The following is a 57671-nucleotide window of genomic DNA, read 5'->3' as shown; positions in this document are numbered from 1 at the left end:
TTAATATCGTTGGTAGTTAATAAAGAATTACTGGTATTGAATTGTTTTAAAATGCCTTTGTTTATGTCAAATAATATAATGCCATTGCGCTCAGTGCAAAGCCAACTTTGTTCGTTGTTTTTTTTAACGATTCGCCAAATGGTGTGGTTGGCTATATGGGGAAATGAGGTGTAGTTTCCATTGTCATCTCTAATATTTAGACCAAATCCTTGATGTCCAATCCATAGTTTATTGTCATTATTAAGCAGGCTAATAATTCTATCACTAGCTAAAGGCGAATTATTTGTTGTGAAGGTTTTATGTTCTTTTGTTTCAAAGTTAATGTAGGTCAGACCTTTACCAGAAGTGCCAATCCATATATTATCATCTTTATCAGTACTAATACTTCGTACAACATCGACATTTACCGTTTTAGGAACTTGATTATTGGTCAACACATTAAACTTTATAAGATGTGCGTCATAATAATTGGCTCCTGCTCCGTCGGTACCCAACCAAATGATATTAGTAACATCCTCATATAAACATAATATGTCATTATATTGAATGGCAAACGGGTTGTCCTTATTAGCCGTAAAATTTGTGAGATTGTTATTTTGTGTGTCTAATATGTATGCACCATTGCCATAAGTAGCAATCCATAATCTATTTTCTTTATCGATAAGGAGGTCTTCTATATTTAAGTCGTGCGGAAGTTTAGGGTGCTGATATTTTATAAATGAAGTTGATTTGTGGTCTTTATAATATAAACCTTGACCAAAAGTGCCTATCCATAGGTTTCCGTTTTTATCTGTTTCAAGTGTGCTGAAGTTAGCATTATTATGAGTATCTATAATGATTTCTTTATAGGAATTATTAGCCTTAAACTCATAGACCGAACCTGATGCGGCAACAATTAAAGCGTTATTAATTTCAGTAAAATCATAAATAGTTCTTTGCTTGTCTTTTTCATTTAGAATTTGAAGCGTGTCTTTGGTGATAGCATCAATTTTGAATAATCCTTCACCATAAGTGCCTACATAGGTGTTTAAATTCTTATCTTGAAATATGGAACTAATATTTTTTAAGGTTGTAATAGGTTTAAAGTCATCCTTTATTGAATTGTAAAGCTCTAATTTTCCAGAATTGGTAATAATCCACAACCGGTTTTGTTTATCATTATAAATCTTACCAAGTCTGCTAAACGTTGGTCTGGTGATATCTTCAAATTGTTTGTCGTAATGCTCAAAACTTCTACCGTTATATTTATTCAAACCATCTTGAGTAGCAAGCCATAAATAACCAATACTATCTTGAGCAATACTAATAACGCTATTTTGGGATAAACCGTCGTTTATGGAAAGAGAATTAAATGCAAATGGCTTTTGGTTTACCGATTCTTGTGCTTTTATAAAAAACTGAGAAGACATCGATAAACAAATAAAAAGTAAGTAGCTTAATATGTTGTAACGTGCTGAAGCCATAAACTAATTTATAGTTTCTTAAACTCTATTTAAAAGGGGAGATTTATTAAATGCTATTACTAAATATAGTAAAATTTGATGTTTTAACTCAGAAAATAGAGATATTTCATAAAAAAAACCCATCAATTATTTTGATGGGTTTTAACAATCTTGAATGACTTAGTCTTATTCTTTTATCACTCCTCTAGAAATTACAATTTTCTGAATCTCTGAAGTCCCTTCATAAATCTGGGTAATTTTTGCATCACGCATTAAACGTTCTACGTGGTATTCTTTCACAAAACCATTGCCACCATGGATCTGTACGGCTTCAACAGTATGTTCCATAGCCACTTTACTTGCATATAGTTTTGCCATGGCACTAGACATATCGTAATTATTATCTTGATCTTTGTCCCAAGCCGCTTTCATAACTAACATTCTAGCAGCTTCAATATCAGTATGCATATCAGCTAATTTGAAGGCAATCGCTTGATGATTACAAATCTCGGTACCAAATGCCTTTCGTTCTTTAGAATATTTTAATGACAGTTCATAAGCACCTGAGGCAATTCCTAGGGCTTGAGCAGCAATACCAATCCGTCCGCCAGAAAGTGTTTTCATGGCAAATCTAAACCCAAAGCCATCTTCACCAATTCTATTTGCTTTTGGCACTTTTACATCGTTAAATTGAAGCGTGTGCGTATCGCTTCCTCTAATGCCGAGTTTATCTTCTTTAGGTCCAATATCAAAACCTGGCATTCCTTTTTCGAGTATAAAGGCATTGATACCATGAGACCCTTTATGTTTATCGGTTTGGGCAATAACCAAATAAACTTCTGCACGTCCACCATTGGTAATCCAGTTTTTTGTACCATTCAAAATATAATGATCGCCTTTGTCAATGGCAGTCGTTCTTTGGGAAGTAGCATCGCTACCAGCTTCTGGCTCACTTAAACAAAAGGCACCAATACATTCACCTGTAGCTAGTTTGGTTAAATATTTTTCTTTTTGCTCGTCATTTCCATAAGCTTCAAGACCATAACAAACTAAGGAATTGTTTACAGACACCATGACAGAAGCAGAAGCATCAATTTTCGATAGCTCTTCCATAATTAACACATATGAAATAGCATCCATACCGCTTCCTCCATATTTTGGGTCTACCATGATACCCATAAATCCTAATTCGCCCATCTTGCGTACTAATTCATCAGGGAAAGTTTGTGAATTATCACGTTCTATAACACCTGGAAGTAATTCATTTTGTGCAAAATCTCGCGCGGCATCACGAATCATTAAATGTTCTTCTGTTAAACTAAAGTCCATATACTATAATATTGTTGATTTCTTAAAAATTTCATGCAAAGATAACTGTTTCTTGTGGTATTTTCAATAAGTAATATTATTTTTACTAATATGATAAAACCTGAATACAATATTCTTGCTTTAATGTCTGGCACATCGTTGGACGGCATAGATATCATTTACGTTAGTTTTTCTTATGACAGCCAATGGGAATTCAAAATTCATAAAGCTGAGACCGTAAAATATCCAAAGCAATGGCAATCGATTTTAAGTCAATTGGTAAAGATGCCAATGCATCAATTAAAACAAGTTGATTTGGAATATTCTGAATATTTGGCAACCGTAATTTTAGATTTTATAAATAAAAACACAATCAAAATAATTGATTTCATTGCTTCCCATGGTCACACAGCATTGCACCAACCAGAAAACGGTTTAACTTATCAAATCGGGAATCAACAAATTTTATCGGACAAATTAAAGCATAAAGTTATCTGTGATTTTAGAGTTCAAGATGTGAATTTTGGTGGGCAAGGAGCACCTTTGGTACCCATTGGTGACCGGTTATTATTTAGTAACTATGATTACTGTCTCAATCTTGGCGGCTTTGCTAATATTTCTTTCGAGTCGAACGATGAAAGAATCGCTTTCGATATTTGTCCGGTTAATATTGTCTTGAATCATTATGTGTCAAAAATAAACTTGGAATATGACAATAAAGGTCAGCTGGCTTCAACAGGAAAAGTAAATCACGACTTACTAGATCAACTTAACAAACTGCAATTTTATAAAGACCAACCCCCAAAATCTTTAGGATTGGAGTGGGTAGAACTGAATATATTCCCATTAATTGATTCCTATAAACTTCAAATTAAAGAGGTATTAAGAACGTATCTTGAACATATTGCTATTCAAATTTCAGAAATATTATCGCAAGAGAATTCAAAAGTTTTGGTCACAGGTGGTGGAGTTTTTAATGAGTTTTTAATGCAACGCATTCAACATTTTTCAAATTCTGAGGTAATTATTCCTGATAATGAAATCGTTGAATTTAAAGAAGCCTTAATTTTTGGACTTTTGGGAGTATTAAAAGCAAGAAATGAGATTAATTGTTTAAAGAGCGTAACAGGTGCAGAACGAAATCATTCTTCTGGAAAAATATTAATTCCGAAAATTAATTATTAATTCACTTTTTAGGCTTTAGAGTTTTTTATATTTGTTACGAGAATTTAAACCAACAAGAATTGATAAAAGATTTACTTCAGAAATACGAAAACAAATCTCCAGAAATCGTATTTCATTGGAACGACCCAGAAACTGATGCAGAGGGTTGGACAGTAATTAATTCATTACGAGGTGGAGCCGCAGGAGGTGGCACACGAATGCGCAAAGGGTTAGATCAAAATGAAGTTTTATCACTTGCCAAAACCATGGAAGTGAAATTTACAGTTTCTGGTCCAGCTATTGGTGGTGCAAAATCTGGAATCAACTTTGATCCGCAAGATTCTCGAAAAAAAGGCGTTTTAGAACGTTGGTATGCAGCAGTTTCTCCTTTGTTGAAAAGTTATTATGGAACAGGAGGTGACTTAAACGTTGATGAAATTCATGAGGTGATTCCAATCACAGAGGAAAGTGGTGTTTGGCATCCTCAAGAAGGTGTTTTCGAAGGCCATTTTAAACCTACTATAGCCGATAAAATCAATAGAATTGGTCAATTAAGACAGGGCGTTATTAAGGTCATTGAAAATCCAGACTATTCTCCAGATGTGAGTAGAAAATATACCGTTGCAGATATGATTACAGGATTTGGAGTCGCAACCGCAGCAAAACACTTTTACGATATTAATGGGAGTTCCGTAAAAGGAAAACGCGTAGTTGTTCAAGGTTTTGGAAATGTAGGTGCGGCAGCTGCTTTTTATTTTGCTCAAATGGGAGCTAATATTGTTGGTATTATTGATAAAGCTGGAGGGCTAATAAATAAGGATGGATTTTCTTTTGAAGAAATAACGGATTTATACCTTCATAAAAACGGAAATACTTTAGTGGCGAAAAATTTAATCCCGTTTGAAGACATCAATCAAAAAATATGGTCTTTACAAACCGAAGTATTTGCACCTTGCGCAGCATCACGATTGGTGACCCAGGATCAAATAGATAAAATGATATCCACAGGCTTGGAGGTAATTACCTGTGGTGCAAATGTTCCTTTTGCAGATAAGGAAATTTTCTTTGGTTCTATCATGGAGTATACAGACCAGAAAGTGAGCTTAATACCAGACTTTATTTCAAACTGTGGTATGGCAAGAGTTTTTGCATATTTTATGGAGCGTAAAGTATTGATGACGGACGAAGCTATATTTAAAGATACCTCCAAAGTTATCAGAAAAGCATTAAAAGAAGTACATAATAATAATCCAACAAAAATAGGCATTAGCGAAACCGCTTTTGAAATTGCCTTAAGACAACTAATTTAATTTACCATGGAAACAGTAATAATTCTTGTATTCGTTTTTGGCTATTTGGCTATAACTTTAGAGCATAATATTAAAATCGATAAACTAATTCCAGCATTGGTAATGATGGCCATAAGTTGGGCATTAATTTCATTAGGAATTGATGGTTTTACCCAATGGTTCGATTCTGGAAATCATAACCTGATGGAAAATTTTGGGCTGCTTGGGCATGAAGAAAAAATGCACCTTATGGAAGAAACCTTACTTCACCATTTGGGTAAAACAGCGGAAATTCTGGTATTCTTATTAGGTGCCATGACCATTGTGGAAATAATTGATTATTTTGATGGCTTTTCTACCATTAAAAACGCTGTAAATTTTAACAGTAGAAGGAAATTGCTATGGATGTTTGCAATTCTAGCATTTATTCTATCTGCAATTATAGATAACTTAACTGCAACCATTGTTTTAATCTCAATCCTTCAAAAAATAGTAAAAGAAAGAGATGTAAGAATCTGGTATGCAGGTTTAATTATTATTGCGGCGAACGCTGGTGGTGCTTGGTCTCCGATTGGTGATGTGACTACGACTATGTTATGGATTGGCGACAAAGTCTCCACGGGTAAATTATTTGTTTACTTATTTATTCCATCATTGTTATGTATGGTGGTGCCAACATTTATTGCTTCACTTTTAAAACCTTTTAAAGGAACTTTAGAATTGCAAGAATCCGACGGTAAACCCAAGAATAAATTTAGTTCTACTATGCTGTTTTTAGGACTTGGAGCTATTATTTTTGTTCCCATATTTAAAGTAATTACACATTTGCCTCCATATGTTGGGATGATGCTTTCGTTAGGCGTTGTGGCGATATTTGCCGAAATTTACAGTAATTCAAAATTTGCAATTTCAGAAGTCGTTTCAGAAGAGCACGCAGCTCATGCTAGCCATAGTCCTGTACACCATTCTTTATCTAAAATCGAATTGCCAAGTATCTTGTTTTTCTTGGGAATATTAATGGCTGTAGCTGCTTTGGAATCTTTAGGGATTTTATTCGGATTTGCAGGATCACTGCAAGAAACCATGCCAATGTTAGGGACAGAGTTTCATCATGAAGGTGTATCGGATTTAGTGGTATTATTACTAGGTGTTGGATCGGCTGTTATTGATAATGTACCTTTGGTCGCAGCAAGTTTGGGAATGTTCTCAGAACCTATGGATAATGAGCTTTGGCATTTCATTGCTTATTCCGCAGGAACAGGAGGAAGCATGTTAATCATTGGTTCTGCTGCAGGTGTTGTAGCTATGGGCATGGAAAAAATTGATTTCTTTTGGTACTTAAAGAAAATATCTTGGTTGGCATTAGTTGGTTTTTTAGCTGGTGCAGCTGCCTTTATGGTAACAAGATCCATTTTTTGAAATAGGAATTAAGTGTTCGATTAAAAGTGTTTTAATTTCTGAAACCTTAGTTAAGTATTTGGTTTTAAAAGTTTTTTAAAAATAAAAAAAGAAAAATTTTGAATTAAAACAAAGGTGCTTGTCACTTAGTTAGAATCAAGTCTTGGTTCTAATGTCTAACAGCGAAGCGGTCTTATGTCTTTTATCGGAGTAAAATAAATTGAAATAACATATATACTTAAGCCAAAAACTTAACGTTATAACAACAGCAACTTAAAAATTAAATATTTTAGTATGATAGCATTAAGTACTATTCAAGATGAAGTAGACGTTTTAACCGATGGGGAATCGGTTGAAAAAACCTTGTCTATAATTGAATTGATTACAAGTGGAGGAACGTCAGGAATTGTGATTATTCTCATTTTATTCCTACTCTTAATTTTAGCCATTTACATTTATTTTGAGCGTATTTTTGCCATAAAAGCGGCATCTAAGGTCGATTCAAATTTTATGAATCAAATAAAGGATCATGTGAGTAACGGTAAAATAGATTCGGCTCAAATGTTATGTGCTCAGCAAAACTCACCTGTGTCAAGATTAATTGCCAAAGGCATTACCAGAATAGGGAAACCGCTAGAAGATATCAATACAGCCATTGAAAATGCTGGTCGATTGGAAATTTATAATCTTGAAAAAAACGTTAGCGTTTTAGCGACCATTTCTGGAGTCGCACCAATGATCGGTTTCTTAGGAACTGTAGTTGGGATGATTATTTCTATTTTCGAATTGGCAAATGCAGGTGGAACGATTCAGATGGATGTGCTTGCAAGTGGATTATATACAGCCATGACTACAACTGTCGGTGGACTTATTGTTGGTATTATCGCTTATGTGGCTTATAACCATGTTGTCGGACGTACTAACAAAGTCGTTTACCAAATGGAAGCGAATTCCATTGAATTTTTAGATCACTTAAACGAACCAATCTAATTTTATGAATATTAGAGGACGAAATAAAGTAACACCAGAATTCAACTTCGCGTCAATGACGGATATTGTATTCTTGTTACTCATCTTTTTTATGATAGCGTCAACATTGGTAAGTACAAATGCTATTGATATTATATTGCCAAAAGCAAGTGGTAAGACCGAGAATAAAAAGTCAACAGCTGTAAGTATCAAAAAAGATTTGACCTATTATATCGATCAGAAACGAGTTGGTGAAAGTGTTTTAGAAACACAGTTATTATCTATATTATCGAATCAAGAATCGCCAACTATAGTATTACGAGCCGAAAAATCGGTACCTGTAGAAAATGTAGTGAAGGTCATGGATATTGCCAATCGAAATAAATTTAAAGTGATTTTGGCTGTTCAACCGAATTAAGCGGTATCATTTTTGAATAAGTACTATGACCTATCAGGTTTTTCAAACCTAGCAGGTCTAAATCAATAAAAATTAAAGTGAAATACTTAGAAACCAAACACGAACGTAACTCTGCAAGAATCACAGTACTTATTACTGTGATCCTGCTGTTATTGTTATTTGTAGTTGGTCCTAATTATATGGATCCACCTGAAGAATACGGTGTAGCCGTAAACTTTGGAACTACGGATTTTGGTAGTGGAAACAAACCCTTAAGTGAACCACGAAAAGCCGTTGAAGATAAAATTGTTGAAGAAAGTGCTGTCGAAGAAGTGCAACCAGAAGAGTCGCAAGTCACGCCAACAGAAGCTGCTACCAAAGCAGAAGAGGTAATGACACAAGATAATGCTGAAGACATCGCCATAAAAAAGCAAAAAGAAGCGGAGGCGAAAGCCAAAGCTGCAGAAGCCAAAGCCAAGGCCGAAGCTAAAGCTGCAGCAGAAAAAGTAGAGCGCGAAAAACGCGAAGCAGAAGAGAAGAAACGTCAAGAAGAAGCAGAGAAAAGGAAAAAACTGGACAATCTAATTGGAGGCGTTAAAAATGCCGAAGGCAATACAGATGGAGGCGAAGGACCAGATAGTCAAGGCGGCAATAAAGGCCAGTTAGATGGCGACCCCTATGCGCCAAGTTATTTTGGTGGTTCTGGACCGGGAAAAGGTGGTGTTGGCTATGGTTTAGGTGGTCGTGGTAAACCATCACGCCAAATATTTCAGCAGGATTGTAATGAATATGGTTTAGTTGTCGTTCAGATTAAAGTCAACCGACAAGGAAAAGTTATAAGTGCAGAACCTGGTATTAAAGGTACTACCAATAAACATCCATGTTTATTAGAACCAGCAAAAAAAATTGCCATGTCCCATAAATGGCCTTCAGATCCTGATGCACCAACAACCCAAGTTGGTTTTGTGAGTATTAATTTTGATGTAGGTCAATAACCCATGAATTATTTAGATACCGTTAATTGGATGTTTCAACAGCTTCCAATGTATCAGAATAAAGGCAACTCCGCTTTTAAAAAGGACTTAACCAATACCGTAAATTTAGCGAAACACCTCAATCATCCTGAAGGTAAATTCAAATCCATTCATGTTGCTGGCACCAATGGAAAAGGCTCTACAAGCCACATGTTGGCTTCTGTATTGCAAGAAGCAGGTTATAAAATTGGGCTATATACCTCACCACACTTAAAAGATTTCAGGGAACGCATTCGCATTAATGGAAACGTCATAACTAAGCAAGCTGTTATTGGTTTCATCAAACAAAATAAAACGTTTTTAGAAACCAATCAATTGTCGTTTTTTGAAATGACCGTTGGTATGGCATTCGATTATTTTGCAAAACAAAAGGTGGATGTTGCTGTGATTGAAGTCGGTTTGGGAGGACGATTGGATTCTACGAATATCATTACACCAGAGTTATCAATTATTACAAATATTGGTTTCGACCACGTTCAAATGTTAGGCGATACGCTTCAGAAGATTGCTGGAGAAAAAGCAGGAATCATTAAAAAGAATATTCCGGTTGTCATTGGGGAAACACAACCTGAAACTGAAAAGGTCTTTCGAAACAAAGCACAAGAAACACAATCTGATATTTATTTTGCAGATGAAATGATAAAGGACATATTGGAAAGTGACCTAAAAGGAGCTTATCAAATACATAATATTAAAACTGTTTTGCAATCCGTAAATATCTTAAGGACTAAAGGCTTTAAAATTTCAAATAAAGCCTTAAAAACTGGACTTTTAAATGTGGTGAAAAATACAGGTTTACAAGGACGATGGCAGATTCTGAGTAACGAACCTAAGATTATCTGCGATACAGCGCATAACAAGGAGGGCTTAAGTTATGTGTTGAATCAAATTAAAAATGAAACCTATAATCAGCTTCATATCGTTTTTGGAGTTGTAAATGATAAGGATTTAGGTTCAATAATTCCCATGCTTCCTAAAGAGGCTATTTATTATTTCTGTAAACCAAATGTACAACGTGGATTGGAGGCGGAAACATTAAGGCTTGCATTCGAAAATCATCAATTATCAGGAGCATCTTTCTATAGTGTTTCTGAAGCTTTATCCCAAGCAAAATCCAATGCAAAGCTTAACGATTTAATCTATGTTGGAGGCAGTACTTTTGTCGTGGCAGAAGTCATTTAATTAGCATATTTTCTGTAATAAGCTCTGTATAGATTGTCAAGGCTCAATTTGGTGAGTTCAATGTCATCAGTGGTTTCAATATTTTTCATTGGGATAGTGTTGTCATTTCTACTGGTGATAGTGTCAGTAGGCATTACGCTTATTTCAGAAATCGTTTCTCTACCAATTTTGCGCAGCCTATAAATATCTGAAATACGCGTATGTGCTCTAAATTGTGAAAATTTAGATGTTGTAAAACTATTGCCACTATAGAAAAGTATGGAATCTAATGGATTAAGCGATACAAAAATAGTTCTGTCTTTCGGAATATAAATAGATTCATCTTTGCCATTAATCAACTTAAATACAATCAGATCAGAACCTGTTTTGTTTTTAATTTTTACATCTAAACCTTTTGATATAATTGTATCGTTATTTAGTATGTTAAAGGTTTTAGGATATGGGTTAGAGAAAGGTATAATTTCTGCTTTGTCAGGTATAGAGGCAATTTCTTGGGTTCTATGGGTTATTCGTTTTAAGGAATAATAAAATCTGATGCGATTGTCATAGGTGGTTCTTGCTTTTTTTGTACTCGAGTTTTCTATTTGAGATAATTCGGATTCTTGATTTGAGTGCTGTATTTTATTAAAAGTTAATATAGATAGAATAACTGCAATAGTGGTAATTCCAAAAATAAGTATCAAACTACTGCTTTGAAATGAATGTTTGCCTGTGTCTATTTCTGTTTCCGAAGAATAATTGTACGCATATTCTTTTGCATTTTCAGCAGTATTGTCAATGAATAGTTTAGTAGCAACATCATCAATCTGGCTTTTTTGAAAAGCCACTTGAGCTTGAGAGACAAACCTAAATAATGGATCTTTAGAATTTATTTCAAATTGTTCAAATACTTCGGTAATGGTGTCGTAAAGCTTTATAAGTTCGCCTTTGAAGTAAGGTTCGTATAAATTAAGAATTTCATAAAAATGATAGCTTTTTATGTAATTAATGTTTCGTTCTGGATTTTCGATATGATTCTTGCCTAAATCGATTATGGCATAATTGACTTTATTCGTGAGTAAACTTTTAATATCCTTTTCACAGGCATAAGAAAATAAAGCAGATTGACCTAGAATATAAAATAGCAGCTTCAATTCATTTTTGTCAATTAAATGGTGAATTAGTTCAGGAAGTATATGTTTTATATAGGGTTCTATGAAAAGCTTAAAACCACTTAAATAGTTAATATGTTCAATAGACAGTTCAATTTTATATTTTTTTAATTGATGAAATTTCTTAAAAAACAAGTCCTTTAGCCAAGGATTTTCTTCTATTGTTATATGATATGATCGTGAAACGGCATCTTGCAAACCACTTAGTATTGTGGTTTTATTTTCTAAATCAAGTGCGTCTACTTCATGTATAATTTCTTTAAGTTTATATGGAGATAAATTTATAAGTTCTTCAATAGTTAGATTAAGGTTGTCTATATAGGAGTAATATTTCAATAGGATTCTGTTTGATACTAATATATCAAAATTGTAGAAATTTGATTGTAATATAATGCCTTTTGTAGTCTAATTTTTGAAACGATAAATTCATGAATAAAAATTTTATTTTTTTTGTAAAAAACCTTTTGAGATATTAAAAACTAGTCTATATTTGCAATCCAATTTAGAGGGCGCGTAGCTCAGTTGGATCAGAGCATCCCGATTTCATCGGGAGGGTCAGGTTTACCGAAACCTGTTTTATAAAAAAAATCGGGCGCATAGCTCAGTTGGTTCAGAGCACTTGGTTTACACCCAAGGGGTCGGGAGTTCGAATCTCTCTGCGCCCACAAAGGCTTCCTTCAAAAGGAAGCCTTTCATGTTTTGATATGAAATTTTACACATATATTTTATTTTCAGAGCAACTAAACAGATATTATGTTGGGTCAACCATTGAAGTAGATGGTAGATTGGAACGACATTTATCGAGTAAGAAGGGGTATACTGCCAAAGCCAAGGATTGGGAAATAAAATATTATGAGACTTACAATACTCGATCAGAAGCTGTAAAAAGTGAGTTGCAAATTAAAAAATGGAAAAGTCGTAATATGATTCAAAAGCTCATTAATGGTGTGCAATAAATCTAATTTGAAGACAATGTTAAAATAAAGGGTCATTAACTCAGTTGGTTCAGAGTGTTACCTTGACAGGGTAGAAGTCGCCAGTTCGAATCTGGCATGACCCACAACAAGAAAAAAATCTATGCATATGCGTAGATTTTTTTGTTTACAAAACACGCTATAAAAAAACTTGCGTTTAAGCCCTAATTAACAATACACTTAGATATGAGTCTCACTTTTACACTTTTACAGAATCTAAACGATTGGCTTTACAGTCTAATTTCTTAAAACCTTTTTTCAAAAAGGAAATGAGCAATAAAAAGTTTTAAAACAGCTAAGGTGTAATGGTTGATTATTTTAAATTGAAGTTCAGAAATAATTGAATTAAAAATTTAAAATTATGAAAATACAAGCCTATTTATCGTTTAGAGGAAACTGTCAAGAAGCATTAGATTATTATAGTGAATTGTTTGATGCTGAAATAATAAATCGACAAACCTATGAAGATAAAAAAATAGATGTTCCTTCCTCTTATAGAAATAAATTACAACATGCCGAACTGAAAGGAAAAAATATGCACTTTATGGCATATGATGTTTCGCCAGATACACCTCTCAATAACGGAAATCAAATCCATATGAGTATTGCCGTAACTGATAATACAGAAGGCAAAAATTTGTTCGAATCCTTATCAAAAGGAGGCCAAATACATCATAATTATAGAGAAAGAGAATGGGGTTATTTTGGGCGTTGTACAGATAAATACGGCATTGGATGGATGGTAAATTATAATCAATAAAGAATCCAACCTGATAATGAGCTATTAAAAATCCGTCTATTATATAATAAACGGATTTTTTATGTTTGATAACATATTTAAAACAATTTTATTGCTCTAAATAAAGTCTAAAATACGCTCCAAAGCCATGCCGCGCGAGCCTTTAATTAGAACCGTAGCATTATTAAGGTTAACCTCCTTTAAAATAGGTTTTAAATCCTCAAAACTAGAAAACTTATGAGTGGATTCTTTGCTGTTGGTTTTGTAAAAATTCTTTCCGATGATATAAATATGAGTTTCAAAATCACGTTGTATAACATCTACGATCTCCTGATGTTCTTTTTCAGCGTCGGCACCTAATTCAAACATGTCTCCAAGAAATAAATATTTGTTTTCAGCTTTTAATTGTTTAAGATTTTGGAGTGCTGCCAACATACTTGTTGGGTTGGCATTGTAAGCATCGAGAATAATCTTGGTACTGCCTTTTTCTATAATTTCAGACCGGTTATTAGCTGGTTGATAGCTTTCAATGGCTTTTTTTATATTTTGAGAAGTAACATCAAAATACGTTCCAATAGCCACTGCTACGGCAATATTTCCATAGTTGTAGTCACCGATAAGCTGACTTTCAATTTTAATACCATCATAAATTATGGTCACATACGGATTCGCACTATCAAATTTTACTACACAATCGTTGTCCAAATGCGTTCCAAATTTATTGACATTGGCGTAATCTCCAATTTGGATCATTTGCTTTTCGTCGTCAGTATTGATAAAAGCTGTTTTTTGATGTGCTTTTAAATAGTCATATAATTCCGATTTTCCTTTTACCACACCTTCAATACTTCCAAAACCTTCCAAATGCGCTTTTCCAAAATTGGTAATTAGACCGTAATCTGGTTGTGCAATACCACTTAAAAATTCAATTTCTTTCTGGTGGTTAGCACCCATTTCAACAATACCGAAGTCTAATTTTTCACTAAAGCTCAATAAGGTCAATGGCACACCTATATGATTATTTAAGTTGCCAACGGTAGATTTTACATTGTAAGTTGAAGCTAAAACCGTATTAATAAGTTCTTTTGTGGTCGTTTTTCCATTACTGCCTGTTAAAGAAATAATTGGGATGTTAATAGCATTTCTATGAAAAGTCGCCAGTTGTTGAAGTGTGGTCAATACATCATCAACTAAAATACAATTAGGGTTAATGGCAGCTTCTATAGCATCAATAACACAATATTTTGCTCCGCCATCAAAAGCTTTTTGTGCAAATTTATTACCATCAAAATTATCACCTTTAAGAGCAAAATACATGCAATCTTGTTGCAGTTTTCTTGTGTCTGTTGAAACTGCCGAACAAATTTTAAATTTTTGATATATATCCTCTATTTTCATAGGTTTAAAAATAAAAAAAGTCCTGATACATTTATCAGGACTTTTCTAAATATTATTTAACGATTATTAATTACGTCTTTTTCCTCCATTATTGGTCTTAGAGCCGACTCTAGATACTGCACATCTAAAACCGATATCATCAGTAGCCATATCTTGTGGGAAATAACGACGTTGAGCTGGATCAATCCAGTATGCTCTATCTCTCCAAGAACCACCTTTGTAAACTCTTACTTCGTCATTGATCAATGAGGTTCTGCTATTAGATTGGTCATATTCTCTAATTAATTCGCCTTCAGTAGAATCTACCTCAACAGTATGCTTAGGAGAATTGTACATTTTTCCTGTAGAACTTTTCTTTTCACCTTCGGTTTCTTCAAAGTTTTCTCTGTAGTAACGAGAAGAACGCTTATCTCCATCTCTAAAGTTTCTGTTGTCACTTTGGCTAAAGTTGGTTCTCAAGTAGGTTTCATCTTCGTCGATAGGTATTCTTGCAATTTCACCAGGTAAATCGCGAGCAATAATTTTACCATTGCTCAAAGTATCGTAAACAATTTCATCCGAGGTTACGATTTTTACCGTTCCATCTTCATTAATGGCATTTTTAGTATATACATTTCCTCTATAGTAGTTAAAGTCATTAAACTCGTCATCTACTATAGGTCTGTAAACATCAGCAACCCATTCAGAAACATTTCCGGCCATATCATACAAACCGTAATCATTAGGAGCATAAGTTTTAACCTCTGCTGTTATATCAGCGCCGTCGTCAGACCAACCAGCAATTCCACCGTAATCCCCTTTACCTTGCTTAAAGTTAGCCATTTGATCTCCGCGATTTACACGCTTTCCAGATCTTGTATATTGACCATCCCAAGGATATTTTTTACGCCCTCTATATACATTATACTGACGTAATTCACTCATTCCTAAAGCAGCATATTCCCATTCAGCTTCGGTTGGTAGTCTGTATTTTACAGGAATCAATCCAGTTTCTCTACTTGCATAAATGTTTATTGGATTACCTTCGGCATCTGTCTGTTGTCTACGTTTTCCGCCTTCTAATACTTCAGTGTTTCCACCATAAGTTTGCGAAGGTGCGTTAATATAGGTGTCAGTGCTAAACGTGCTTTCCGCACTTACATCTGTAAGATGTGAATCTCTTTTAATGTAACCCGCTTCTTGTAAAGCCATTTCAGCGACACGGTCAGTTCTCCAGTTAGCATATTCAACAGCTTGTATCCAACTCACACCTACCACAGGATAATTTGCATAACCTGGATGACGTAAATAGTTTTCCGTCATCATTTCATTGTATCCTAGGCGATTTCTCCATACCAAGGTATCTGGAAGTGCACCTTTATATATTAAGGCGAAATTAGGATCATCTGGTGGATATACATTTTTTAGATAATCTAAGTAAAATGTGTAGTTAATATTAGTCACCTCAGTTTCATCCATGTAAAATGACTGGATGTGTTGCTGGTTGGGCGTGTTATTCCAATCATGCATTGGATCATCACCTACTTTACCCATTGTAAAAGTTCCACCTTCTATGAAAGCGGTTCCAGGAGGTGTCTCCTGTTCTTTAAATTGAGTGTTGTACTGAAAACCACCATTTTTATCGTTGATTTTCCAGCCTGTGGCACTATCTACGTTGCCAGAATTAGAAGAACGATTGCAACTTACAATTGAAGCGCAAAGCGTTATTGCTATTAGAAATTTTAGGTTTGAGACATTTTTCATATCCATACGTTTAAGTAAGCTCGTTTAATTTTAGACCCGCAATATAACAATTAAAGGTAAACTGACAACTTTTTTTTGCGTCTAAATGCAAAAAAATGTGCATTTCATCCTTTTTTTTGAACATAACAACGGATATTTTTCAATTTGTCGGTGTATTTCGCTCTTTAATAACGAGGGTAGAAATGAATTATTGTTGTATTTTTGAAATAAAAATTGTGAGGTCATAATATCGTACTGTAATAGGCGTTATTCTACTGTAAAATTTAGTTTTTATAAAAATAAGGATAAGGTTCAGCTGTTATTTGAGACTAAAAAGGGAAAATCAATACATGAAAAATTACTATTTAATCACTCTTCTATTATTTACAATGCTTTGTTTTGGACAACAAAAACAATTTAGCATCAATTGGAGCGGAAGTAAGATTTTAGAAACAACGTATAGTAAAATTGAAGTGCCTGCTTTTGATGCTGATCATTTTAGTTATAATGATAGTAGTGGATTAACGTATTTTGCGCAATGGGAAAGCCAAGGGAGTTCAATAGATGAGAGTTCTGTCCAATTAATCAATGTTGCTTACCAAACTATGTCTAGTGCGGAATTAAAGGATTTAAATCCTGAATTGATCCCAAATTCTCCTAAGTATAAGTTAAAGAACACCAACGCCAGAGGTAAGCGAGCGACTTATTTTGAAATAAGTCCTATTATAAAAGATAAAGGCACCTATAAAAAAATAACGAATTTCATTTTAAAATATAGCTTCGTTTCTGGTAGATCTGCAAATAGTGCCAGAGGAGTGAACGAAATTACAAGTTCTGTTTTAAGTACAGGACAATGGTATCGTTTTTACATAGAAGAATCTGGTGTCTATCAGTTATCTAAAAGTTTTTTAGGCAGTTTGGGCATTAATACCAATGCGGTAGATCCAAGAACTATTAAAATTTATGGTAATGGTGGACGAATGTTACCATTAGAAAATTCAGCCAATTACCCTTTTGATGTGGTAGAAAATGCCGTAAAATTTGTTGGTGAAGAGGACGGAAGTTTTGACAATAACGATTATATTCTGTTCTATGGCGAAGGTCCTAAAACGTATAATGAGGAAAGCGAAACCAATATAAATTTATATACCGATAAAACATATTACTACGTCAATATAAGTTCGGGAATTGGAAAGCGTATTCAGCCGATGCCTACTATTAATGCAGCTGCGGATATTCAAATTAATACCTTTCAAGATTACCAGTTTTATGAAGTTGATGAATACAACCTCGCCAAATTAGGTCGTAAATGGTTTGGTGACGATTTTGATGTTGAAAACCAACGTACTTACGAATTTGATTTTCCAAACTTAGTAACTACGGTTCCTGTGGATTTTAAAATTGTGGTGGGTTCTATTTCGGAATCGCCTGGTTCTACCATGGGAATTACAATAAATGGTAATCAGGTTTCTACTTTGAATTTAGGCACAATTAATCCAGGTTCGGTTTTGGCCACTGAACGAACCTATCCAGGACAACAAAATATAACCTCAGATGAAATTACGGTAACCTTGGATTATAGCAATGGTGGAAATCCTTCGGCAAATGCGTTTTTGGATTATATCAATATTTATGCTACAAGAAACTTAATTTTCGATGGCGGTCAGTTGGTTTTCAAAAATACTGATGTAAATACAACGCCAGGTATTGCGGAATACAACATTGCAAATACCTCTTCGGTTTCTGAAATATGGGATATTACAGATCGCTTTAATATAAGGAGTACTATAAATACAGCTAATGCGAATACCATAGACTTTAAAGCGCAGTCAGGTGAGGAAAGAATCTATTTGGCATTTTCCAATTCCAGTTTTTTACAACCGATAAAAGATGCGCGATCTTCTGTTGCTAATCAAGATTTAAAGGGCACTATTTTCAACAATGCACAAGGACAATTTGAAGATATCGATTATATCATTTTGTCTCCTTCACAATTGTTGTCACAAGCCGAGAGGTTGGCTCAAGTAAATAGGGATCAATACAATTTGGTTGTAAAGGTTGTGGATCTGGAAAGCATTTATACCGAATTTAGTACGGGAAGTCAAGATATTGCTGCGCTTAGAAACTTTATTAAATATGTATATGACAATGCCAGTGTACCCAGCAAAAGGTTGAAATACCTTTGCTTGTTTGGTGATGGATCTTACGATTATAAGAATAGATTAAGAAACAATACCAATTTAGTGCCGTCATGGTACAGCAAATCAAGTTTTAGTCTTTCCAGTTCTTTTGTGTCCGATGATTTTTATGCCATGTTAGATGCTAATGAAGGTGGAATGACAAATGGTGATCGCATGGATGTTGCAGTCGGTAGAATTTTGGCGGAAGATGCACAGCGCGCCTCAGAAATGGTAGATAAAATAAAATCCTATTACCAACCTGAAGCTTATGGAAGCTGGAGAAACAATATTGTGCTTGTTTCTGATGACGTTGATGATGCCAATGAGTCTGCCTTACAGGAAACTACAGACAATTTAGGAACCACTTTAGATGTCGAAAAAACGTTCCTAAATGTTGCTAAAATTCATTCTGATGCTTATGAACAGGAATCCTCTGCAGCTGGTAATCGTTACCCTAAGGTTAATAAAGCGATCAAAGATGCTATTGAAGTTGGCGCACTGGTGGTTAATTATTTTGGTCATGGTGGTGAAGATGGGCTTGCACAAGAAAGAATTTTTGATAAGTTCGATTCTCAGGAAGTTAACAATATTTGCAAGTACAATTTGTTTGTTACGGTAACCTGTGAATACACCAAGTTCGATGATCCAAACAGGGATACGGCAGGTGAATTTACATTTTGGAATAAAAATGGTGGATCTATTGGTTTAATTACTACCACCAGACAAATACAACTTGGCGTTGGTAGAAATTTCAATAATGCGCTAGATGATTATTTATTTAATTTCGGTTCTAATGAGAATACAGCGATTTCTGAAGCGTTGCGACTGACAAAAGCGGACAATAGTGTTGCTGGTTCACTCCAAAAACGATTGGTCTTTTTTATTGGAGACCCTGCTATGAAATTAGCTTTTGCAAAACCAAATATTAGATTAACCAAGGTAAATGATGTACAAATTACACAGCCTATTGACACGCTCAAAGCTCTAAGTTACACGAAAATGGCGGGTGAAGTCGTCGATACTAACGGTAATCTGTTGTCTAATTATAATGGTACATTAACTGCGACGGTTTTTGATAAACGGATCGATAGGCAAACCTTAGGAAATGATGGTGCAACGAACACAAGTGGCGATGCGATAATAATGGATTTTACGACTCTAGGAGAAGTCATCTTCAAAGGACAGGCGAGTGTTGTTGATGGCTTGTTTGAATTCGATTTTGTGGTGCCAAGGGATATTGGCATTCCAATAGGTACAGGTAAGGTCAGCTTTTATGCCCAAACCGAAAATCCGCTTTCGGATCAGGCTGGAGCAAATTTTGATATCAAAGTAGGAGGCATCAACGAAGATGCACCTGCAGATAACACTGGGCCAATCATTAATTTGTTTATGAACGACGAAAACTTCGTTTCTGGCGGTATAACAAACGAATCACCAACCTTTCTGGCTAAACTTCAAGATGAGAATGGGATTAATACGGCTAGTGGAATTGGCCATGATATTACCGCAATTTTAGATGGTGACGAAACCAATCCAGTCGTGTTGAATAGTTATTACCAAGCCAATGTCGATGATTATACCAATGGCGTAGTCAGTTACCCGTTTAGAGACTTAGAACCAGGTTTGCATACACTGACCTTAAAAGCTTGGGATGTTTATAATAATTCTTCAACGGCAGAAATACAATTTATGGTCTTTGATGAAGATGAAGAATTGGTAATCAACAATGTTCTAAATTACCCAAACCCTTTTGTGAATTATACTGAGTTTTGGTTTAATCACAACAGTTCGGAGCCATTGGATATCTCAGTTCAAATATTTACAGTTTCAGGCAAGTTGGTTAGAACCATAAACGGACAAACAGGTGCAGATGAGTTATGTACTAACGGGTCCTCATCATTATCTAGAAGCATTATTTGGGACGGAAGAGACGATTTTGGTGATAAAATCGGAAAAGGAGTGTATGTCTATAAACTAAAAGTAAAATCTAACCGTTTAAATAAACAAGTTGAAAAGATTCAAAAATTGGTGATACTATAAAATGCTTTAAATATTTTTTTATTTTGAAAAATCAAGATGAAATAAAATTGAATTTGAAGCAAAAACAAAAAGTTTAAATAATAATTTATATTTGCAAACGTTTTAAACTACCCAATTGGTGTTAAAACCACAATAATTAAACATGAAAAAACACATCTTAGCCGTAATGGCTTTTGCTACAATTAGCTCATCATTTGCTCAAGAAAATACCATTCAAGAAATCCCAAGCACTTTTGATAGTCGAGTAATTACAACAGGTTTACCGTTTATGCTTATTTCACCAGATGCAAGATCTGCCTCCATGGGTGATATGGGAGTGGCAACTTCTGTTGATGGATTTTCGCAACAATATAATCCTGCAAAATATGCTTTTTCTGAGGCCAAGCAAGGTGTGGGGTTAAGTTATACCCCTTATTTAACGAGATTGGTAAATGATATCTCTTTGAGTTACCTTACTTATTTTAACCGATTGAATGAATTTAGTGCATTTTCTGCAAGTCTTAAGTATTTTTCTTTAGGGGAAATAGTGCTGACCCAAGATGCTAATGATCCTGGTGTAGCTGTAAAACCAAATGAGTTTGCTATTGACGCCGCCTATTCCTTGCGATTAAGTGATCAATTTGCTATGGCTGTAGCTTTACGTTACATGAGGTCGGCCTTAAGAATAGGGCAAGTAGATGCCAATGCACAACCAGGTAGTACATTTGGTGCAGACATCACTGGGTATTATCAAAGTGAAGAGGAAGCTTATAATGATTTTAATGGCCGTTGGAGATTGGGCTTTGCCATCCAGAATTTAGGACCAAGATTTAAGTACGACGATGGAGGCCAAGAAGTATTTCAGCCAACCAATCTTAGATTAGGTGCTGGATTTGATTTTATTTTCGATCAATACAGTAAATTGGGCGTGTCTGCCGAGGTCTCTAAATATTTAGTGCCTACACCTCCAATTATTGGAGATAGAATTGTTTTTACGGACGTTGGAGGACCAGACGGAACACCGGATGGCGTATTTAATCCAGATGATGGAGATTTTCAGGACGATGCTCAATTAGCGGCTTCTGAACAAGATGTTATACTTAGTGGTCAAGATCCAAACGTGAGTTTCTTAAGTGGCGTGTTCCAATCGTTTGGTGATGCACCAGGTGGTTTCAGTGAAGAATTAAGAGAGTTTACTTGGGCATTAGGAGCAGAATATACCTACCAAGACAACTTTGCATTTAGAGCAGGTTATTTCAACGAAGCAGATGATAAAGGTGCACGTAAGTTTTTTGCTTTAGGTGCAGGTTTTAAATACACTACAATTGGTCTTGATTTATCTTATTTATTTTCTGCTTCCAAAATTCAGAGTCCTTTAGAAAATACATTACGTTTTTCTCTGACATTTAATTTTGGTGATGGCGAATACGATGAGTATTAGAATTTATTACTAAATTTATATATTGAACTCGTTTAAACTTTTTCTATTAGCAAAAAAGTCTAAAAGAGTTCATCAAAACTATTGTTTCTTAAAGCAATAGTTTTTTTGTCTAAAGTAAAAACTAAGTATATGAAGGAAGTCAAAATAGAAACAACATTACAAGTCTATGACGATATTAATGAGCTTCCTAAAGCAATTCAAAACTTAATGCATACTGCAATTGAGGCAAGGGAAAATGCTTATGCACCATATTCAAAATTTAATGTTGGAGCAGCTGTTTTACTCGACAATAGTATAGAGGTTATTGGTAGCAATCAAGAAAATGCTTGTTTCCCTTCAGGTTTATGTGCAGAGCGAACAGCCATTTATTATGCAGGCGCCAAATATCCGAAAGCCAAAATTTTAAAAATGGCAATAACGGCTTCATCTCAAAACCAAGTTACCGATAAACCAATTCCTCCCTGTGGCGCTTGCCGACAGTCCATTGCAGAATATGAAATTAAACAGAGCCAACCCATAGAAATATATTTTATGGGAGCGAAAGGTAAAGTTGTTAAATCAAATTCATTGGCCAATTTATTACCACTTCTTTTCGAAAATTCAGTATTATAGCGTTTTCGTTGCATTAAATTCAGTAATCTCCATTTTTTTTACGACATACTGTTTCTTCATTATTTTCTAAAGTGTTATTTTTGTTATTCTATTTTTATTTAAAGAACTCATCAAAAAATGCAAAAAATAACCAAAGAAATTTACCTAAAGTGGTACGAGGACATGTTGTTCTGGCGAAAGTTTGAAGACAAACTTGCCGCAGTTTATATTCAACAAAAAGTTAGAGGATTCCTTCATTTATATAATGGACAAGAGGCTGTTTTAGCAGGTGCTTTGCATGCTATGGATTTAACTAAGGACAAAATGATTACGGCTTACCGAAATCACGTTCAGCCTATTGGTATGGGCGTAGATCCTAAACGTGTAATGGCAGAATTGTTTGGAAAAGCCACAGGAACGTCTCAAGGTCTTGGTGGATCCATGCATATTTTTTCTAAAGAACACCGTTTTTATGGTGGTCATGGAATTGTTGGTGGTCAGATTCCCTTAGGCGCTGGTATTGCTTTTGGTGATAAATATCACGATAAAGATGCTGTAACATTATGTTGCTTTGGTGATGGTGCTGCAAGACAAGGGTCGTTGCACGAAACTTTCAACCTAGCAATGTTGTGGAACTTGCCCGTAGTATTTGTTTGTGAAAACAATGGCTATGCGATGGGAACTTCAGTGGCACGTACCTCAAATCATACAGAGATTTGGAAATTAGGTTTGGGCTACGATATGCCTTCTGGACCAGTGGATGGCATGAATCCTATTAAGGTTGCAGAAGCGTTTGATGAAGCCATCCAACGTGCAAGAAAAGGTGGAGGGCCTTCATTTTTGGAAGTAAAAACGTATCGATATAGAGGTCACTCAATGTCTGATGCACAACATTATAGAACAAAGGATGAGGTTGCGGAATACAAAAAAATTGACCCGATTACACAAGTAAAAGATATTATTCTTGAGAAAAAATATGCATCGGAAGCAGATTTGAAAGCGATTGATAAGGATGTCAAAAAACGTGTTGCGGAATGCGAGAAATTTGCAGACGAATCGCCTTATCCTGAGAAAAATGTGATGTACGATGTTGTTTATGAGCAAGAAGATTACCCATTTATAGACCACAAAATTAAGTAAGCTATGGCAGAAGTAATAAATATGCCGCGTTTGAGCGACACCATGGAAGAGGGAACAGTTGCCTCTTGGTTAAAACAAGTTGGTGATAAAGTTGAAGAAGGCGATATTTTAGCAGAAATAGAAACGGATAAAGCAACGATGGAGTTTGAGTCCTTCAATGAAGGCACACTGCTTCATATTGGTATCCAAGAAGGTGAAACCGCAAAGGTGGATACACTTTTAGCTATTATTGGCGATGAAGGAGAGGATATTTCGAGTTATTTAAATGGCGCGTCAAAAGATGAGGCTGATGATAAAGATGACGCTGATGATAAAGATGAATCTGGAGATAAAGAATCCAAAGATTCTAAAAATGAAAAAGCAGAAGACACTTCAGAGAATTCAGGTTCAGATAATGATGAAGAATTGCCAGAAGGTGTTATAGTGGTTACCATGCCGCGTTTAAGTGATACTATGGAAGAAGGTACGGTTGCCACTTGGTTAAAGAAAGTAGGTGATGAGGTAGAGGAAGGCGATATTTTAGCCGAAATCGAAACGGACAAGGCGACTATGGAATTTGAGTCATTTCAATCTGGAAATTTATTGCATATAGGTTTAGAGGAGGGTGAAACGGCTAAGGTAGATTCATTATTAGCGATTATTGGCCCCAAAGGAACTGATGTTTCTGACGTTGCTAAAAACTTTAAAGCTGAAGGTGGTGAAACTAAGAAAGAAGCACCTAAAGCTGAAGCTAAAAAAGAAACTCCGAAGGAAGAACCTAAAAAAGAGGAACCGAATAAAGAAACTCCAAAAGTCTCAACTTCTAGTTCAAGTTCAGAGGGATCGCGAATATTTGCATCACCTTTAGCCAAGAAAATGGCTGAAGAAAAAGGAATTAATTTAGGTCAAGTTAAAGGCTCAGGAGAAAATGGTCGTATCGTAAAGAAAGATATTGAAAACTTTACACCATCATCGCAATCTGCTTCAGTGGGCAAATTTGTTCCAACAGGACAAGAAGATTTTGATGAAGTGCCTAATTCAAATATGCGTAAAGCTATTGCTAAAAACTTAGCGAAATCTAAATTTACGGCACCACATTATTATTTGAATGTGGAGTTTGATATGGATAATGCCATAGCATTTAGAGGACAGTATAATTCTATTCCAGATACAAAAATCTCTTATAATGATATCGTCGTGAAAGCTTGTGCATTAGCATTAAAACAACATCCACAGGTGAACTCTCAATGGTTTGATGATAGAATGCGATTGAACAACCATGTGCATATTGGTGTCGCAGTTGCAGTGCCAGATGGCTTATTAGTGCCAGTCGTTAAATTTGCCAATGAGCAGAGTTTAACTCAAATTGGAGCAGCCGTTAGGGAATTCGCTGGAAAAGCAAGAAATAAAAAGTTAGGACTGGACGAGATGGAAGGTAGTACTTTTACTATTTCTAACTTGGGAATGTTTGGCATTGATAGCTTTACATCAATTATCAATCAACCAAATTCGGCAATTCTATCCGTTGGAAACATTGTTGAAAAACCAGTAGTTAAAAATGGACAAATCGTAGTGGGTAACACCATGAAGCTATGTTTGGCTTGCGACCATAGAACGGTTGATGGTGCCACAGGAGCACAATTCCTTCAAACTTTAAAAGGATATATTGAAAATCCGGTGACTATGTTGGTATAAGAATTTGTCATTCTGAATCTCGAAATTTAATGAGATGAAGATCTATAATATTAAAATCCTGTATCATTAGTTTGATGCAGGATTTTTTTATCTTTAAACTCATATAAAAAAATGATTCCTGTTTTTAGGAGAATGTAATACGCGTTTCAATGAAAAATCTTCTACTTATTCTGACAATGACACTTGTTTTCTCGTGTTCATCCAGTAAAAAGACACCAAATAATATTAAACCTGAAATTACAGCAGTTGGTATAAAAGCAAGTATGGATTATTTGGCTTCAGATGTTTTGGAAGGTCGTGCTACAGGAAGTAAAGGTATTGAAGATGCGGCAATTTTTATTGAAAACTACTTAAAGTCTAATGACATTAAACCTTATTTTGAAACCTATCGCGATTCATTCAAAGTGAATGATTTGAATGGTTATAATATCGTTGGAGTGGTGGAAGGAAACGACCCTAAACTCAAAAATGAGTTTATTATACTTGGAGGTCACTATGATCATATTGGTATTGGGAAAGTGGTGGAAGGTGATTCCATTGCCAATGGCGCAAATGATGACGCTTCAGGAACTATCGCTGCTATGGAGTTAGGAAGGTATTTCGCTAAAGCAAAAACCAATAAACGCAGTATTTTGATTACCTTATATGATGCTGAAGAGCTGGGATTAATAGGTTCTGGACATTTAGCGAAACGTTTAAAAAATGAAGGCTTCAATGCCTACACCATGATAAATTTTGAAATGATAGGTGTGCCAAGGGCAGAAAATGAAGTCATGGCCTATATGAGTGGCTTTGAACGTTCTAATTTTGCAGAAACTTTAAATAGATATGCAGGAGATACCGTTGTGGGTTTTTTTCCTAAAGCAAAAGAATTTGGTTTATTTATGAGGTCCGATAATTTTCCGTTTTTTAAAGCATTGAATATGCCAGCACATGCCATTTCAACATTTGATTTTACAAATTATGACTATTATCACCATGTGGATGATGAAGTGGATAAAATGGATTTTCAACATATGGAAAAATTTTTAAATAAGATGATTCCTGCATTTGAAGGCATGATGAACGCACCAACTAAAGAAGTCGTATTAAATAATGAGTAAGAATATAATTATAACAGGAACGAGCAGAGGAATTGGGTTTGAACTCGTACAACTTTTCGCTAATCAAGGTCATAATGTTTTGGCATTGTCCCGAAATGCAAAACCAATAAGTAATTTGCATTTTGATAATATTTCGTCTTTTGCTTTTGATCTTTGTAACCAAGATGATTATCAAAACGTAGTGGATTTTGTTGAATCGGAATGGAAACATGTTGATATTTTAATCAATAATGCAGGAGCAATTATCAATAAACCTTTTGCGGAAACCACATTTCAAGATTTTACCAGAGTATATCAAACAAACGTTTTTGGTGTTTCAGAATTAACAAGAACGGTGTTACCATTTATGAAAAGTGATGGACATGTGGTGACTATTAGTTCCATGGGTGGGATTCAAGGGAGTATGAAATTCCCTGGATTATCAGCTTATAGCTCTAGTAAAGGAGCCGTAATCACATTGGTAGAATTATTAGCCGAAGAATATAAAGAAACCGGACCGCAATTTAATGTTTTGGCATTAGGAGCTGTACAAACCGAAATGTTAGAGGAAGCTTTTCCTGGCTATCAAGCACCAACGACAGCAAAGGAAATGGCTACATATATTCAAGATTTTGCGCTAACTGGAAATAAATATTACAACGGTAAAGTGTTGCAGGTTTCCAATTCTACGCCTTAATTTTGAATGTTATTCCTCTTCAAACCGTCTCAATCTATTTTGTGTAGTTCTTAATTCTGATTGTAAATAATCAATTTTTTCCAAGAGATTAAAAACCGTGTCGATACCTTCAAAATTAAGATGGAGATCTTGATGCAGTCGAATCATTTTTTCAATGTCCGCAATTTGATCCTGATGGATGCAATAGGTTTTTTCCACTGAAACGTATTCAATAAGACCATACTCGCTTAAACTATCAAAAAAAGACATTTCTATTTGGTAGTGTGTACATAAACTTGGAATTGGGATGAGTTTTGTGTCTTTCATGTCTATTGTAATTTTGCCAGTTCTTCAAAAAGTTCTTTTTCCTTGTCAGATAGTTTTTTGGGTAATTCAACAGTATAGGTAATAAATAAATCCCCGAATTGGCCATCTCTTTTGTATTTAGGAAATCCTTTGCCTTTCAACTTTACTTGGGTGCCGTTTTGGGTAAGTGGTTTTAGATTTAATTTTACTTTACCATCGAAGGTGTCAATGGTAACATCTCCTCCAAGAACCGCTTTGTACAAATCCAGATTTACCGTTTTATAAAGGTTGGCTTCATCACGTTTAAATTCTGTATTATTGATGATATTAAACTCAATGAGTAAATCACCATGAGGTCCACCATTAACACCAGGTCCGCCTTTGCCTTTAATTTTAATAATTTGTCCATTGGCTACTCCGGCCGGAATGGTTAGTCGGATGTTCTTTCCGTTAACGGTCAACACCCGTTTTTCAGTGGTGTAAACATCTCTTAAATTAAGTTGGAGTTGGGCATTGAAATCTTGACCTCTAAATCTTGTGTTGCCACCTCTGCCAGCAAATCCTCCTCCAAACATCGATTCAAAAAAATCAGAATACTCACCATCACCAAAACCTTCAAAACTAGAGCCACTTTGATATTGTCGTTGTTGATTTGCTTGACGCTGTTGTTGGTGTGCCTGCTCGTAAGCTTCGCCATGTTGCCAATTTTCGCCGTATTTGTCGTATTTTTTTCGGTTCTCGTCGTTGCTCAATACTTCGTTAGCCTCATTGACTTTCTTAAACTGTAACTCAGCTTCCTTGTCATTGGGGTTTAAATCGGGATGGTATTTTCTTGCCAACTTTCTATAGGCTTTTTTGATATCGCTTTTGGAAGCACTTTTATCAAGACCAAGTATTTTGTAATAGTCAATAAATGCCATAATTTTAGAATCTGAATGTAATTTGAGTTTTAAAAAAAAGTGTCTAGCTAAGTTAGTGGTTTTTTAAGCCAATATCAAGATTATCGCTGTTAAGAAAAATATAATGAACGCGTTTAATAAAAAAGGTAAGAAAACAAATGAAATATGAATGTATTATTTTCGACTGTGATGGCGTGTTGGTAGATAGCGAACCACTGGGAAATCAGGTTCTTGTTGATATGGCAAATGAATTGGGAGCTAATATCGATCTCGATTATGCATACCAACATTTTAAAGGAAATGCCTTAAATAATTGTGTCGATCAAATTTCAGATTTAATAGCTGTGGAATTACCTTCAAATTTCGAATCGGAATACAGAAGGCGTTCCTTCGAAAGATTTCAAAGTCATATCAAACCTGTTGAAGGCGTTTTAGATGTAGTGAAAAATCTTAAAATACCATTTTGCGTGGCTTCAAGTGGCCCTGAAAACAAAATACAACTCAATCTTCAATTAACCGGTTTATGGCCTTATTTCAAATCCCATGTTTTTAGTTGTTATAGCGTTCAAAAATGGAAACCAGATCCGGCGGTTTTTCTATGGGCAGCTGACACTATGGGCTTTCAGCCTTCGGAATGTGTGGTGATCGAAGATAGCCTCGTTGGCGTTAGTGCAGCCATTGAAGGCGGCTTTGATGTGTTTGGTTTTACTGCTCACGACTACAGAAATGAGTTACGGGAGTATGCGACCAAAACTTTTGATAGCTTTTTAATGTTACCAGAACTACTGGAATATTGATGGATTTTTTATATTTATAAAAAAATTAGATAATGTCAAAAAAATTACGCTATTTAAAACTTTTTTTATCAGTCTTTTTTTTAGGTTTTGCTATTAATAATCAGGTTTATAGTCAAACATTTGAACGTGCGGAAATTGCTGCAGGTCTAGGTATTCTTGAAGAAAATAATGGAGTTGCTGTCGCTGATTACGATGGTGATAATGATCTTGATATTTTTGTGGTTGCCAAAGCAAAGGACGATACCGACAGTCCAAAAACTTTAAGTCGTTTATTTAGAAATGAAAATAATGGCTCTTTTACAGATGTAACTGAAATAGCTGGTTTTCAAGATTTAGTAAACCAACAAGAAGGCGGTGAAGATTATTTTGGATTAGATGGTTTTAAGAATGGAGCTTCTTGGGGTGATTTTAACAATGATGGTTTCCCAGATTTATTTTTAACGTTTTCCTTTAAAGTACAATTGTGGAGAAATCTTGGTAATGGTTCATTTGCAAATATCTCCGAAATTGCCGGTTTTGATACTGTGAACGAATGCCGAAATACTGGAGCTACTTGGTTTGATTATAATAATGACGGCTTATTGGATATTTATGTTAACGATTGGGATGCTTGTGGAAGTAATCAACTTTATAAAAATAATGGTAACAATACATTTACAGATGTTACAGTCTCAACGGGTATTCAAGCTTCCATAGATTTAGCAAGTTACGCAGCTATGCCTTTTGATTTCAATGATGATGGTTTTATGGACTTATTGGTTTCTAATGATTTAAGCAAACCCAATAGTCTTTTCATAAACAATGCAGGGAATACCTTTACCGAACAGGCACTAGCTTATGGTGTGGGAACAGCTGGAGATGATATGGGGATTTCAATTGTTGACTATAATAATGATGGTGACTTTGATGTTTTTGTTACTGCTATAGAAGATAATTTCTTTTTGGATAACAATGGCGATAATACTTTTGTAGAAATTGCTAACTCATTGAATGTTGGCTATACCAATTGGGCTTGGGGTAATAATTTTTCGGACTTCGATTTAGATGGTGATGAGGATCTGTATATCGTTAATGGTTATGATTTTTTAGATACAAGTACTCAGCCAAATTTCTATTTTAGAAACTTTACAGCACAAGGACAGGTAACTTTTGAAGATGCTTCAGCCGAATTAGGATTAAATGAACAAACCATTAGTGTTGAATCTATTGATTGGGATTATGATAATGATGGAGATATCGATTTATTTGTGACAAATAGTGATGGCCCTTCGTTTTTGTATGAAAATAAAACGTTGAATTTCAACGATACAAATGCTTCCATGCATTGGTTTAAAATTCATTTGGAAGGCACAACATCAAATCGTGATGCTATAGGTACCATCTTAACACTGACCACTACCACTGGAACTTTAAAACGCTATTATTCAGGTGTTGGTTTTTTATCCCAAAGTTTACAAGCAGTTCATTTTGGATTGAATAATGAGACATTAATAACAGAGCTACAAATAAAATGGCCATCTGGATTAATTGAAACCTTCAATGATCTAGATGCAGATGTGACAATAAAGGCAACCGAAGGTCAAGGTTATCAAGTCTTGGATATTTTACCAAGTCAGAAAATTTATGGGTGTACTGACCCAATGTCTTGTACTTATGACCCTACGGCTACATTAGAAGATGGTTCATGTACCTACCTGGAATCGCAAGCGATTGAAGGGAATAATGTCTCTTCGTTTTTAAGCACTGAAACGTATAGTTATAATATAGCTGAAGGCTCAAGTGCGAACTGGCAGGTTAGTGGTGGCGAGATTTTAAGCGGACAAGGAACCGACACAATAACCGTAAAATGGCATTTGGAAGAGAGTGGTCAAATCATTGTTTTAGAATCAGATGATAGTTGTTCCAGTCTGGCAGTGACGCTTGATGTGGAATTAGGTGCTGATAATCTTCCAGAAAATATGTCCATAGCAAGACTATGGAACGAGGCATTACTTGAATCTATAAGAACCGATTTTGCAAGACCAACCGTACATGCCAGAAATTTATTTCATGCTAGTGTTGCGATGTACGATACTTGGGCAATTTATGATCAAACGGCAAGGCCTTACTTAATGGGTAATACCGTAAATGGGTTTAGCACTGAATTGGAAACTTTTGTACCTATTGAAAGTATTGAAGAATCGCAAAAACGAGCTATCAGTTATGCCATGTATCGGTTATTGACACATCGTTTTCAAAATTCTCCTGGTGTAGAAGGGACGCAGGCAAGATTCGATTTAATAATGGATAAACTAGGTTACGATACCAACTACTCTTCCTTGTTATATGAATTTGGAAATGCAGCCGCATTAGGAAATTACGTAGCACAAACCATAATTGATTATGGCTTGCAGGATGGTTCTAGGGAAGCAACTGGCTATGATAATGCCTATTACCAACCTGTAAATGCGCCTTATGCTTTAGATATCAGTACCAATGATCCCATCAGTGATCCCAATCGATGGCAACCGTTAGGTTTGGATACGTTTATAGATCAAGGTGGCAATATAGTCGATGGCAATGTACCTCCGTTTTTAAGTCCGGAATGGGGAAATGTATTCTCTTTTGCATTATCAGATGACGATAAATTAACTTATGAGCGTGACGGGAATTTCTTCAATGTCTTTCACGATCCTTCAGATCCTCCATATATAAATCTAATGGAAGAAAACATCTCTAGCGAAGCTTACAAATGGGGCTTTTCAATGGTGTCTGTCTGGCAGTCCCATCTGGATCCTAGTGATGGCGTACTGTGGGATATTTCTCCTAATACCATTGGAAATGTAGATATCAATACATTTCCGACCAATTATGAGGATTATCCTAGTTTTTATAATTTTATTGAAGGCGGAGGACAAGGTGCAGGGCATACCTTAAATCCAGTAACAGGTAGTCCGTACGACCTAAATATGGTACCTCGCGGTGATTATGCCAGGGTTCTGGCAGAATTTTGGGCAGACGGACCACATTCCGAAACGCCTCCAGGACACTGGTTTACAATTTTGAATTATGTAAGCGATCATCCGCAATTTGAAAAACGTTTTCAAGGTGAAGGTGATCTTTTGGATCCTATAGAGTGGGAGGTAAAGTCTTATTTTATCTTAGGAGGTGGTATGCACGATTCTGCAATTTCTGCATGGAGTGTGAAAGGTTGGTATGATTATATACGACCAATTTCAGCAATTCGCTCTATGGCAGAACGTGGCCAGAGTTCTAATCCGTCATTAGATAATTATCATATTGGTGGTATTCGATTAATAGAAAATTATATAGAAGTTGTTGAAGAAGGTGATCCACTGGCTGGTTTTGCAGATCAACATGTGGGTAAGATAAAACTATACACATGGAAAGGTCATGATTTTATTAATGATACAGAAACAGACCAAGCAGGCGTAGGATGGATTTTGGCTGAAAATTGGTATCCATATCAAAGACCAACATTTGTAACGCCGCCTTTTGCAGGCTTTGTGTCTGGACACTCCACCTTTTCTAGAGCAGCAGCAGAATTAATGACCATGATGACAGGTAGTGAATTCTTTCCAGGAGGTATGGGTGAGTTTGTTGCTAAACAAAATGAATTTTTAGTATTCGAGGAAGGCCCTTCCGTAGATGTGGTTTTGCAATGGGCAACGTACAGAGATGCTTCCGATCAAACGAGTTTAAGCCGAATTTGGGGTGGAATCCATCCACCAGCCGATGATATTCCAGGTCGATTTATTGGTCAAGCAGTAGCGGAAGATGTTTTTAGTTTTGCTGTACCTTATTTTGAAGCTGAAACTTTAAATATTGATGATTTAGATGAAGACATGGTGATTTATCCAAACCCAACGACCAATAGAACCCTTTTTATAACTCACACAACTTTGGAAGATTCAATAGAAGTTTTTGACATAAGAGGACGTAAAATTGAAATTAACGATAGAGGTTATGACAGTCTATCTCATACCACATCAATAAAGTTGAATACAGCTGCAATTGGTTTGTATATGTTAAAGATTAATGGGAATTCAAATATGATTGTGGTTAAGGATTGATAAGTTGAATTATTAGATTTATTTTTGCCACAATGCAAGCGAACCTTTCAAATTATATTCCTGCTGCGGCAAAATCAATGATTAGCGAACTTTTAGCTATCGATAATTTGGTCGTGAAAGTAAAGAGTGAACGGAAAACACGTCATGGTGATTACAGGGAATTGCCAAACGGCAAACATCAGATTACAGTTAACTCTAATTTGAATTGCTATCGGTTTTTAATTACCTTAATTCACGAAATCGCCCATTTCGAGGCTTATAAAAAACATGGTCGATTTATAAAACCACACGGAAAAGAGTGGAAATACACTTTTCAGCATTTGATGTTGCCTTTTTTACGTCCCGAAATTTTCCCTTCGGAATTATTGCCTTTATTAGCCCATCATTTTAAGAATCCAAAAGCGTCTAGCGACACAGACACGCAACTCGCCTTCGCCTTGAAGCAATTCAACGAAGTCAATGATAAAACATTTGTATTTGAATTATCTTTGAATCAAACCTTTAAGCTTTACAATGGTAAGGTGTTTAGAAAAGGAAATAAACGAAGAAAGAGATATGAATGTGTCGAAGTTAAGTCAGGTAAATTATATTTGTTTAATCCAAATGCAGAGGTCGAATTATTGGAAGAATAATGTATTCCCGTGAAAATGGGAATCTCATAAAGGGTTAAACCTAATATGGTTAAAGTATAACCTGCAAGGTTTTGAAAACCTTGTAGGTATTGAGTTGAATTTAAAAAACAAAAAAAGATTCCGGTTTTCACGGGAACAGAAATATTGAAATTTTTCTATGAAGAATAAAAATTATTACGCCATACTAATGGCAGGTGGAGTAGGTTCAAGATTTTGGCCAGTAAGTACACAGGATTTTCCTAAGCAGTTTCATGATATGCTAGGAACAGGAGATACGCTAATTCAGAAGACGTTTAAGCGTTTAGCTCAACTGATTCCTGAGGAAAATATTTTCATCCTAACTAATGAACGCTACAACGATCTAGTTTTTGAACAACTTCCAAGTGTTACAAAACGGCAAGTGCTTTTAGAACCTGCTATGCGAAATACGGCACCTTGTATTTTGTATGCCTCGTTAAAAATCCAAAAAGAAAACAAAGATGCGGTAATGATTGTTGCACCAAGCGACCATTGGATTGAAGATGAGCAAGCGTTTTCTAATAACGTCAAGACAGCTTTTGATTATTGTGAATCCCATGATGCTTTGATGACCTTGGGCATAACGCCAACGTTTCCAAATACAGGTTATGGTTATATCGAATATGATAAAGAGCGGTCACTGAGCGTAGCCGAAGTGAAATCGGTGAATCAATTCAGGGAAAAACCAGATTATGAAACTGCGAAATCTTTTATCAATCAAGGAAACTTCTTATGGAATGCAGGTATATTTATGTGGAGTGCAAAATCGGTTATTTCAGCCTTCAAAAATAATCAACCAAAATTATTTGAATTGTTTGAAAGTGGCTATAGCGTTTATAATACTGAATCTGAAGTTGATTTTATTAAAGACCATTATAAAAAAGCAGAAAACATATCTGTGGATTATGCATTGATGGAAAAGAGCGATAATGTTTTTGTGATTCCTGCTACTTTCGATTGGAATGACCTGGGGACTTGGGGCAGTCTTTATGATAAATTAGATAAAGACGAAAATAGTAATGCAGTTGTCAATGCCAAAACTTTGCTGGAGGATGCCACCGGAAACATGATACGCTCTAAAAAAGATAAACTCGTCGTAGTTGATGGATTAAAAGATTACATCATTGTTGATAAAGACGAAGTTTTACTTATCTTTCCTAAGGAAAAAGAACAAGATATAAAGAAAGTGCTTCAAAATGTGAAAGCTAAATTTGGAGAATCCTATGGATAGATCCTTTGAATATTATATGACTAGAATTAACCATCATGTAATACTAATTTTCTAATATTAGCAGGTTTTAAATATGAGCGACGAAAATAAATTTAACTTTTCTGAGGAAGAGAACTCGCAGATCACCAACGAGATGAACAAGGAGGCGGCTGTTGAAGAAAAAAAAGAAGCCGTAAAGAAAGATGCTCAAGGCTTGTTTGTAAGCATAAAAACGTTTTTAAGTGAGCTGCTCGATTTTAGGGAAGATACAGATAGAGACGCCACGATTACAGCTATAAAAGCAGATATTCCGTTTAAGGGCGCAACCGCATGGATTTTGGTCTGTTCCATTTTTGTAGCTTCTATTGGTCTTAATGCCAATTCTACCGCAGTAGTGATCGGTGCCATGTTAATTTCGCCTTTAATGGGGCCGATTTTAGGAGTTGGTTTGTCAATAGCTATCAATGATATTGATACGTTACGGAAGTCTCTCATCAACTTAGTGACCATGATTGTCTTAAGTTTACTGACGGCATTCTTATTCTTTTGGCTATTTCCGCTAAGTGAAGAAACCTCAGAACTTTTAGGAAGGACTAGACCAGACATTAGAGATGTTTTAATTGCCTTCTTTGGTGGTTTAGCTTTAATTATAGCACGAACAAAAAGAGGAACAATAGCCTCGGTTATTTTTGGGGTTGCCATTGCGACAGCGTTAATGCCACCGCTCTGTACAGCAGGATATGGTTTGGCTGAAGGGAATTGGGCTTATTTTGGTGGAGCAATGTACTTGTTTACCATTAATACCATATTTATAGCCTTGGCGACATTCTTGGTCTTGAAAATCTTGCGTTTTCCAATGCTTAAATACGCCAATTCTGCAAAGCGTAAACGTATTTCCAGGATAGCTACGATTGTTGCTGTTATAGTAATGATTCCTGCAATTTGGACGTTTTTAACTGTGTTGCAAGAAAGCAAGTACGAAATGGATTTCAAAAATTATGTTGAAAATGAAATTGATACTAATCCTAATTTGTGGTTGCAACGAAAAGACATAAATAAAGACACGAAGAAAATCAGCTTTTACTTTAATGGTGACGTCAGTGATGAAATGATTTCCGATTTACAGAATGAGAAAAAAAATTATGAAAACCTTCAAGACTTTGAACTGGTGATCAATGCCAACAAAACTAGAAGTGCTGATCGTTTAACGGAGTCTTTGGATAGAGCTTATGCTGATTTAGATCGCAAGGATAATGTTATCGATGGTCTTCAAAATCAAATCGCAGAATTAGAAACCAATATCTCTAATCTCAATAAGGTAATTGAGTCTAAAAACACCAATGAGAACGCGGTATCGTTTAGTTCACTATCAAGAGACGCCAAGGTGAGATTCAGTGATCTAGAGTATTTTGGATACGCAAAAATGTTAGAGTCCAAGGATTTTATCAATATAGATACAGTAGCAGTTGCTAATGTAAGATGGAAGGTTAAACTTTCAGACAGTCTTGTATTAATTAAGGAACGGGATCTACAAAAATGGTTAAAAAATGAACTAAAAGTAGATACGGTATTTATTAAACGAAATTAAATTATTGGTCTTCTTCTAAGTACATTTTACGTACTTTTCTAAATAATTCAGATGAATAAACGAAGTTGGTAACGGCTTCGTTTTCTGTTTTAAAGATAGTTTCTTTAGAACCTTCCCACGCCAATAAACCATCTTTAAGAAAAACGATTTTTTCCCCTATTTCCATTACAGAGTTCATATCGTGCGTATTGATTACTGTAGTGATATTAAATTCATCCGTAATTTCTTGAATTAAATTATCAATAACTATTGCTGTTTTCGGATCTAACCCAGAGTTGGGTTCATCACAAAATAAAAATTTTGGTCTGTTTACAATTGCCCTTGCAATTGCCACTCGCTTTTGCATTCCTCCTGAGGCTTCACTTGGCATTTTGTTATTTGCATTGTCTAAATTGACCCGTTTTAAAACTTCGTTAACCCTATCTTCCATTTCGCTCTTACTCTGTTTGGTAAACATGCGTAAAGGAAACATGACGTTTTCGGCAATGGTCATAGAGTCAAAAAGGGCACTGCCTTGAAAAACCATCCCCATTTCGGCTCGTAAGTCGGTTTTTTCATCTCGAGATAATTTACTGAAATTTCTACCTTCATAAGAAATAGAGCCTTCTTCATATTCAAATAAACCCAACAGACATTTTAAGAACACCGTTTTACCCGAACCACTTTGTCCAATGACTAAGTTGGTTTTTCCTTTGTCGAATGAAGTCGTGATGCCTTTTAGAATATGAGCATCTCCAAACGATTTATGTAAATCCTTAACCTCTATCATAATTAGCCGAGTAATAAACTGGTTAGTAAAAAATTGGTCAATATGATCATAACACTGGTCCAAACGAATGATGTGGTACTTGCCTTACCGACTTCCAGAGCGCCACCTTTCATAAAATAACCATAATACGACGGAATGGTTGCTAATAAAAAAGCGAATACAAATGTTTTTGCAAAAGCATAAATAAAGTGAAAAGGGATAAAGTCGGTTTTCACACCCTCAATAAAATCTTCAACACTAACATAGCCGCCATAAACCGAAGCTGCTAGACCGCCCAAAACGCCTAAAAACATGGCAATGGAAATCACAAAAGGATAAAGCGACAACGCAATAAACTTAGGAAAAACAAGATAGTTTATTCCATTGATGCCCATAACTTCCAGCGCGTCAATTTGTTCTGTAACTCGCATCGTCCCAATACTTGACGTTATAAAAGAACCTACTTTACCAGCCATGATAATAGAAATAAATGTTGGTGCAAATTCTAAGATTATGGATTGTCTGGTTGCAAATCCAACCAAATATTTTGGCATAATTGGGCTCGTCATATTTAACGAGGTTTGAATGGCAACAACGCCTCCAACAAAAAATGATATAAAGGCAACGATACCTAATGAACCAATAATAAGATCGTCGATATCTTTTAGAATTAGAGGTTTCATCACTGACCATTTAGTAGGTCTGCGAAAAATATCCTTAATCATTATAAAATAAGTACCTATATTAAATAGGTAAGTGCTGGGTCTTTTCATTAATGCTAAAGTATAAAAAATGATTAGGATATTACCTTAAATTAAAAATAAGATAACATAAAAATTGTATTTTTGAGATTCAATTGTAAGTCTTATCCAAATGAAAAATATCTTCACTTTAATAGCAATTTTGTTTTTGTTTTGCTCTTGTGGCTCCCAAAATACCTCACGCCCTACCACAGAAAAAAATACCTCAATAGTGTCCAATGCTAAACCAAAATTAGTGGTTGGAATAGTGGTAGATCAAATGCGCTACGATTATTTAACACGATTCGACTCCAAGTTTGGAGATGGCGGTTTTAAACGTATGATGCGTGAAGGCTTTAACTGCAAAAACAACCATTTTAATTATGTGCCAACTTATACCGGACCTGGTCATACGTCTATTTATACGGGTACAACCCCAAAATATCATGGGATTATAGGCAATAATTTTTATGATAAAGAGAAAAAGGAAATGGTGTATTGTGCTGGTGATGAGAATGTAGAATCGGTTGGAACAACGGATAAAGCAGGCAAAATGTCGCCACATAGAATGCAAACCACAACCTTTGGTGATGAGAACAGATTGTTTACGCAAATGCAAGGTAAAACCATTGGGATTTCTTTAAAAGACAGAGGCGCCATTTTACCGGCTGGACATACGGCAAATGCTGCCTATTGGTTTCATGGCATGGATGAAGGGTTATGGATTTCGAGTACATTTTATATGAATGATTTGCCACAATGGGTAAAAGATTTTAATGCTACTGAGAAAGCAGAATCTTATTTAAAAGAGTGGAATACACTTTATGATATTTCCACTTATACAGAAAGTGGAACAGATGAAAACACGTTTGAAGGCGGTTTTAGAGGTAAGGAAAAAGCTACATTTCCTTATGATTTAAAGGCGTTGAGCAAAGGCAACCGTGGATTTGATATTTTAAAAGCGACACCTTATGGTAACAGCTTAACCGCAGATTTTGCTATGGAAGCCATTAAAGCAGAAAATCTGGGCGAAGATGAAATTACGGATGTGCTGGCAGTAAGTTTTTCAGCGACCGATTATGTAGGTCATAATTTTGGCGTAAATTCTAAAGAGATTGAAGATACCTACATTCGTTTAGATAAAGACTTGGAGCGTTTCTTTCAATATTTAGATGCCACAGTTGGGAAAGGAGAATATACGGTTTTCTTAACCGCAGATCATGGTGCAGTAGATGTGCCTTCTTATTTAACTTCGGTTAAAGTACCTTCTGGTTATGTGGATAGGAACGACAGAAAAGAAAAATTTAATGCGTTTTTAAAAACGACTTATGGCTCGGAAGGTATTGTTGAGAATATTAGCAACGACCAGATTTTTTTGGATAGGGACAAAGTGAAAGATTTAGGATTAAATCTTATTGATGTTCAGAATACCATTGCGATGGAGCAATTGGGTTACAAAAATGTTTATAAAGTTTATACCGCAACAACTATGAGTACTAGTGGTTTTTCTACAGGGTTAGAGGAGTTGTTACAAAACGGTTTTAACCAAAAACGTTCAGGTGATGTTATTTTGGTCAATGACCCTTCGTTTATTCCATATGGCAGAACAGGTTCTACACACGGAAGCGGACAAAATTACGATACACATGTGCCATTATTGTTCTTTGGAAAAGGTATCAAACATGGTGAAACGTTTGAAAAAACGGTAATTCCAGATATTGCGCCAACTATTTCTGCGCTTTTAGGGATAAGTTTTCCTAATTCTGCTACTGGTCAGCCGTTGGAATTTGTCATTGATTAAGACGGTGATTTGAAGCGAAAACCAATTTTCACAATTATCGCCATCATCTTAGTCATTGGTATTTACAGTTACGACCATTTTCTGAACATGGAAGAAAAGGCTGAAATTGTAAAGGAAGGTAAGGCCATAAAAGAAAATACCAACGCCTATTATTTGCCCAAAAGCACTACGAATCAAATTATACACCACCAAAATTACTCTCTCTCATATAGCGAACCTCACGAACAAGCTGAATGGGTGGCTTACGAATTAAAAGCATCTCATCTAAGTTCTACGAATCACAAAAGGCCCTATTTTGAGATCGATGATGCTGTAAAAACTGGAGCAGCTCACTGGCGAAACTATAAAAAATCGGGTTACGATAAAGGACATCTGTGTCCTGCTGGTGATAGACGATTTACCAAAGAAGCCCATGACGAAACTTTTTTAACCAGTAATATTACGCCTCAGGATCACAGGTTTAATGCTGGAGTCTGGAACCGACTAGAGCAAAAAGTAAGATATTGGGCAAAAAAGAATGATGGAGTATTTGTAGTTACTGGTGGTGTTTTGTCAGCTAATTTGAAATCTATTGGCGACGAAGCTGTTTCGGTGCCCAATCAATTTTATAAAGTTATTTTGGATAATACTAATGGTAAAATTAAGATGTTGGGGTTTTTAATGGAACACAAAGATTCGGATTTGCCATTATATAAATTTGTGGTTTCGGTGGATTCTATTGAAACTTTAACAGGAATTGATTTCTTTCCAAAATTGGATGATAGCATTGAAGATCAGTTGGAAGGGTCTAGCAGTTATAAGAGTTGGAGTTTTTAACTAATTCCTGCGAAGGCAGGAATCTCTAATTCGAAATAGCAATAACTAAGTGAAGGAATAGAAATTTGGAATCTTATTTCTGTAATTTTTTCATTATACCTTTCCAACGCAAATTCCGAATAAACTCTCCTTCATCTTTAGAAACCAAAAACTCTTTTTCATTGGATTTAGCTTTAAAATAACCAGACATATAATCTCTAAAGAACTGGAAACTGCCCTTTTTATAAGCCAATTTCATCGCGGAAATCAACGTAATCCAAAAGCCATAACGCATTTTAAACATCGCTTCTCCTTGTAAATACTTAGAAGCTTTATTGTACGATTGGCCTGTTGGTTTTAAATGTTTTACATGAAGCGTTTCATCAGTTAAAATTTCCCAGCCATGATATTTTGCTAATAACTCGTCAACGGTGTCCCATCCCATGGACGGTTTTAATTGTCCTATTTGATTAAAACAATCTTTTCTATACGCTTTTAGCGCGCCTCTTATATGATCTTTGTTGGTTAGGTTTTCTAAAGTCCATTGTCCGTTTTTTTCAATATAGCAAAATCCAGAAGCCATACCAAGCTTAAGGTTTGTTTTAAAATGATAAGCTATTTGCTCTAAATAATTTTTGGGAAAAATAAGATCGGCATCAAATTTACAGATAATATCATAGTTGCCATCTAGCGATTCTAAACCTTTATTAAATGCTTGAATAATTTTTGAACCAGGTAAATGGGTGTCGGAAGATTCGGAATTTACTAAAGAAATCCATGGATAGTTTGATGCGAATTCTTCAACAATGCTTTGGGTGTTATCGCTAGAATTATCATTAACAACAACAATCTGTTTTGGTAATACCGTTTGAGCAACCAAAGATTCCAAAGTTTTACCGATGTAATCTGCTTCGTTGTGTGCTGGAATAATAATGTAAATGTCCATTAAAAATCTTAAATTTAATTACCAAATTCCAAGGCTAAGTAAACCCAATTGCACTATGTTATTTAAGAATTGGAATTTGATGCTTTTTCAGCATAAACTATATAGTAGCGAGGCGTGAAACGTCTCAAGATAGGTCTAATGCCTATTTTATTGACAGGATTTGTCCATTTTTTTCGGTCTTTAATTACCCAACCAGTTTTTTCTAATAGCCAATCCAGTTGCCAATCTTCAAATTCGTGGTAATGTCTATCTCGCATATCGGTTTTACTTCTATAAGCTGAAGCAAACCATAATTTTAAAGGTACGCTAATGATAATTTTATCTGCTTTTATGGATTTCAAAACTTCATAAGGCGATAATAAATGTTCAAAAATTTCAAAAGCAGTTACAACTTCAGCATTGGAAATCTCAATTGCTGATTGATTGTCGTCTAAATCTTCACCTGTGCTATTTTCAACCGAATACCCTTCGGCAATCATAATTTCAGAAAAAGGATTTTTTACGCCTAAGTCTAAAATGGATTCTGATAGATTAACGTGTTGTTTTAAGAATTGAAGTGTAAGTTTAAAGCGTTTGTTTGGATATGTTTTTTCGTACATCTATCGAAGTGTGAATCTGTAAATTCTAATACTGATAAACAATAGCATTAATATTCATACCAGCACCAACGCTTGCAAACATAATGACATCGCCTTTATTGATGCTTTGATCTTCAAGCTGTCCTTTCAAAATCATATCATACAAGGTAGGCACGGTTGCCACACTGGAATTCCCAAGCATAGTTATGGTCATTGGCATGATGTGTTCTGGCATTTGCATCTTGTATAGCTTGTAAAATCGTTGCACAATCGCCTCATCCATTTTTTCATTCGCCTGATGTATCAATATTTTTTTGACATCAGTAATGGATTTGCCACTTTTTTCCAAACAAGACTTTAAGGCCTTAGGAACATTGGAAAGCGCAAATTCATAAATCTTACGACCATACATTTTTATATATCTGCGTTGATCTGTAATTTCTGGATTGTTGGTTTCCCCAAAATAGATAAAGTGAGCTTCATCCAAAGCATAAGTTGCTGATTCGTGTGCTAAAATTCCACCGTCTTCTTTGCTTTCTTCTATAATTACCGCACCAGCACCATCACTATAAATCATGGAATCCCTATCGTGCTTATCTACAACCCTAGAAAGGGTTTCAGAACCAATAACCAAACAACGTTTAGCGAGACCAGAGGCAATAAATGCTTTAGCTTGAATAACACCTTCTATCCAGCCAGGACAACCAAAAAGTAAATCGTAACCTACGCATTTTGGATTCTTGATTTTCAATAAATGCTTTACACGGGAAGCAATACTAGGTACGGTATCACTTTGTTGGTTATTGTGTTTTAGGTCACCATAATTATGGGCAACAATAATATAATCTATGGTTTCCTTATCGATTTTAGCATCTTCAATGGCCTTTTGTGAGGCGAAAAATGCAATGTCAGAATTTAATAAGTCCTCTTTAATGTAACGCCGTTCCTGAATACCAGTTATGGCTTTGAATTTTTCTACAATAACTTCATTCGGGCTGTTAATAGTTGAGCCATCGGCATTAAGAAATTGATGATTGTAAAAATTCTCGTTCTTTTCTATAATGCTAGGTATATAACTTCCTGTTCCGGTAATTCTAATCGCCATAGTTATTTTAATTTCAATAGTACGAAGCTAGTTAATATTATAGAGTTTTCTATAATTTGTCGATTTAAAGCTGTAATTTTTAATAAATTCTTAAAAATCCGTATTTATAATTTGAAAAACACAAAAAAGCATCACGTTTCAGCACGTTTTTTCAAGCAGTTTTTAGGCTTCCATATAATCTTCAATTGGCGCACAGCTACAAATTAGATTACGATCTCCATAGGCATCATCCACACGTCTAACGCTTGGCCAGAATTTATTGTCTCTGACAAAATCTAATGGGAATGCCGCAGCTTCTCTGGAGTATGGTAACAACCATTCATCTGATGTCAGCATATCTAAAGTGTGAGGTGCGTTTTTGAGCATATTATTTGGTTCATCTTTATCGGCCGTATCAATTTCTTTACGAATTGAAATCATAGCATCGCAAAAACGATCCATTTCTGCTTTACTTTCGCTTTCGGTAGGTTCAATCATCATAGTTCCTGCAACTGGAAATGAAACTGTTGGTGCGTGAAAACCATAATCCATTAAACGTTTGGCAATGTCTGTAACTTCGATGCCATTGGCTTTAAAATCACGACAATCAATGATCATCTCGTGAGCAGCTCTTCCCTTTTCGCCAGAATATAAAGTTGGATAAGACCCTTTTAATCGTTCTTTAATATAGTTGGCATTTAATATGGCTACTTCGGTTGCTTTTTTCAAACCTCTATAACCTAACATTTTGATATAACCATAAGAAATAAGACACACTAAAGATGATCCAAATGGTGCTCCAGAAATGGCTGAAATAGCTTGATGACCTCCTGTTTTAATTATGGGATTTCCTGGTAAAAAAGGTACCAATTGTTCGGCCACACAAATTGGTCCAACGCCTGGTCCACCACCTCCATGTGGAATCGCAAAGGTTTTGTGTAAATTTAAATGACAAACATCTGCCCCAATATTCCCTGGATTAGTTAAACCTACTTGGGCATTCATGTTGGCACCATCCATATATACTTGCCCACCATTGTCGTGAATAATCTGCGTGATGTCTTTAATTGCAGATTCATAAACACCATGTGTAGAAGGGTAAGTGACCATTAGTGCAGACAAATTATCTTTGTGCAGTTCCGCTTTTTCCTTTAAATCATCAACATCAATATTTCCATTTTCCGACGCTTTGGTCACGACCACTTTCATTCCTGCCATTACAGCACTTGCCGGATTTGTACCATGCGCAGACGATGGAATCAAACAGATATTTCTATGATGGTCACCTCGAGATTCGTGATAGGCTCTGATAACCATCAATCCGGCAAATTCTCCTTGTGCACCAGAATTTGGTTGAAGCGAAGTGGCAGCAAAACCGGTAATTTCGGACAATTGATTTTCAAGTTCATTCAACATCAATTTATAACCAATGGGTTGGTTTACTGGTGCAAATGGATGCAAGTTTCCCCAATTTGGCCAACTCAGTGGTAACATTTCTGAAGCAGCATTTAATTTCATGGTGCACGAACCTAACGAAATCATAGAATGGTTTAAGGCTAAATCTTTGCGCTCTAAACGTTTTACGTATCGCATTAATTCGGTTTCAGAATGATAAGTGTTGAAAATTTCCAGAGTTAAAAAATCGGATTGACGTTTTAAGTCCTCAGGAATGGTTTCAATATGGGATACGGTTTCAATTTTATCTGTGGTATTTCCTGTTACAGCCTCAAAAATTGAAATAATTTCATTTAAATCTGAAATGGTAGTCGTCTCATTTATAGAAATGGTTACAGTATGTGTATCTGGATAGTGAAAATTAACTTCACTTTTTTCAGCTTCATATTTCACTTTTACCGCATCAGCTTTTATCTGAAGTGTATCAAAGTAGTGTGAATTTGATTGTTCCAATCCTAAATTTACTAGAGCATCGGCGAGCGTAGAAGCAGAATTTTTAACTTTATCTGCAATAAAAGTCAAGCCTTTTGGCCCATGATAAACCGCATACATTCCAGCCATAACCGCCAGTAATACTTGTGCTGTACAGATATTTGAAGTGGCTTTGTCACGTTTAATGTGTTGCTCGCGTGTTTGCAGAGCCATTCGCAAGGCTCTGTTGCCATTAGTGTCTTTTGTAACACCAATAATACGACCAGGAACATCACGTTTATAAGCTTCTTTAGTGGCAAAATAGGCCGCATGAGGACCACCATAACCCATCGGAATCCCAAAACGTTGCGTCGTTCCGACCACGACATCTGCACCAAATTTCCCTGGTGCTTCAAGCTTCACCAAACTTAAGATATCTGCAGCAACAGCTACTTTGATATTTTTGGTATTGGCTTGCTCTATAAAAGATTTTATATCTGTAATCTGACCATTCTTACCTGGATATTGTAATAAAGCGCCAAAGTATTCATCAGAGAGATTGTATTCGGCTTCGTTACCAATTACCAATTCAATACCGATAGGAATTGCTCTGGTTTCTAATAAATCTATAGTCTGTGGTAATACCAAATCTGAAACAAAAAATTTATTGACATTAGCCTTTTTTTGGCTACGTTCCCTAACGGCAAATAATAATGCCATGGCTTCTGCTGCAGCAGTACTTTCGTCTAAAAGTGATGCATTTGCAATCTCCATACCTGTTAAATCCATAACCATGGTCTGGAAATTTAATAAAGCTTCCAATCGACCTTGGGCAATTTCAGCTTGGTAAGGCGTATAAGCTGTGTACCATCCTGGGTTTTCCAAAATATTACGTTGAATAACGGCAGGTAAATTAGTAGGATGATAACCTAAACCGATATAAGATTTATAGACTTTATTGAGCTGTGATAATTTGTATATGTGACTCAAATACTCCTGTTCACTCATGGCAGCATCTAGATCCAAATCGTTTTCTAAGCGTATATTATCTGGAATGGTTTCCGTAATTAACTGTTCCATACTTGAAACACCAATAGTGTCTAACATGGCTTTTTGGTCGTCTGAACTTGGGCCAATGTGTCTGAGTGCAAATGAGGTTGTATCCATATAAAAAATATCTGTTTACTTTATTTTGCAAAAGTACGGAATTACCCTTGTTTTTTAGTTAAGGAAAACTAAAGTTTTTAACCGAAACTAGAGGTTATTAACACGATGAACTCATCTCGACTTTTTCTTTTGTTTGCAACCCACCTGCCGGACGGGCAGGAATTTCCATTTAGAACTCTAATTTTGTTCTTTTTTATCAACGTAGCGATGCTATGTTGATAAAAAACACCTTCATTACAGTCCAAAAGCGCAACTTTTCTACTGAAAATTAAAAGTCAAGATGAGTTCAATGCTTACTTTTGCTTATGCACACATTCAAACACATCTTTCATTTTTATTTGAATAGTAGTATTCATGTGGCCTTGGCAGCTTCTGCATTGACATGGGTTACACTCATTGAATTGGATTTGGGATATGATAAAAATCTTTTGCTATTTGTTTTTTTTGCTAGTATTACCGGTTACAATTTTGTGAAGTATTTTGGTGTGGCTAAATTTCATCATCGCATTTTGGCAGGCTGGCTGAAGTTGATTCAAGTGTTTTCGTTGATGGCATTTTTGGCGATGTGTTATTTTACTTTCTATCTTGAAATAGAATCGCTGATTCTCATTGGTATATTGGGAACCATAACTTTCTTTTATGCGATTCCTATCATGATTCCTAAACAGTTTTTGTTTGATGACCATAAAAATTTAAGGCAAATTGGAGGTATAAAAGTGTATGTCATTACTTTGGTCTGGACATTCACTTCTGTTATTTTACCTGCAGTAAATAATGAGATATCCATAAATACTGATGTTATTATTCTAACTTTGCAACGCTTTTGTTTTGTGCTGGTTTTAATGTTACCGTTTGAAATAAGGGATTTGAATTATGACAGCATTAAACTGGCAACCATTCCACAAAAAATAGGCATAAAAAAAACCAAAATTATTGGCGTTTTATTGTTAATAATATTTGTAATATTAGATTGTTTTAAGGACTCTTTGAAAGAGGAAACGTTAATATCAACATGGGTAATTATTATAATTACATTACTGTTTTTGTTGTTTTCAAACAAAAACCAATCGAAATATTACAGTGCGTTTTGGGTGGAAAGCTTACCTATTGTTTGGTTATCAATTTTGTTGTTGCTTCGCTAATTCTTCGTTAAATTGATTTTGAAGTTTAATTCGTTCTTCGGTTTTTAAGCATTTAACTTCAGCATTTTTTATGCTTTCTGTTAGCTTGATATTGTTTTTGGAATACGATTTAGTAACGTTACACCAAAAAATACGCAACCCTAATTTTATCCGTTCCCAAGCAGTCGCTTCATCATATTGTGCTTTATCACAAATATGTTTTGCCTCATCACAACTTATAAACAAAAATCTTTTCTTCATTCCTATCTTAGCCTTCCCAAAGGGAAGGGAATTTTTATTATTTGAACCAATTTTCTTCCATGCATTCTGCCAATGCAGTTCTAGCTCTATGTATAATTACCCATAGGTTAGACGCAGTAATATCCATTTCATTACAAATAGTTTCGGTATCGTAACCCAGAATTGTTTTCATCTTGAAAACATCAGCTTGTTTTTCCGGTAGTTTTGCTAAACAGTCGTAGATAGCATCACCCAATTCAGAATTGACTAAAGTATCTTCAGCCGTTTTGTCAAAAGGGTCAGCTACGCGTTCTTCCATCCAATCGCCTTCCGATTCTTCATTATTGATATAACCCATGCGCACTTCAGCCTTACCTTTTTTAGAATTTATTTTTCGGTAATAATCAATAATTTTTCGCTTTAAGATTGAAATCAACCATGTACGTTCACTAGCTTCGCCTTTGAAATTTTTCATGGATTTTAAGCCAGCCAAAAAGGTTTCAGAAATTAAATCCTGAGCAATAACTCTATCATTTACACGTGTAATTGTGTAATTGAAGAGATAATCTGAATATAGCTTTACCCAATTATTTGGGTCTATTTGATGCTTAGGCATTTTCGTTTTTCATTGCTGATTCAAATGTAGTTTAAAAAATTGAGAAATAATTTATGGTTTAAGACACGAATTTCACGAATTAGCACGAATTTTTTTGAAATGTTTGATTAATCATTTGTGGAAATTCGTGAAATTCGTGTCAAAAAAATGAGCAATGAATAAATGAATAATTAATTTTATTTCAGAAGTACGTTTATTGCATTTTCAAAAAATTGATTAATTTAATGAACAAATTTGTTTTTAGTTTAATGAATGGTTCTTTTATTTTTAACAGAAACTTCAGAGCCTTCGGCAAGAATAACGGAAGTAGGTTCTAACGTTTGAAGACTTTTAAAACGTTTACCATAGTTTTCTTCAAAATTCATGTCCACATTAAAATCAACCACTTTTAATTGTCGCCAAGTAGGATGGACAACCTCATATTCATAGGTGTTGTTATGGTATTTTGTGTAACCAAAATAATGTTCGGTAATAAATTGTTCTTCTGAATTATCCAAAATATTAGAAAAGTCTTTTTCCGTTTTAACAGAAATAGATTGCCATTTTTGGTCTGATTTCCATTGGTATTGAAACGCATTATAATTTTTATGGTCCATCCAGCTATGTTTCATTTTACAGGTCTGGTAATGCTCGTGGTAAATTGAATTCGCCACTAATGTTATTAATGCTTTTGGTACGATTTCTTTAATAAAAACAACTCCTCTTTTGCCTTTATGTTGAACATAAAATCGAAGATTCACTTCTTCAAAGTTGATATGGAACGGAAGTTTTAGACCTAATACTTTAGTATCCATAAACATAAATCCAACGACACTAACATAATATTTGCCATTAAAACTATCGAGTTCTGTTCCTTTTGGTACAAATGGTTTTAGGATGTTCGGGTCAATCTCGTAATTAATGAGAATGAGGTTTTTCCAATAGGCTTTTAAAAATGTCATGAGTTATTTTTTTAATAGATTTTCTAAAGCAATTTTAATATCTGTGTATAAAAATAAGAAACCGTTCTCCATTAACCGTTGAGGTATGACATTTCTGCTTTTTAATACCAATTCGGGTTCTGTGCCCAGAAGTTTTGCCCCGAGTTTTAGAAGCCATTTTGGTTGTGGAATTCCGAATGGGACATGCATAACTTTCCTGAAATTTTTCATCAAGTTTCTATTGTCTGTTGGTTTGGGTACAGTGAGATTGAAACTTCCTTTTAGATTTTCATGTTGAATAAGAAACTCTATAGCTCTTGCAAAATCTTGTTCATGAATCCAACTTACTTTTTGATTTCCAGAAGCTTGTTTTCCACCTAAACCAAGTCTAACAAGATTTTTCAAAGGTTGCGTTGCACCGCCATATGAGCCCATTACAATGGACGTTCTTAAAGCTATTTTTCTAGTTTTGGGATTGGTTATGGAATAGAACGCTTTTTCCCATGATTTAGCAATATTCATAGAAAAATCATTGCCAATCTCACCGTGTTCTTCGGTCATTTCTTTATCTGTTGAATGTCTGTAGATGGCAGCAGTAGAAGAATTGAACCATACTTTCGGTGGGTTTTCGCATAGATTCATTGCCAAACCTAAAATGTGTGTAGAATCTATTCGAGAATCGTATATCAGTTTTTTATTGGCTTCTGTATATCTACAATCTACAGATTTTCCTGTGAGGTTGATTAAAACATCCGCACCTTCCAAAGATGTAGTCCAATGGTCTAATTCTTTTGCGTTCCAATAGATATGATTTGGTTTTGAGGGTTTTCGGGTTAAAATTTTAATGTTGTATCCCTTTTCAGAAAAATAAGATTTTAAAACCTGACCTAAAAACCCAGTTCCACCAGCTATGATTATGGTTTTCATGATATTATATATAAAGAATAATAATTAATATAAAAACGCGATATAGAACCCAAGTTGCCGATAAATAGTTAGGTAATTCCAAAATTCCAACACGTCTAATGTGTTCGTATAACATATATATGACGGTTAGACCGAACCATGCGAATAATGCTATTTCTGGTAATACAAAGAATAAATTTATTATGAAAACAGGAATTAAAATCAGACTTCCCATTAACGAAACCGTCATGAGATTTCCGAAATAGTTAATTTGTTTTTCAAATTTTAGTTTTGAAATAAATAAAGCTTGAAATCCAATTTGTCCTAAGACGATCGCACATTCTCTCACAAAACTAGATTCTGGTATAAAACCAATCATTTTGCTGAAGTTGAATAGAACGAGACTTGAGATTAACGTTGCAAACAGCATATAAAAAGTTCTGTATTTATAATTAAAATCCGGAACACATTGAAGCGTTTGACTTCTGTCTTCCTTGCTCGGAATTATGACTTTTCGGTTGTAAGAAATAAAGGAGTATAATTTTTTAAGTCCGAATTTTACAGGTTTTAAATTACCGATTTTTTCTACCCAAGGCATTGAGTTTCCGATGACTTTAAGTAAGCTATCAATGCCATAAATAACAGTTTTGTTTTTGGTGTCAAAAAGTGCAATTTCATTTGTTGCTCTTTGCAGGTCTATAAAATTTTGTTCTTCAGCAGTTAAATTACAATAGGCTTTACGACCGTTGCTGTCTAGCATTTTGGTTTTTATAAATCCACTTGTGTAAACATTGCACAATGGACAATCTTTGTCGTAGAGTAGGGTTTGGTTTTGTAATGTTTTCATAATTATCTTATATTTTAAACTTTCAGAAAAAATTGAAAGTATGCTTTAAAAAATATATGGGCTACTTCATCAGTTTTAAAACAGACTTAGTCAACCAGTTTTGTTTTTGATTCACCATTTTATTCATTAATACATCTAAATCTTGTGTTAAGCTATGTAATGCTTTGGTCTGTTTAATGAGTTCCTTAGATTTTTCTGTGCCATCGTCATTAATGGAAGAAACGTCTTCCAAAACTTTAATAACAGGTTTTATTTCTCTTCTGCTGCGTTCTTTGGCAATAATACGAGCTAATTCTTGCACATCTTTTTCCGTGGTAAAAAACTCTTTACGCTCACCTGAAATTAAAACTTTGGTCACAATTCCCCAATCCATGAGCTGTCTCAAATTCATGCTGGTATTACCACGAGAGATTTTAAGGTCTTCCATGATATCTTCCATAGACAAGGGTTTGATGGATATGAAAAGTAAAGCTTGTATTTGTGCCATGGCCTTGTTTATTCCCCAAAGTGAACCCAAACTTCCCCAAGTACTAATAAACTTATCTTTTGCTTCTTGATAATCCATAGTACAAATATATCATAAATTTTAAACTTTCAATAATTATTGAAAGTTTATTTTCGATTATTTTTTTTATTTTAGTTTACTAAATTTATAATATGAAAACAAAACTACTCTGCCTTGTCCAACTTGTAATTGGTATTAGCCATGCTCAGATCACATGAATCCAAATCCATCTGACATTAATTCTGGCACATTGACCTTAACATATGGTTCCTCTGGAGATTATTCGATTTTTGATCCAATGAGTGATCCTAACTTATTATTATATACGGGTTAACAAACCGATGCCGATCCATTAACTTGGGATTATCATGATTATTTTACGGATAACAGCACACTTATTCCATTAACTTATGACACAGATCTAGGGTATTATGTGGCTACAATTAATCCTGCAACCAGAACATATCTAGAAGAACCTTCATTGAATACGGTTACTATACCAAGCGGAATAGAAGTACACGATTGGTATTTTTTAATTACAGTAGAAGATCAGTCTAGACAATCTGCAGACTTAAAAGGAAGCGATTATGGATTTGGTTTAGCGACACTTTCTGTTACTAATTATAACGAGACCGAAAATATTATATTAACTAATAGAACAATAACCTTTATAAATCAAGGAAATTATCATGTAGCAGTTTATGATATTTTAGGAAAACAGATTACAAATACAACATTTAATGTTACGGGAACTTTAACTCACGATTTCCAACTGCAAAATAGTGGTATTTATCTTGTGAAAATCAATGATGGATTACATACACGGACTGTTAAAATGTTGAAGTATTGATTTTATTTCAATAACCCAGCACGTCGCAATAAAGCTTCGGGTTTTGGCTCTTGGCCTCTAAAATATTTATACAGCGTCATTGGGTTTTCGGTGCCACCTTGAGATAAAACGAAAGTCTTAAATTTATCCGCAACCATTTTATTAAAAATGCCTTCCTCCTTAAAATATTCAAAGGCATCCGCATCCAAAACTTCAGCCCACTTATAACTATAATAACCCGAAGAATAACCACCTTGAAATATATGTGCAAACGATGTGCTCATGCAATTCTCTGGCACTTCAGGGAACAATTTGGTATCTCCAAAAGCTTGGGCTTCATGCGCTTTTACATCCTCGATTTTTGAAGGGTCAATACCATGCCAGCTCATATCCAACAAACCAAAACTCAACTGACGAAGCGTTTGCATACCTTCGTGAAATGTCGATGAGGCTTTTATTTTTTCAATAAGTTCCATTGGGATGACTTCGCCTGTTTCATAATGCGTAGCAAATAATTTTAAAGACTCCTCTTCGTAGCACCAATTTTCTAACACCTGACTTGGTAATTCCACAAAATCCCAATACACACTTGTACCAGATAAACTAGGATACGTGGTGTTGGCCAACATACCATGAAGAGCATGACCAAATTCGTGAAACAGCGTTGTCACTTCATTAAATGTTAATAACGAAGGTTTACTTTTTGTGGGTTTTGTAAAGTTGCAAACTATCGACACATGCGGTCTTTCGTTATTCCCATTCTTTATCATTTGAGGTTTATAAGAGGTCATCCAAGCACCATTTCGTTTTCCAGCCCTTGGGAAGAAATCGGCATAAAAGATGGAAACCAACTCTCCGTCAGCATCAATGACTTTATAGGTGAGAACGTCTTCATGATATTTATCTATGGAATCTATTTGTTCAAACTGTAACCCAAATAATTTATTGGCGATTGTAAAGGCACCATTAATGACATTTTCCAGTTTAAAATAAGGCTTCAATTTTTCATCATCCAAATCGAATAACTTTTGTTTTAACTTTTCTGAATAATAACCGGAATCCCATTTTTGTAATTCATCAATGCCATCTAAATCTTTGGCAAAATCTGCTAGTTTTTTAAACTCTTCATCAGCGGCTGGTTTTGCTTTTTCCAATAATTCGTTTAAAAATGACTTTACTTTTTCTGGAGTTTCTGCCATGCGTTCTTCTAAAACAAAATGTGCATGCGTTTTATAACCTAACAGCTGAGCACGTTCAAATCTCAAATTCGCAATTTTCAGCACAATATCCTGATTGTCCAATTCATCATTATGAAACCCTTTACTTCCTGCTGCCTTTGATAGTTCTTCGCGTAATTCACGATTATCGGCATAGGTCATAAATGGAATATAGCTCGGGTAATCTAAAGTAATCAACCAACCGTCTTTATCTTTACTTTCCGCTAGTTGTTTGGCGGCTTCTTTAGCACCATCAGGTAAACCAGACACATCAGCTTCGTCGGTTAGGTGCATTTCATATTTATTGGTCTCGGCCAAAACATGTTCTCCAAATTTTAATTTTAATTGACTTAATTCTTTGTCAATAGCACGTAATTTTTCTTTTTTATCATCTGAAAGATTGGCACCATTTCTAGAAAAGCCTTTATATTTTTTATCAAGAAGGGTTTCTTGTTCTGTGGTTAACTCTAAATTTGATTTGGAATCATAAACTGCTTTTACACGCCTAAATAAATCTTCATTCAACGTAATGTCATTACTGAATTCTGAAAGTATTGGTGAAACTTCTTGGGCGATTTTCTGAATTTCATCGTTGGTTTCGGCAGAATTCAAATTGAAGAAAATACTCGAAACACGGTCTAATTCTTCGCCAGAATAATCCAAGGCTTCAATGGTATTTTCAAAAGTTGGTGGTTCGTTATTTGTTGTAATGGCCTCAATTTCGGCTTTTGCTTTTTCAATGGCCGCTTTAATCGCAGGCATAAAATCTTCAGTTTTTATATTTGAAAAAGGTGCGGTATTATATGGTGTATTGAATGGTTTATTGAGAATTGTCATTTGTTGTTAATTTTTTTAAATAGTTGATTGTCTGAATTTTAACTTATTTTGTGATAATCAAATGTTTGATATTTTGTATCTTGGAAGTATTACTTTGCACATTAAATAATGTAAAAGTAGAGTTGATTAATAGCTAGAAGCTTCAACGAAAGTTGAGGCTTCTTTATAGGTCTTTTGCAGAATCTATAACCTTTGCTTTTAAGCCTTCTTTATAAACCATAATTTTATCCAAAACACATTTATCGGAACTGCCTAAAATTTGGGCGGCTAAAATCCCTGCATTTTTAGCACCATTAAGGGCAACGGTAGCAACTGGAACGCCTCCAGGCATTTGTAAAATAGACAGTACAGAGTCCCAACCGTCAATGGAGTTACTGCTTTTTACAGGCACTCCAATAATAGGCAATGGCGATAATGATGCTACCATTCCTGGTAAATGTGCAGCGCCTCCAGCACCAGCAATAATAACTTTAATGCCTCTCTTGTGCGCATTTTTACTGAAATCGAATAATTTTTCGGGCGTTCGGTGTGCGGAAACGATATCAACCTCGATTTCAATATCAAAGCCTTGCAATATATCTATAGCGTCTTGCATTACTGGCATGTCGCTTTTGCTTCCCATTATTATGGCTACTTTACTCATTATCGGTGTTAATTAAATTTATAATCACATTGATTAGCAGTTCTTTTTCCTTCGGATTACTTTCTGCATTCATCAAAGTTAAGGCAACTAATGTATCATTGCCAATTTTTTTGATTCCGTTAACAGTATATAGATAATTGTTTTCATTAAGGTAACAAACAAATAACCAAGCAGCAATACATTTATTGCCATCTGTAAAAGAATGATTTTTAACTACTAAATAGAGAAGATTAGCTGCTTTTTCCTCGATACTTTTCTACTTCTTTCTAATTGAACTGTTGCATTTTTTGCAACAGTTGCTTTTTCAGGAAGTTCATTGTCCTTGTAAATATTTTTTATGTGTCTGGATATTACAGATTTGTGACGTTCAAATAACTCTCCAATTTGATTGAGATTAAGCCATAACGATTCATTTACATAGGTCACTTCAACCTCTATTTGATTGTCATTTTAATATATAAGAATTTCATTCAAAATATATTCAATGTTTTTTCAATAGTTAACTCAGCGATAATCTTTAATACCTGCATAATAGTTTTGAACTATCCAGAATTACTCGGTAGTTGAATAACTACATTAGAAAATCTGAACCTGTGCGTTTTTTGCACAAGTTCAAATTAAACATTTAATATTCAAAAACTATTCACTAATTACCTCAATACTACCTTTCACTTTTTCAGCAATTTCTCTAGCTACAGCAACATCTTTATTTACAATAGTAACATGTCCCATTTTCCGAAATGGTCTCGTTTGTTTTTTACCATAGATATGCGGCGTTACACCTTCCATAGCCAATATGTGTTCGATATTTTTATAAACCACATTTCCTGAATGACCTTCGGCACCAACAAGATTAACCATTACGCCAGCAACTTTGCTCTCGGTATTGCCTAATGGTAAACCCAGAATACATCTTAATTGCTGTTCAAATTGTGAGGTGTAACTGGCTTCAATACTATAATGACCAGAATTATGAGGTCTTGGAGCTACTTCATTTACTAAAATCTCGTCAGTTTCAGTCTGGAACATTTCAACAGCCAATAAACCCACATGTTTAAAAGCATCTGCTACTTTCAAAGCAACAAATTTCGCTTTTTTGGCAATGTCATTAGGGATTCTAGCAGGACAAATCACATATTCAACTTGGTTGGCTTCAGGATGAAATTCCATCTCAACAACAGGATACGTTTTTATATCGCCTTTTTCATTTCGGGCAACGATGACCGCCAATTCATTTTTAAACGGAATCAATTTTTCGGTTATGCATTCCACATTTGGTAAATCGGCTAAATCTTCTGCTTTTCTTACGACTTTCACACCTGTGCCATCATAACCAAACCGTGCGCTTTTCCATACAAAAGGATAACTCAATCCACCATGGTCAACAGCTTCATCTATTTCCGAAGAATACGCAAATCTTGAAAATTCCGCTGTCGGAATATTATGATCGCGATAAAATAATTTTTGGGTCGCTTTATTTTGAATCGTTCGTAAGGTTTTAGAAGTCGGAAATACCTTTACGCCTTTTTTTTCAAGCGCTTCCAAGGCATCGACATTGACGTTTTCAATTTCAAAAGTCAAGATATCAACATCTTTTCCGAAGTTGATAACGGTGTCATAATCCATTAAATCGCCAACGGTAAATTCATCGCAAGCCAATCGTGATGGTGCATCTTTATTGGGATCTAAAACGCAAGTGTAAATATCGAATTTACGTGTATCATAAAGCATCATCTTGCCCAATTGGCCACCACCAAGAATACCAAGTTTAAAATTTGAAGAAAAATAGTTCATCAACTTTAGTTGTTCCCTTGGAAAAGGGAATCTTATTTTTAAGATTAAAATTTCAGCGTTTCAACCACAAAAATAAGGTAAAAATGAGAGAACCACTCAAATTCGTAATTCAAAAAATCGTCAATCGTCAATCAAATTGATTATCTTCGCAATTCTAAAATAATTTCGTTTTGATTAAGCTTCACGATTTATACTTCAAACCCTTCATTTCAGAGAAAGAAATAGATACTGCTGTCCAAAAAATGGCAGATGATATTGCAGCAGATTTAGGAGACGAAGTTCCTGTTTTTGTCGGTATTTTGAACGGTTCATTTATGTTAGTGAGTGATTTTGTAAAGAAATACCCAAAATCGTGTGAAGTTACGTTTATCAAATTGGCTTCCTACGAAGGTGTAAAGTCAACCGATGATATACAACGACTAATTGGTTTGACTCAAGATTTAACGGGAAGAACCGTTGTTATTTTAGAAGACATCATAGATTCAGGAAAAACATTAGAAGAAGTACATCGTATTTTTGAAAACGAAAATGTAAAACAATTGCTTATTGCAACCTTGTTTTATAAACCTGAGGCTTATGATAAAGATTTTAAACTTCATTACGTTGGCATGGAGATTCCAAATAAGTTCATCGTAGGCTACGGCTTGGATTACGACGGATTAGGACGGGATTTGCCAAATGTATATCAATTAAAAACCACACAACACATGACAAACTTAGTGTTATTTGGCCCTCCAGGTGCAGGTAAAGGAACGCAAGCTAATTTCTTAAAGGAGAAATACGATTTAATCCATATTTCTACAGGCGATGTTTTTAGATTTAACATTAAAAACGAAACTGCTTTAGGAATGTTAGCGAAATCTTATATGGACAAAGGAGAATTAGTGCCAGACCAAGTCACTATTGACATGTTGAATAAAGAGGTTGAGAAAAATGCAGGCGCGAATGGGTTTATTTTTGACGGTTTCCCAAGAACCA

At 35.1% G+C, this 57671-nt stretch carries 49 protein-coding genes and 2 tRNA genes (2 of these 51 running past the window's edge); 28 read left to right on the top strand and 23 right to left on the bottom strand.

Annotated features, from left to right (window positions below):
- Nucleotides 1-1463: the 5' end (the start) of a hybrid sensor histidine kinase/response regulator transcription factor gene (locus tag HM990_RS14980; protein ID WP_229719276.1), read on the bottom strand. It extends 2443 nt beyond the left edge of the window; only the first 1463 of its 3906 coding nucleotides appear in the window; it begins with the start codon at nucleotides 1461-1463; its stop codon lies beyond the left edge, outside the window.
- Nucleotides 1464-1628: 165 nt separating this feature from the next.
- A complete protein-coding gene (locus HM990_RS14975; RefSeq protein WP_178989887.1) occupies nucleotides 1629-2771 on the bottom strand; it encodes an acyl-CoA dehydrogenase in 1143 nt (380 codons plus the stop codon).
- 90 nt (nucleotides 2772-2861) lie between these two features.
- Here HM990_RS14975 and HM990_RS14970 point away from each other — a divergent pair, with 90 nt between their 5' ends.
- The 7 genes from HM990_RS14970 (at nucleotide 2862) to HM990_RS14940 (ending at nucleotide 10183) form a co-directional block, all read left to right on the top strand.
- Nucleotides 2862-3935: an anhydro-N-acetylmuramic acid kinase gene (locus HM990_RS14970; protein WP_178989885.1), complete on the top strand. Its 1074-nt coding sequence runs from the start codon at nucleotides 2862-2864 to the stop codon at nucleotides 3933-3935.
- Between the two features lie 62 nt (nucleotides 3936-3997).
- Nucleotides 3998-5224 (top strand): Glu/Leu/Phe/Val dehydrogenase dimerization domain-containing protein, encoded by a 1227-nt coding sequence (locus HM990_RS14965; protein WP_178992013.1) that lies wholly within the window; start codon nucleotides 3998-4000, stop codon nucleotides 5222-5224.
- A gap of 6 nt (nucleotides 5225-5230) precedes the next feature.
- Nucleotides 5231-6622, top strand: a complete 1392-nt coding sequence (nhaD, locus tag HM990_RS14960) for a sodium:proton antiporter NhaD (RefSeq protein WP_178989883.1) — start codon at nucleotides 5231-5233, stop codon at nucleotides 6620-6622.
- A gap of 273 nt (nucleotides 6623-6895) precedes the next feature.
- Nucleotides 6896-7591 (top strand): MotA/TolQ/ExbB proton channel family protein, encoded by a 696-nt coding sequence (locus HM990_RS14955; RefSeq protein WP_178989880.1) that lies wholly within the window; start codon nucleotides 6896-6898, stop codon nucleotides 7589-7591.
- A 4-nt stretch (nucleotides 7592-7595) separates the two neighbouring features.
- Nucleotides 7596-7988, top strand: coding sequence for an ExbD/TolR family protein (locus tag HM990_RS14950; RefSeq protein WP_178989878.1), 393 nt, complete (start codon nucleotides 7596-7598; stop codon nucleotides 7986-7988).
- Between the two features lie 77 nt (nucleotides 7989-8065).
- Nucleotides 8066-8962 carry an energy transducer TonB gene (locus tag HM990_RS14945; RefSeq protein ID WP_178989877.1) on the top strand — a complete coding sequence of 299 codons (897 nt, stop codon included), beginning with the start codon at nucleotides 8066-8068 and terminating at the stop codon, nucleotides 8960-8962.
- A gap of 3 nt (nucleotides 8963-8965) precedes the next feature.
- Nucleotides 8966-10183 (top strand): bifunctional folylpolyglutamate synthase/dihydrofolate synthase, encoded by a 1218-nt coding sequence (locus HM990_RS14940; protein ID WP_178989875.1) that lies wholly within the window; start codon nucleotides 8966-8968, stop codon nucleotides 10181-10183.
- Here HM990_RS14940 and HM990_RS14935 read toward each other — a convergent pair.
- Nucleotides 10180-11670: a hypothetical protein gene (locus tag HM990_RS14935; RefSeq protein ID WP_178989874.1), complete on the bottom strand. Its 1491-nt coding sequence runs from the start codon at nucleotides 11668-11670 to the stop codon at nucleotides 10180-10182. The two genes, HM990_RS14940 and HM990_RS14935, sit on opposite strands and share 4 nt — an antisense overlap.
- 254 nt (nucleotides 11671-11924) lie before the next feature.
- On the opposite strand from HM990_RS14935, the gene HM990_RS14930 reads away from it, so the two are divergent.
- From HM990_RS14930 to HM990_RS14915, 4 genes are all read left to right on the top strand, one after another.
- Nucleotides 11925-11999, top strand: a tRNA-Val gene (locus HM990_RS14930).
- A gap of 39 nt (nucleotides 12000-12038) precedes the next feature.
- A complete protein-coding gene (locus HM990_RS14925; protein ID WP_178989872.1) occupies nucleotides 12039-12290 on the top strand; it encodes a GIY-YIG nuclease family protein in 252 nt (83 codons plus the stop codon).
- Nucleotides 12291-12319: 29 nt separating this feature from the next.
- Nucleotides 12320-12394: transfer RNA gene (locus HM990_RS14920), tRNA-Val, on the top strand.
- Between the two features lie 275 nt (nucleotides 12395-12669).
- Nucleotides 12670-13068 carry a VOC family protein gene (locus tag HM990_RS14915; protein ID WP_178989870.1) on the top strand — a complete coding sequence of 133 codons (399 nt, stop codon included), beginning with the start codon at nucleotides 12670-12672 and terminating at the stop codon, nucleotides 13066-13068.
- A 96-nt stretch (nucleotides 13069-13164) separates the two neighbouring features.
- Here the strand turns inward: HM990_RS14915 and HM990_RS14910 are convergent, their stop codons facing one another.
- Both HM990_RS14910 and gldJ read right to left on the bottom strand, forming a co-directional pair.
- On the bottom strand, nucleotides 13165-14445 hold the full coding sequence (locus HM990_RS14910; protein ID WP_178989868.1) for a UDP-N-acetylmuramoyl-tripeptide--D-alanyl-D-alanine ligase: 1281 nt from the start codon (nucleotides 14443-14445) through the stop codon (nucleotides 13165-13167).
- Between the two features lie 66 nt (nucleotides 14446-14511).
- Nucleotides 14512-16194, bottom strand: coding sequence for a gliding motility lipoprotein GldJ (gene gldJ, locus HM990_RS14905; protein ID WP_178989866.1), 1683 nt, complete (start codon nucleotides 16192-16194; stop codon nucleotides 14512-14514).
- Between the two features lie 323 nt (nucleotides 16195-16517).
- Between gldJ and porU the strand changes: the two genes are divergently transcribed.
- The 7 genes from porU to HM990_RS14870 all read left to right on the top strand — a co-directional run bounded on the left by porU (nucleotide 16518) and on the right by HM990_RS14870 (nucleotide 26991).
- Complete coding sequence (gene porU / locus HM990_RS14900; protein WP_178989865.1) at nucleotides 16518-20387, top strand: type IX secretion system sortase PorU; 3870 nt, start codon at nucleotides 16518-16520, stop codon at nucleotides 20385-20387.
- A 142-nt stretch (nucleotides 20388-20529) separates the two neighbouring features.
- Nucleotides 20530-21807 (top strand): type IX secretion system outer membrane channel protein PorV, encoded by a 1278-nt coding sequence (porV, locus tag HM990_RS14895; RefSeq protein WP_178989863.1) that lies wholly within the window; start codon nucleotides 20530-20532, stop codon nucleotides 21805-21807.
- A gap of 129 nt (nucleotides 21808-21936) precedes the next feature.
- Nucleotides 21937-22419, top strand: a complete 483-nt coding sequence (locus HM990_RS14890) for a cytidine deaminase (RefSeq protein ID WP_178989861.1) — start codon at nucleotides 21937-21939, stop codon at nucleotides 22417-22419.
- Nucleotides 22420-22536: 117 nt separating this feature from the next.
- Complete coding sequence (gene pdhA / locus HM990_RS14885) at nucleotides 22537-23538, top strand: pyruvate dehydrogenase (acetyl-transferring) E1 component subunit alpha (protein WP_178989859.1); 1002 nt, start codon at nucleotides 22537-22539, stop codon at nucleotides 23536-23538.
- Nucleotides 23539-23541: 3 nt separating this feature from the next.
- A complete protein-coding gene (locus HM990_RS14880) occupies nucleotides 23542-25212 on the top strand; it encodes a pyruvate dehydrogenase complex dihydrolipoamide acetyltransferase (RefSeq protein ID WP_178989857.1) in 1671 nt (556 codons plus the stop codon).
- 149 nt (nucleotides 25213-25361) lie between these two features.
- Nucleotides 25362-26315: a M28 family metallopeptidase gene (locus HM990_RS14875; RefSeq protein WP_178989855.1), complete on the top strand. Its 954-nt coding sequence runs from the start codon at nucleotides 25362-25364 to the stop codon at nucleotides 26313-26315.
- Nucleotides 26308-26991 carry an SDR family NAD(P)-dependent oxidoreductase gene (locus tag HM990_RS14870; protein WP_178989853.1) on the top strand — a complete coding sequence of 228 codons (684 nt, stop codon included), beginning with the start codon at nucleotides 26308-26310 and terminating at the stop codon, nucleotides 26989-26991. Before HM990_RS14875 ends, HM990_RS14870 begins: the two co-directional genes overlap by 8 nt.
- A 9-nt stretch (nucleotides 26992-27000) precedes the next feature.
- Here HM990_RS14870 and HM990_RS14865 read toward each other — a convergent pair whose 3' ends face one another.
- Both HM990_RS14865 and HM990_RS14860 read right to left on the bottom strand, forming a co-directional pair.
- Nucleotides 27001-27297 (bottom strand): chaperone modulator CbpM, encoded by a 297-nt coding sequence (locus HM990_RS14865; RefSeq protein ID WP_178989851.1) that lies wholly within the window; start codon nucleotides 27295-27297, stop codon nucleotides 27001-27003.
- A 2-nt stretch (nucleotides 27298-27299) separates the two neighbouring features.
- A complete protein-coding gene (locus tag HM990_RS14860; protein WP_178989849.1) occupies nucleotides 27300-28196 on the bottom strand; it encodes a DnaJ C-terminal domain-containing protein in 897 nt (298 codons plus the stop codon).
- Nucleotides 28197-28333: 137 nt separating this feature from the next.
- On the opposite strand from HM990_RS14860, the gene HM990_RS14855 reads away from it, so the two are divergent.
- From HM990_RS14855 to HM990_RS14835, 5 genes are all read left to right on the top strand, one after another.
- On the top strand, nucleotides 28334-28972 hold the full coding sequence (locus HM990_RS14855) for an HAD family hydrolase (protein ID WP_178989847.1): 639 nt from the start codon (nucleotides 28334-28336) through the stop codon (nucleotides 28970-28972).
- A gap of 32 nt (nucleotides 28973-29004) precedes the next feature.
- Nucleotides 29005-33045, top strand: a complete 4041-nt coding sequence (locus HM990_RS14850; protein WP_178989845.1) for an FG-GAP-like repeat-containing protein — start codon at nucleotides 29005-29007, stop codon at nucleotides 33043-33045.
- Nucleotides 33046-33077: 32 nt separating this feature from the next.
- Nucleotides 33078-33677 carry a SprT-like domain-containing protein gene (locus HM990_RS14845; protein ID WP_178989843.1) on the top strand — a complete coding sequence of 200 codons (600 nt, stop codon included), beginning with the start codon at nucleotides 33078-33080 and terminating at the stop codon, nucleotides 33675-33677.
- Between the two features lie 157 nt (nucleotides 33678-33834).
- Entirely contained in the window at nucleotides 33835-34926 is a 1092-nt protein-coding gene (locus tag HM990_RS14840; RefSeq protein ID WP_178989841.1) for a mannose-1-phosphate guanylyltransferase, read from the top strand.
- Between the two features lie 73 nt (nucleotides 34927-34999).
- The gene (locus HM990_RS14835) at nucleotides 35000-36493 is read left to right on the top strand and encodes a DUF389 domain-containing protein (protein WP_178989838.1); all 1494 of its coding nucleotides are present in this window, start codon (nucleotides 35000-35002) and stop codon (nucleotides 36491-36493) included.
- Between the two features lies 1 nt (nucleotide 36494).
- On the opposite strand, the gene HM990_RS14830 is transcribed toward HM990_RS14835, so the two are convergent.
- Both HM990_RS14830 and HM990_RS14825 read right to left on the bottom strand, forming a co-directional pair.
- Entirely contained in the window at nucleotides 36495-37262 is a 768-nt protein-coding gene (locus tag HM990_RS14830; protein ID WP_178989836.1) for an ABC transporter ATP-binding protein, read from the bottom strand.
- A 2-nt stretch (nucleotides 37263-37264) separates the two neighbouring features.
- Nucleotides 37265-38014 (bottom strand): MlaE family ABC transporter permease, encoded by a 750-nt coding sequence (locus HM990_RS14825; protein WP_178989834.1) that lies wholly within the window; start codon nucleotides 38012-38014, stop codon nucleotides 37265-37267.
- A 100-nt stretch (nucleotides 38015-38114) separates the two neighbouring features.
- Here HM990_RS14825 and pafA point away from each other — a divergent pair, with 100 nt between their 5' ends.
- Complete coding sequence (pafA, locus tag HM990_RS14820) at nucleotides 38115-39782, top strand: alkaline phosphatase PafA (RefSeq protein WP_178989831.1); 1668 nt, start codon at nucleotides 38115-38117, stop codon at nucleotides 39780-39782.
- Between the two features lie 9 nt (nucleotides 39783-39791).
- Complete coding sequence (locus HM990_RS14815; protein WP_229719275.1) at nucleotides 39792-40598, top strand: DNA/RNA non-specific endonuclease; 807 nt, start codon at nucleotides 39792-39794, stop codon at nucleotides 40596-40598.
- A gap of 73 nt (nucleotides 40599-40671) precedes the next feature.
- On the opposite strand, the gene HM990_RS14810 is transcribed toward HM990_RS14815, so the two are convergent.
- From HM990_RS14810 to gcvP, 4 genes are all read right to left on the bottom strand, one after another.
- Entirely contained in the window at nucleotides 40672-41523 is an 852-nt protein-coding gene (locus tag HM990_RS14810) for a glycosyltransferase family 2 protein (RefSeq protein WP_178989829.1), read from the bottom strand.
- Between the two features lie 62 nt (nucleotides 41524-41585).
- The gene (locus HM990_RS14805; protein WP_178989827.1) at nucleotides 41586-42122 is read right to left on the bottom strand and encodes a methyltransferase; all 537 of its coding nucleotides are present in this window, start codon (nucleotides 42120-42122) and stop codon (nucleotides 41586-41588) included.
- 25 nt (nucleotides 42123-42147) lie between these two features.
- The gene (locus HM990_RS14800; protein WP_178989825.1) at nucleotides 42148-43206 is read right to left on the bottom strand and encodes a 3-oxoacyl-ACP synthase III family protein; all 1059 of its coding nucleotides are present in this window, start codon (nucleotides 43204-43206) and stop codon (nucleotides 42148-42150) included.
- Nucleotides 43207-43368: 162 nt separating this feature from the next.
- Entirely contained in the window at nucleotides 43369-46218 is a 2850-nt protein-coding gene (gene gcvP, locus HM990_RS14795; RefSeq protein WP_178989823.1) for an aminomethyl-transferring glycine dehydrogenase, read from the bottom strand.
- Between the two features lie 305 nt (nucleotides 46219-46523).
- Between gcvP and HM990_RS14790 the strand changes: the two genes are divergently transcribed.
- Entirely contained in the window at nucleotides 46524-47360 is an 837-nt protein-coding gene (locus HM990_RS14790; protein WP_178989821.1) for a hypothetical protein, read from the top strand.
- Here the strand turns inward: HM990_RS14790 and HM990_RS14785 are convergent.
- The 6 genes from HM990_RS14785 to HM990_RS14760 all read right to left on the bottom strand — a co-directional run bounded on the left by HM990_RS14785 (nucleotide 47337) and on the right by HM990_RS14760 (nucleotide 51433).
- Nucleotides 47337-47600 carry a hypothetical protein gene (locus HM990_RS14785; protein ID WP_178989820.1) on the bottom strand — a complete coding sequence of 88 codons (264 nt, stop codon included), beginning with the start codon at nucleotides 47598-47600 and terminating at the stop codon, nucleotides 47337-47339. The two genes, HM990_RS14790 and HM990_RS14785, sit on opposite strands and share 24 nt — an antisense overlap.
- Before the next feature lie 37 nt (nucleotides 47601-47637).
- Nucleotides 47638-48195: a sigma-70 family RNA polymerase sigma factor gene (locus HM990_RS14780; RefSeq protein WP_178989818.1), complete on the bottom strand. Its 558-nt coding sequence runs from the start codon at nucleotides 48193-48195 to the stop codon at nucleotides 47638-47640.
- Between the two features lie 245 nt (nucleotides 48196-48440).
- Nucleotides 48441-49136: a YqjF family protein gene (locus HM990_RS14775; protein WP_178989816.1), complete on the bottom strand. Its 696-nt coding sequence runs from the start codon at nucleotides 49134-49136 to the stop codon at nucleotides 48441-48443.
- 3 nt (nucleotides 49137-49139) lie between these two features.
- Nucleotides 49140-50042 carry a TIGR01777 family oxidoreductase gene (locus tag HM990_RS14770; RefSeq protein WP_178989814.1) on the bottom strand — a complete coding sequence of 301 codons (903 nt, stop codon included), beginning with the start codon at nucleotides 50040-50042 and terminating at the stop codon, nucleotides 49140-49142.
- Nucleotides 50043-50046: 4 nt separating this feature from the next.
- Nucleotides 50047-50868, bottom strand: a complete 822-nt coding sequence (locus HM990_RS14765; protein ID WP_178989812.1) for a DCC1-like thiol-disulfide oxidoreductase family protein — start codon at nucleotides 50866-50868, stop codon at nucleotides 50047-50049.
- A gap of 61 nt (nucleotides 50869-50929) precedes the next feature.
- Nucleotides 50930-51433, bottom strand: coding sequence for a GbsR/MarR family transcriptional regulator (locus HM990_RS14760; RefSeq protein WP_178989810.1), 504 nt, complete (start codon nucleotides 51431-51433; stop codon nucleotides 50930-50932).
- A gap of 373 nt (nucleotides 51434-51806) precedes the next feature.
- Here HM990_RS14760 and HM990_RS14755 point away from each other — a divergent pair, with 373 nt between their 5' ends.
- Nucleotides 51807-52223 (top strand): T9SS type A sorting domain-containing protein, encoded by a 417-nt coding sequence (locus HM990_RS14755; protein ID WP_178989808.1) that lies wholly within the window; start codon nucleotides 51807-51809, stop codon nucleotides 52221-52223.
- 2 nt (nucleotides 52224-52225) lie between these two features.
- On the opposite strand, the gene HM990_RS14750 is transcribed toward HM990_RS14755, so the two are convergent.
- The 4 genes from HM990_RS14750 to HM990_RS14735 form a co-directional block, all read right to left on the bottom strand.
- Nucleotides 52226-54256 carry a M3 family metallopeptidase gene (locus tag HM990_RS14750; RefSeq protein ID WP_178989806.1) on the bottom strand — a complete coding sequence of 677 codons (2031 nt, stop codon included), beginning with the start codon at nucleotides 54254-54256 and terminating at the stop codon, nucleotides 52226-52228.
- 163 nt (nucleotides 54257-54419) lie between these two features.
- Nucleotides 54420-54899: a 5-(carboxyamino)imidazole ribonucleotide mutase gene (gene purE, locus HM990_RS14745; RefSeq protein ID WP_178989804.1), complete on the bottom strand. Its 480-nt coding sequence runs from the start codon at nucleotides 54897-54899 to the stop codon at nucleotides 54420-54422.
- The gene (locus tag HM990_RS14740; RefSeq protein WP_178992010.1) at nucleotides 54892-55149 is read right to left on the bottom strand and encodes a Fic family protein; all 258 of its coding nucleotides are present in this window, start codon (nucleotides 55147-55149) and stop codon (nucleotides 54892-54894) included. The genes purE and HM990_RS14740 overlap by 8 nt, the downstream gene beginning before the upstream one ends.
- Before the next feature lie 389 nt (nucleotides 55150-55538).
- Nucleotides 55539-56693, bottom strand: a complete 1155-nt coding sequence (locus HM990_RS14735) for a 5-(carboxyamino)imidazole ribonucleotide synthase (protein WP_178989802.1) — start codon at nucleotides 56691-56693, stop codon at nucleotides 55539-55541.
- Between the two features lie 170 nt (nucleotides 56694-56863).
- On the opposite strand from HM990_RS14735, the gene HM990_RS14730 reads away from it, so the two are divergent.
- Nucleotides 56864-57671 carry the 5' portion of an adenylate kinase gene (locus HM990_RS14730; protein ID WP_178989800.1) on the top strand. It continues 302 nt past the right edge of the window, so only the first 808 of its 1110 coding nucleotides appear in the window; the start codon lies at nucleotides 56864-56866; its stop codon lies off the right edge, out of view.

The organism is Winogradskyella schleiferi, assembly GCF_013394655.1.
GTDB lineage: Bacteria > Bacteroidota > Bacteroidia > Flavobacteriales > Flavobacteriaceae > Winogradskyella > Winogradskyella schleiferi.
This window is presented reverse-complemented; position numbering and strand designations above follow the sequence as displayed.

Bases quoted from the DNA above. Each gene is read 5' to 3' on its own strand.
- HM990_RS14975 (WP_178989887.1), bottom strand. From the start codon at position 2,771: ATGGACTTTAGTTTAACAGAAGAACATTTAATGATTCGTGATGCCGCG.
- HM990_RS14970 (WP_178989885.1), top strand. From the start codon at position 2,862: ATGATAAAACCTGAATACAATATTCTTGCTTTAATGTCTGGCACATCG.
- nhaD (WP_178989883.1), top strand. From the start codon at position 5,231: ATGGAAACAGTAATAATTCTTGTATTCGTTTTTGGCTATTTGGCTATA.
- HM990_RS14955 (WP_178989880.1), top strand. From the start codon at position 6,896: ATGATAGCATTAAGTACTATTCAAGATGAAGTAGACGTTTTAACCGAT.
- HM990_RS14950 (WP_178989878.1), top strand. From the start codon at position 7,596: ATGAATATTAGAGGACGAAATAAAGTAACACCAGAATTCAACTTCGCG.
- HM990_RS14940 (WP_178989875.1), top strand. From the start codon at position 8,966: ATGAATTATTTAGATACCGTTAATTGGATGTTTCAACAGCTTCCAATG.
- HM990_RS14925 (WP_178989872.1), top strand. From the start codon at position 12,039: ATGAAATTTTACACATATATTTTATTTTCAGAGCAACTAAACAGATAT.
- HM990_RS14915 (WP_178989870.1), top strand. From the start codon at position 12,670: ATGAAAATACAAGCCTATTTATCGTTTAGAGGAAACTGTCAAGAAGCA.
- HM990_RS14910 (WP_178989868.1), bottom strand. From the start codon at position 14,445: ATGAAAATAGAGGATATATATCAAAAATTTAAAATTTGTTCGGCAGTT.
- gldJ (WP_178989866.1), bottom strand. From the start codon at position 16,194: ATGGATATGAAAAATGTCTCAAACCTAAAATTTCTAATAGCAATAACG.
- porU (WP_178989865.1), top strand. From the start codon at position 16,518: ATGAAAAATTACTATTTAATCACTCTTCTATTATTTACAATGCTTTGT.
- porV (WP_178989863.1), top strand. From the start codon at position 20,530: ATGAAAAAACACATCTTAGCCGTAATGGCTTTTGCTACAATTAGCTCA.
- HM990_RS14890 (WP_178989861.1), top strand. From the start codon at position 21,937: ATGAAGGAAGTCAAAATAGAAACAACATTACAAGTCTATGACGATATT.
- pdhA (WP_178989859.1), top strand. From the start codon at position 22,537: ATGCAAAAAATAACCAAAGAAATTTACCTAAAGTGGTACGAGGACATG.
- HM990_RS14880 (WP_178989857.1), top strand. From the start codon at position 23,542: ATGGCAGAAGTAATAAATATGCCGCGTTTGAGCGACACCATGGAAGAG.
- HM990_RS14875 (WP_178989855.1), top strand. From the start codon at position 25,362: ATGAAAAATCTTCTACTTATTCTGACAATGACACTTGTTTTCTCGTGT.
- HM990_RS14870 (WP_178989853.1), top strand. From the start codon at position 26,308: ATGAGTAAGAATATAATTATAACAGGAACGAGCAGAGGAATTGGGTTT.
- HM990_RS14865 (WP_178989851.1), bottom strand. From the start codon at position 27,297: ATGAAAGACACAAAACTCATCCCAATTCCAAGTTTATGTACACACTAC.
- HM990_RS14860 (WP_178989849.1), bottom strand. From the start codon at position 28,196: ATGGCATTTATTGACTATTACAAAATACTTGGTCTTGATAAAAGTGCT.
- HM990_RS14855 (WP_178989847.1), top strand. From the start codon at position 28,334: ATGAAATATGAATGTATTATTTTCGACTGTGATGGCGTGTTGGTAGAT.
- HM990_RS14850 (WP_178989845.1), top strand. From the start codon at position 29,005: ATGTCAAAAAAATTACGCTATTTAAAACTTTTTTTATCAGTCTTTTTT.
- HM990_RS14845 (WP_178989843.1), top strand. From the start codon at position 33,078: ATGCAAGCGAACCTTTCAAATTATATTCCTGCTGCGGCAAAATCAATG.
- HM990_RS14840 (WP_178989841.1), top strand. From the start codon at position 33,835: ATGAAGAATAAAAATTATTACGCCATACTAATGGCAGGTGGAGTAGGT.
- HM990_RS14835 (WP_178989838.1), top strand. From the start codon at position 35,000: ATGAGCGACGAAAATAAATTTAACTTTTCTGAGGAAGAGAACTCGCAG.
- HM990_RS14830 (WP_178989836.1), bottom strand. From the start codon at position 37,262: ATGATAGAGGTTAAGGATTTACATAAATCGTTTGGAGATGCTCATATT.
- HM990_RS14825 (WP_178989834.1), bottom strand. From the start codon at position 38,014: ATGAAAAGACCCAGCACTTACCTATTTAATATAGGTACTTATTTTATA.
- pafA (WP_178989831.1), top strand. From the start codon at position 38,115: ATGAAAAATATCTTCACTTTAATAGCAATTTTGTTTTTGTTTTGCTCT.
- HM990_RS14810 (WP_178989829.1), bottom strand. From the start codon at position 41,523: ATGGACATTTACATTATTATTCCAGCACACAACGAAGCAGATTACATC.
- HM990_RS14805 (WP_178989827.1), bottom strand. From the start codon at position 42,122: ATGTACGAAAAAACATATCCAAACAAACGCTTTAAACTTACACTTCAA.
- HM990_RS14800 (WP_178989825.1), bottom strand. From the start codon at position 43,206: ATGGCGATTAGAATTACCGGAACAGGAAGTTATATACCTAGCATTATA.
- gcvP (WP_178989823.1), bottom strand. From the start codon at position 46,218: ATGGATACAACCTCATTTGCACTCAGACACATTGGCCCAAGTTCAGAC.
- HM990_RS14790 (WP_178989821.1), top strand. From the start codon at position 46,524: ATGCACACATTCAAACACATCTTTCATTTTTATTTGAATAGTAGTATT.
- HM990_RS14785 (WP_178989820.1), bottom strand. From the start codon at position 47,600: ATGAAGAAAAGATTTTTGTTTATAAGTTGTGATGAGGCAAAACATATT.
- HM990_RS14780 (WP_178989818.1), bottom strand. From the start codon at position 48,195: ATGCCTAAGCATCAAATAGACCCAAATAATTGGGTAAAGCTATATTCA.
- HM990_RS14775 (WP_178989816.1), bottom strand. From the start codon at position 49,136: ATGACATTTTTAAAAGCCTATTGGAAAAACCTCATTCTCATTAATTAC.
- HM990_RS14770 (WP_178989814.1), bottom strand. From the start codon at position 50,042: ATGAAAACCATAATCATAGCTGGTGGAACTGGGTTTTTAGGTCAGGTT.
- HM990_RS14765 (WP_178989812.1), bottom strand. From the start codon at position 50,868: ATGAAAACATTACAAAACCAAACCCTACTCTACGACAAAGATTGTCCA.
- HM990_RS14760 (WP_178989810.1), bottom strand. From the start codon at position 51,433: ATGGATTATCAAGAAGCAAAAGATAAGTTTATTAGTACTTGGGGAAGT.
- HM990_RS14750 (WP_178989806.1), bottom strand. From the start codon at position 54,256: ATGACAATTCTCAATAAACCATTCAATACACCATATAATACCGCACCT.
- purE (WP_178989804.1), bottom strand. From the start codon at position 54,899: ATGAGTAAAGTAGCCATAATAATGGGAAGCAAAAGCGACATGCCAGTA.
- HM990_RS14735 (WP_178989802.1), bottom strand. From the start codon at position 56,693: ATGAACTATTTTTCTTCAAATTTTAAACTTGGTATTCTTGGTGGTGGC.